The sequence below is a fragment of the Cellulomonas sp. 73-92 genome, from assembly GCF_001898175.1.
Taxonomy (GTDB): domain Bacteria; phylum Actinomycetota; class Actinomycetes; order Actinomycetales; family Cellulomonadaceae; genus Cellulomonas.
Genome location: NZ_MKTH01000030.1, coordinates 1 through 44,474, shown reverse-complemented (window position 1 = coordinate 44,474; position 44,474 = coordinate 1). Strand labels below are relative to the sequence as shown.

The following is a 44,474-nucleotide window of genomic DNA, read 5'->3' as shown; positions in this document are numbered from 1 at the left end:
TCCGGCCGCTACCGGGGCGGCGATCCGACCGAGGCTCGGTGCACGACCTCGCCTCGGAGCTCTGCATGGCGCACCGGCGACGGCTGACCCGTCGCGCGCGCCGCGATCTCGACGTACAGCTGCTCAGCCGCCCACGCACCCATCTCGAGATGGGGCAAAGCGACGGTCGTCAACGCGGGGTCCGCCGCCGCTGAGAGGATCGCCAGGTCGTCAAAGCCCACGACCGACAGGTCATCCGGGATGCGCAGGCCGAGCCTGCGTGCGCTGTTGTACGCCCCCATCGCCATCAGGTCGTTGAAGCAGAACAGGCCCGTCGGCCGGTCCGGGCGGTCGAGCAACCGCATGGCGGCCTCGGCAGCATGCCCTGCCGTGGGTGAGACGTACACCACGGTGACGTCCTCGGCAGGGATGCCAGCCGCGGCTGCGCGCGCAAGGAAGCCGGCGGGGCGACCAGACGCCGCGGGGATGGGATCGGAGTTGCCGATCATCGCCAGCCGTCGGTGTCCAGCGTCGATCAGCACCTGGGCCGCATCTTCACCGCCTGCGTACTCGTCCGGGGACACCCACGACCGATCGTCGTTCGTGCGGGCGTTGAGGACCACGACGGGTGCTGCGTGCAAGGAGGCCGGCACGGTGACCACGCGGTGGTACATCGCGGCGTACAGCACCCCGTCGATGTCGCGGCTCAGGAGCTCGCGGATCTCCCGGGTCTCCAACTCCGCGTCGTAGCTGGTGTTGGTCACGAGCAGCACTCCGTCGTGCTGCCGCACGACCTCCTGTGCACCCAATATCAGCTTGCCGGCGAAGGGAGTGGTGGCGATCTCGTCGCCGACGAACCCCACGGAGTCGGAGCGTCGCGTGCGCAAGGCTCGCGCCACGGCGTTGGCCGAGTAGCCGAGCTCAGCAGCGGCCGCGTGCACCCGCGCGCGGGTCTTCTCGGAGGTTCGAGTCCCCGGCGTGTTGTTCAGCACGTGCGAGACAGTCGTCGGCGACACGCCAGCACGGACTGCCACGTCACGGATGCTCGCCCGCTCGCTCATCATCGCCTCTCGCCCCGTTGCGGTTGCGACCCGGTAAATCGGTTTGGCAGGTCGGTGGCAAAACGATGTACCACCACGGCGCGCGTGTCAAGCCCGAGGGCAAGATCTACCTCTGCGCAATCAAGGACGTGTTCTCCAACCGGATCGTGGGGTACTCGATCAGTGATCGAATGACCTCCCAGATCGCGGTGAATGCCCTGGTCAGCGCCGTGCGGCGGCGACGCGACGTCGCTGGGTGCGTGGTGCACTCGGACCGAGGCAGCCAGTTTCGAAGCCGGAAGGTGGCCCACGTCCTGGCTCACCACGACCTGGTCGGCTCGATGGGCCAGGTCGCCTCTGCTGGCGACAACGCCGCCATGGAGAGCTTCTTCTCGCTACTGCAGAGGAACGTCCGAACCGGCGTCGTTGGGCCACCCGCCAGGACCTGCGCATCGCGATCATCAACTGGATCGAAAGGACCTACCACCGCCGCCGACGCCAACAAAGGCTCGGGCGCCTGACACCCATCGAGTTCGAGACCATCATGAACACTCAGGTCGCACTCGCCGCCTGAGACCGGCTGTCACCTGTCCGTGCAGCAGACCCCTTCGCATGAGCTGCTGCAGGCCAGAGGCCCTTTCGCTCGATTGAGTGGTAGGGCCTCTGTGGCACTTGTTTGCAGGAATGTAGGCGGGCGGACCGTCCCGGACCTGTGCAGACGAGACTGAATCATCGGGGACGTCGCATCCTCAGAGCGAGGTCGCGACACGCGGACCGAAGGGACGCCGAGCGGTTCGGCACACAGGTTCATCGGCGGTCCTCACCCACGAGTCCCAGCTCCGCGAACAGCAGAGCGACACCCCGACCGTGAGGTCCGGGCGTCGTCCGGTCGGCGGCGGCTAGCACCTCCTGCGGCGCGCCCTCGATGGCGACGCCGACCCCTGCGTACCTCAGCATCTCCAGGTCGTTGAACCCGTCGCCGACTCCGACGACGTCCTCCGCCGCCATCCCCAGCTCCGCGGCCACCAGCTCGATGCCGTGCGCCTTGGTGAGTCCGGCGAGGTACAGCTCGCCCGCCGAGTCTGCAAGGTGAGGGATCGAGCTCGGGACGACGGCAACCTCCTGACCGACCTCCCCCACGATGGCGGTGAGCGGAACCGGGGACTCGAAGCAGGTCACCTTGGCGAACGAGACGGTGCCGAGGTCCTCGGTCAGCACAAGGCCGGCGAGGAGGTCCTGGGGTCCGTCTTGGCTGCGTCGCACGCTCGCCGGACCGCCGACCTTGCGATGCAGAGCCTGGAGCCGGTCGGCCACATCGGGGCCGGCGTAGAGGGCGTCTGGAGACTCCACCACGAAGCCGGCGCCGTGGTTCTGGAGGACACGAACCAGGCGCTCGGCGAGCGGGGCCGGGAACCGGACGTCGGCCAGCACCCGCTCGCCGAGCAGCACATAGGCGCCGGCAGACGTCACGACGCCGTCGAAGCCGGCGGACAACAGCTCCGGGGACAGGGCCGGCAGCGCGCGACCCGTGCACAGCAGCACCAGGTGACCGTTCGCTCGGGCGGCCCGCACCGCCTGGACGTGCTCCGGAGGAACCCACCCTCGGTTCGCGTACGTGCCGTCCACGTCCAGGAACACCGCGCGTCGCCGCATCTCACGCACCTGCGGGTTCACGGCCGACCGCCCCGTTCCACTCCGGCCACAGGCTGCGTTCGGGGCATCCTCAACCGAGGCCGAGGACGTCGCGCACCTCGGCATCCATCGAAGCCGCGGCTGCACTCCTGCCCCCGGCGGCGTCGACTGCGCCCCGGGCCACCTCGGCGATGGCGCGGCACTGCTCGAGCGTGTGGTGCGCGAGGGCGTACCGGACGGCCGGGACGGCGGCCGGTGCCATGGACAGGCTGGTCACACCCAGGCCCACCAGGACCAGCGCCATGAGCGGGTCAGCGGCGGACTCCCCGCACACCCCCACGGGCTTGTGCAGGTGCGCGCCGGCCGTGGCGGTCCCGGCGACGAGCGCCAGGATCGCCGGCTGCCAGGGGTCGAGCAGATCGCTGAGCTCGCCGCGAAGCCGATCGGCAGCCATCGTGTACTGCGCCAGGTCGTTGGTTCCCAGCGAGACGAAGTCCACCTCGGCGAGGATCTCGCTCGCCGAGAGGGCGGCGGCGGGCACCTCCACCATGACGCCGACCCGTTGCACCCCCGCGGCCCGTGCCGACAGGGCGAAGGCACGCGCCTCGGCCGCCGTGGCGATCATCGGGGCCATGACCCACACGTCGGTTTGCCGTTCGGCGGGAAGCATGGCGATCACCGACCCGAGCGCCTCGAGCTGGGCCTCCAGCAGCGGCGCGGCGGTTCGGACGAGGCGGTAGCCCCGCACGCCGAGCGCGGGGTTCTCCTCCGTGGTCGTCCTGACGAACGCGAGCGGCTTGTCGGCGCCCGCGTCGAGCGTCCGGACGACCACCTTGTGCCCGGCGTACGCCCTGACCACGGTTCGATAGGCAGAGATCTGCTGCGCGACCGTCGGAGCGGTGGCGCGGTCGAGGAAGAGGACCTCCGTCCGGAACAGCCCGACACCCTCCTGGACCGTCTCGGCTGCCCTGTCGGCGTCCTCCGCCGTGCCGATGTTGGCCAGGAGGGCGACGGGATGGCCGTCGGCCGTCGCACCGGCACTCAGGTCGTCGGCGAGGCGGCGCGCCCTCTCCTGACGGCGCGCCGCCTCCTGCGTCTGGTCCTCGGTCGGGGCGACCGTGATGGTGCCGGCGGCAGCGTCGACGAGGACCCGGGTGCCCGGTGTCACGGCCGTCACGCCGGTGACCTGCACGACGCAGGGCAGGCCGAGCTGGCCGGCGATGATCGCGGTGTGGCTCGTGCGACCGCCGAGCTCGGTCACGATCGCGACGGTGTGGTGCAGGTCCACGCCGGCGGTGTCGGCCGGCGACAGGTCCTCCGCGACGACCACCGTCGGGCCGGTGAGCGTCGGCAGGCCCGGTTCCGGGACGCCGAGAAGGCGCGCGACGACCCGGTGGCGGACGCTGCGCAGGTCGGTGACCCGCTCGGCGAGCGCACCCCCGGCGGCGGCGAAGACCTCGGCGAACTGGCCCACGGCACGGTCCACAGCGGTCGCCGGTCCGAGCCCGGAGCGAAGCAGACGCACCGACTCGGCGGCAAGCGCCGGGTCGGCCGCGATGGTCCCCGCGGCTTGCAGCATGTCGCGCAACGAGGCCAAGGTTGCCTCGTCGGCCTGACGTCGCAGGTCCGCGGCGACAGCGCCTAGTGCACCGCGCAGCTGCGCCTCGGCGACCTCCAGGTCGGCGGGCACCGGCTCGTCGGTGGGAACGCGGGCCGGTGCGGCCAGCACGACGACGGGTGCGACCACGCACCCGCGGCCGACGCCCAGGCCACGGAGCACCTCCTGGGACGGGACCGGCTGAGCGTCCTCGGCGCCCGACACCCACGCGGTCGCGGGGGTCATCTGGAGGCCGGGACGGCGTCGAGGTCCGTCTCCAGCAGCGCCCCGAGCTCGGCCAGCAGCCGCTCGGCACCCTCCCCCTCGGCGGTCAGCTCCACCTCGTCCCCGTGCTCGAGCCGCAGGCCCATGAGCATCAAGATGCTGGTGGCGTCCACAGGCGGCTGGCCGACGCGGCCCAGGAGCACGGGCACCCCACCGCTGGCCGCCAGCTGGGTCACCAGTGCGGCCGGTCGGGCGTGCAGGCCGCTGGCCGTGGCGATCGTCGCTCGTCGTCGAGTCATGTGTCTGTCCCCGTTCCGTCGTCGTCCGCCGCGGTGCGGACCAGCTGATGTGCGAGCAGTGAGCCGCCGCCGGCGACCGGGCAAAGAAAAAGACCTGGGGACCTCCGCTCGGCGCCCGTGCGCTCGGCGGTTCCCCAGGTCTTGCCTGATCGGACTCAGTAACAACCCTGGCGGCATGTTTTACGCCCCGTCGGACGCCTCGTCAAACGACCTCGCACGACGCCGCGACTGCCGTTCGTCGACCGCCGGGACTTGCGCGCGGCCGCACGCCGCGTGCAGGATGCGCGTCGAAGCGCAACGCTTCACCACGGCCATTGGGGTTGTTACTCCTCGGAGGCAAGACCTGAGGCCCGGCGCACGGTAGTCCCGTCCGCCTGGGCCCGGGGTATGCCGACAACCCGGGACCGGTCGAACGGGCACAGGTCCCGACAAGACGGCGTGGTCCTCGTCTCTCGTCGCACGCAGCGACGACGGCGTGGTTCTTCTTCTCGGGTCCCAGGCCCCGGTGCGGCGCAGGCACGACCTGCCTGGTCCGCCACGGGAACCCTCCGTTCCGTGCACCGGCTCGCGACTGCGACGGAGCAGTCGACGCCCGGAGCGCCTCCGCTCCGGCTCCCAGCCGAACACGACACGCAACGTTGCGTGAAAGGACGAACCATGTACGAATCCTTCGCCCGGTCCGCGGTCGAGGCCGTGGGTGGGCCGGAGAACATCCGCCAGGTCACCCACTGCGCGACGCGGCTGCGCTTCCAGCTGGTCGACCCCTCCGCCGCCGACCGCGAGCGGCTGTCGGCGCTCCCGGAGGCCCTCGGCGTGGTCGACTCCCAGGGGCAGCTCCAGGTGATCGTCGGCCCCCGCGTCCCCGAGGCGTTCCGTGCCGTGGCCGCCCTGCCCGGCGTGCGCACAGAGACGGACGGCTCGGCGCCGACCACCACCGCGACGCTGGACCGGTCCAAGCGGGGCCGCACCGGCGGCACCTGGGTGGACCGCGTGCTGGCCTCCGTGTCGGCGATCTTCGCCCCGTACATCCCCGTGCTGGCCTCGGTCGGCATCATCAAGGGCCTGCTGGCCATCGCGGTGCAGCTCGGTTGGCTGGCCAACACCTCGAACACCTACGCGATCCTGTCCGCCGCCGGCAACGCGATGATCTACTTCTTCCCCGTCCTGCTGGCGTTCACCGCCGCGAAGCAGTTCGGCGCCAACCCGTACGTGGGTGCCACGATCGGCGCCGCGCTGCTCGAGCCGAACCTGACGGCCATCAACGTCACGGGCAAGCACCTCGACTTCCTCGGCATCCCGTTCGTCGGGCAGTCGTTCGCCAACACGGTGCTGCCGATCCTCGTCGGCATGTGGGCGTACTCCTACCTGGAGAGGGGCCTGAAGAAGATCCTGCCCCAGCTGACGCACTTGTTGCTGGTGCCGGTGCTCTCGCTGGTGATCATGGTGCCGGCGATGCTGCTCGTCTTCGGGCCGCTCGGCTTCGGCATCGCGGACGGCATCGCCAACGGCTACAACTGGCTGGTTCACTACCCGCTGATCCTGAGCCTGCTGTTCGGTGGCTTCTTCATCTTCGTCATCATGATCGGCGCCCACTGGCTGGTGCTCCCGATCGAGCTCGGCATCCTCGCCGCCCAGGGCAAGGAGTACTCGCTGGCCGCCGGCGGCATGGGCAACTACGCCGTCCTCGGCGTGCTGCTGGCCGTGCTGATCCTCAACCGCGACAAGGCGACCCGCACCGTCGCCGGGTCGGCGGCCTTCGTCAACGGCGTCGCGGGGATCACGGAGCCGGGCCTGTACGGCGTGATCATCAAGAACAAGCGGTACTTCGTCGCCGTGATCGCCGGTGGTCTGCTCGGTGGTCTGGTGTGCGGCCTGTTCGACGTGTACATCACCGCGTTCGCCTTCAGCGGCATCCTCGGCGCACCGGCCTTCCTCGCCTCCCCGCGGGCGGTGCCGTACTTCGCCGCGGTGTTCGTCGCGATCGCCGGCGGGTTCGTCACGACGCTGCTGCTCGAGCGTCGCCGTCGGCCGCAGGTCGCCCCGTCGCCGTCCACGGCGGAGACGGTGGCCGCACCTGAACCGGCACCTGCCGTCACCCGCTGATCCGCTGCGGGTGGGGCCGACCCCCGACGGCCCCACCCGCGCACCCCTGGAAGGCCCTGGCATGGATTTCCCCCACCTGTTCAGCCCCCTGACGATCAACTCGATGGTGACGAAGAACCGCATCGTGGCTACCCCCACGGGCGACTTCTTCGAGGACAAGGCGCTCGGCGGCGCCGGCATCGTCATCGCCGGCCACGCGATCGTGGAGCCGGGCCACTCCAGCTACTCCAGCGCCGACGAGCCGGACCCGTTCGCCAAGTACGAGGTCGAGGAGACGCGGCGGCGCGTCCTGAAGATCCACCAGGCCGGCGCCAAGGCCTCCATCGAGCTCTTCCACGGCGGCGAGTACGCGCGCGTCCACGGTTTCGCCCGTGGACCGGTGGCCAAGACCCGGGACGACGGCATCGAGGTCCGCGCCATGACGGCGCAGGACATGGACCTGGTCGCCGGACTGTTCGGCCGCGCAGCCCGTGAGGCACGCGACATCGGCTTCGACATGGTCTTCCTGCACTTCGGGCACGGTTGGCTGCCGGCGCAGTTCCTGTCCCCCCGCAACAACCAGCGCACCGACGAGTACGGCGGTTCCTTGGAGAACCGGGCCCGGTTCCCGCTGCAGATCCTCGCCGCCGTGCGCGAGGCGGTCGGGCCCCGGTTCCCGGTCGACATGCGGATCAGCGCGTACGAGTTCATGGAGAACTCGATCGAGTTCCCCGACGTGCTGGAGTTCATCCGCATGGCCGAGCCCTACCTGGACACCGTCCAGATCTCCGCCGGCGTCGACATCGGCATCCAGGGCAACGTGCACTGCGCCACGACGAACTTCGAGAAGCACATGCCGAACGCCGTCTGGGCGGCCGAGGTGAAGAAGAACGTCAACATCCCGGTCAGCGTGGTCGGCGCGGTGATGACGCCGGACGAGGCCGAACAGCTCATCGCCGGCGAGTCCGTCGACATGGTCGCCCTCGGCCGACCGCTCATCGCCGACCCCGACTGGCCCCGCAAGGCCCAGGAGGGACGGGCCGACGAGATCGTTCCGTGCATCCGGTGCCTGCAGTGCTACCACATCTCCACCAACCGCCGGAACGTCGGCTGCTCGGTGAACCCGCGGTTCTGGAACGAGTCCTTCATCCCGCGTCGGGCCGAGCCGGCGGCCCGCACCCGGCACGTCGTCGTCGTCGGCGGCGGACCCGGCGGCCTCACCGCCGCTCTCACCGCGGCCGAGCGCGGGCACCGGGTCACCCTGCTGGAGAGGGAGACCGTGCTCGGCGGCCAGCTGCAGTACGTCGCCCGCGAGCACTACAAGCAGGACATCCGCGCCTACCTGGACTACCTGCTGCGCAAGGTCGCCGACAGCACGATCGACGTCCGACTGGGTTGCGAGGCGACCCCTGACCGGGTCGCCGAGCTCGCCCCGGACGCCCTGGTCGTCGCCGTGGGAGCCACCGAGGTGACCCCTCCCATCCCCGGGATCGACCAGCCGCACGTCATGACGGGCAACGACGCGATCATGCGCGAGGACGAGCTCGGCGAGCACGTCGTCGTGGTCGGCGCCGGGTCGATCGGCACCGAGATCGGTCTGGAGCTGGCCCGTCTGCGCGGCAAGCAGGTCACCCTCGTCGAGATGGGCGACCGGTACGCGCCGCAGGGCAACTCCCTGTACCGGGAGGGCCTGTGGCAGAAGGTCGACACCACCCCCAACCTGCAGTTCCGCTTCCGCAGCCGGTGCGCGCGCATCGAGGCGGACGGCGTGGTCGTCGTCGACGAGCGCGGCACCGAGCACCGGCTGCGCGCGGACAACGTGGTGATCTCCGTCGGCATGCGCGCCCGCAGTGAGCAGGCACGGGCGTTCTACGGGATCACCCCGGAGATCGTCATGGTCGGGGACTGCGTGCGACCCCGCATCATCATGGACGCCGTCTTCGAGGGGCACACCTACGCACTGAACGTCTGACCAGCACACGTACCGAGCCTCGCCAGGAGAAGAGCCCATGACCCGCACCACCGAGGAGCGCTCGCTCGGGCGCCTGTTCCGAGCCGCCACCCGCAGGCGAGCCACCCAGCCCGACGCCGGCACCACCCCCGAGCCCGGCACCCCCATCACCTTGGCTGCTCCCGCCGCCGGCACCGTGCTGGCCCTGCACGAGGTGGCAGACGCAGCCTTCGCCTCGGGCGTGCTGGGCCCTGGGGCTGCGGTCGAACCGTCCGACGGGCAGGTCGTCTCCCCCGTCACCGGCACCGTCGTCTCGGCGATGCCGCACGCCTACGGGTTGCGGTCCGACACCGGCGTCGAGGTGCTCGTGCACGTCGGCATCGACACCGTCGCCCTGGGCGGAGAGCACTTCACCCCGCAAGTCCACCAGGGTCAGCACGTCACCGCCGGCGCCGCTCTGGTCGACCTCGACCTCGCTGCGGTCGCCGCGGCCGGATACCCGACCACCGTCATCCTGGTGGTCACCAACTCGGCCGAGCACGGCGCCGTCGAGCCGTGCGCCGACGGCACCGTCGAAGCCGGCCAGCCGCTCGTCCTGGTGGCGTCCTGACAATGGACCACAGCCAGACCCGACCCTTCCCCGCGTCGTTCCTATGGGGAGCCTCGACCTCCGCCTACCAGGTCGAGGGCGGGTGGAACGCCGACGGCAAGGGACCGTCCGTCATCGACACCCGCACACAGCTGCCCGCCGGCACCGCCGACGTCACCGTCGCCAGCGACCACTACCACCGGTTCGCGCAGGACGTGGCGCTGTTCGCCGAGCTCGGGCTGCGCGCCTACCGGTTCTCCATCGCGTGGACCCGGCTCATCCCCGACGGCGACGGGGCGGTCAACCCGGACGGTGTCGCCTTCTACCACCGGCTGATCGACGCGCTCCTGCGGGCCGGCATCGAGCCGGTCGTCACCATGTACCACTTCGATCTGCCGGCCGGCCTGCAGGACAAGGGCGGCTGGTCGAACCGCGGCACTGTCGACGCATTCGAGCGCTACGTACGGCTTCTGGTCAGTGAGTACGGAGCGAAGGTCTGCCACTGGCTGACCATCAACGAGCAGAACACCATGATCCTGTTCGGCTCCGCGCTCGGCCTGGTCCCGCCCGGCTCCGCCGACCCGCAGCGCGAGCTGTACCGGCAGAACCACCACATGCTGCTGGCCCAGGCGCGCGCGATGGCCGTCGTGCACCAGCTCGCTCCGCAGGCGAAGGTCGGCCCGGCGCCCAACATCGCGTGCGTCTACCCGGCCAGCTGCGACCCCCTCGACGTGCTCGCCGCCGACGACTTCTCCGCGATCCGCAATTGGCTGTACCTCGACGTGGCGGTCCACGGCCGCTACAACCCGACGGCCTGGAGCTACCTGGTCGAGCGTGGCTGGGCCCCCGAGGTCAGCGCCGACGACCTGGCCACTCTCCGCGCCGGCCGACCCGACTTCATCGCGTTCAACTACTACACGTCCCACACCGTCGCGGCCGCCCGCGACGACAGCCCCGCCGCGGGCGGGTCCGGTGACCAGCACCTGCTCATCGGGGAGCCCGGCGTCTACCGCGGCGTCGACAACCCCCACCTGCAGCGCACCGGGTTCGGCTGGGAAATGGACCCGATCGGCCTGCGCAACACCTTCCGCCAGCTGTACGACCGCTACCGCCTCCCGCTGCTCGTCACCGAGAACGGGCTGGGCGCCGACGACGTCCTCGAGCCCGACGGAGCGGTCCACGACCCGTACCGCATCGACTACCTGCACCAGCACATCACCCAGATGCAGGCCGCCCTGACGGACGGCGTCGAGATCATGGGCTACTGCCCCTGGTCCGCCATCGACCTGGTCTCGACGCACCAGGGCATGCGCAAACGGTACGGATTCGTCTACGTCGACCGCGGCGAGGACGATCTACGCACGCTCGACCGCATCCGCAAGGACAGCTTCCACTGGTACCGCCGCGTCATCACCGCGAACGGCCCGGTCGCATGAGCAGCACGACATCGCCGCACCCGACGACGTCGTCGACAGGAGGAGCCGTGCGCGTCAAGCAGGTGCTGAACAACTCCGTGGTCCTGGGAATGGACGACGCCGGCGTCGAGGTCATCCTCCTCGGGCCCGGCATCGGGTTCCGGTCCAAGGCCGGCGACCGGATCGACCCCGCCGCCGCCCAGCGCACCTTCGTCCCCGAGGGCATCGGCTCGATCGAACGCCTCGCAGCCATGGTCGAGGAGATCTCCATCGACGCCGTCGCCGCCGCCGAGGAGGTCATGCGCGCCGGCCGCGACCGGCTCGGCAACCACGTGACCGCGCGCATCCTGATCCCGCTCGCCGACCACCTCGGCTTCGCGCTGCGGCGCGCCCACGAGGGGCTGGCGATCGAGTACCCGCTGCGCTCCGAGCTGTCCTACCTGTACCCCGCCGAGCTGCAGTTCGGCCACGAGGCCCTCGACATCATCGAGCGCCGCACCGGCACCCGCCTCCCCGCCGTAGAAGCCGTGCCCATCGCCATGCACTTCGTCAACGCGCAGTTCGGCTCGGAGGACATGCGCGACTACGCGCGCATGACCGACGCACTCCAGAGGATTCTGCGCATCGTCGAGGAGGAGTACGGCATCCCCTTCGACGAGGACTCCGTCGACGTCGCCCGCTTCGTCACCCACCTGCGGTTCCTCATCGTGCGGAACCGGCAGCGCCAGCAGACCCCAGTACCGACCAGCGTCGCCGGCGACGCCGACGTGCTCCTCGAGACCGTCCGGATCAGCCGACCGCGCCAGTACGCCTCGGCGCAACGGATCGCTGCACTCCTCGAGGCCATCTACTCCTGGCCGGTCGACGGCGACGAGCTGCTCTACCTCAGCCTCCACGTGGCCCGGCTGACCGCGGCGCACGGCGCCACGGGGGAGTCCCCGGGCCGCCGTTGACCTCGCTAGCCGCGGCCCGAGTAGGCGCGACGCGGGTGCCTCGGCTGCTCAGCCGCCGACGCGCGCGCCGAGGCTGGGCAGGCACTCGCTGAACTGGGCGACGGCCGCGTCAGTGAGGGGTTCGACGAAGAGCTCCCGGGCCACGGCCCCAGAGAGAGTCGCGGCCTCGGCGCCGTCGGTGGCGAGGCGGACCGTGTCCTCGGCAGAGCGGACGCTGGCGACGAGAGTGCGGGTCGACGTCCCGGCGAGAACGCGCACCATCTGCGCCACCGCCTGGAGTCCGTCCCGGCCGGCCTCTGAGACGCGCCCGAGGTAGGGCGCGATCCAGGAGGCGCCCGCCGAGGCGGCGAGGATGGCCTGGCGGGGGTTGTGCACCGCTGTGACCAGCGTGGGCACGCCGGCGTCGGACAACCGCCGGACGGCGGTCAGCCCCTCCCGAGTGGCGGGGACCTTGACCACCACGCGGGGGTCGAGGCCTCGCAGCCGGTGACCCTCCGCCTCGATGGCGTCGGCCGACTCGGTTGTCGTCTGGACGAAGACCTCGCCCGCGCCGTGCACGAACAGCCACGCCACCAGGTCGGGGACCTCGTCCAGCCGCACACCAGACCTGGCGAGGATGAGCGGGTTGGTGGTGACGCCGCGGAACAGGCCCGTGGCCAGCAGGGGTTCGAGCTCCGCGCGGTCGGCCGTGTCCAGGTACAGGTCCACTCTCACCCCTCCTCGCGCTGTTCGCCGGGCTGCGGGATCCCGGCGAGCCACAGGTACCGCTCGCGCACAAGGTCGTCGCCACCCTCCCGCGGCTCGACGACGGAGCTGACGGCGGGTGTCCAGGCGTCCCGGACGTCGGTCACCCTCGCACCGGCGAGCACTGCCGCCGCCTGGACGGCAGCGCCGCGCGCGGTCGCCTCCGGGACGTCGCGCGTCTCGACCGGCTGACCCAGCCAGTCGGCGAGCACCTGCCGGTACGCGAGCGATCGAGCACCGCCGCCGGTGACGACGACGGCTCCGTCGGCGCCCGCGCCGGCCGCTCGGAGCTGCTCGTGGCCGCGGACGAGCCCGAGGACCACGCCCTCGTAGGCGGCGAGCGCCAGCTCTTCACGGCTGGTGTCCGACCGCAGGCCGGCGAGCATGCCGCGCGCGTGCGGCCGGTCGGGGGTGCGTTCGCCGTCGAGGTAGGCGGCGAGCACGAGGCGGTCGCTGCGCCGCGGTGCGCTCAGCGCCAACCGGGTCAGCTCGTCGTGGTCCACGGCGAGCAGTCGGGCCACCGCGTCGGTGACCTTCGCGCAGTTCAGGGAGCACGTCAGGGGCAGCCAGCCTCCGGTCGCGTCCGCGACCCCGTCGACCCATCCGGAGGCGTCGTGGACGGGGGCCGCCGAGGTCGTCATGACGACGCCCGAGGTCCCGAGGCTGTACAGGACCTGATGCAGCGCCAGGCCGATGCCGAGGGCACCCGCGTGCTGGTCGCCGGCGCCCGGCCCGACCACGACGTCGGGACGCAGGCCGAGCGCGCGGGCGTCGGCCGTCGCGGCGGTGCCGGCCGCCTCGGACGGTCCCAGCACGTCGGGCAGCACGTCGGCCCAGGCCAGCGATCCGTCCACCCAGCGCGCGAGGTGGTCGAGCAGGTACTCGCCGGTGTGCGCGGCGAAGTAGCCAGTCCCGGAGGCCTCCGACCGGTCGGTGGTGACGCGGCCGGTGAGGCGGTGGGTGAGGTAGTCATGTGGGAGCAGGACGGTGCGCACGGCGCGGAGGGTCTCGGGCTCGTGCTGGGCGATCCAGGCGAGCTTGGTGATGGTGAACGCGGCGGTCGGCACGGATCCGACTGCTGCTGCCCAGCCGGCGGCGCCGAGCTCGGCGACCATCTGGGCGGCCTGTGGGCTCGAGGTCGTGTCGTTCCAGAGCTTGGCGGGGCGAAGCACCCGGTCCTGCCCGTCGAGCAGCACGGGGGCGTGGCACTGAGCGGCGATGCTCACCGCGTCGACGTCCCGCGCGTGCAGGCCGGCCGCGCCGAGCGCGGAGCCCAGCGCGGAGCCGAAGGCGGTCCACCAGGCCTGCGGGTCCTGCTCGCTGACCGGTGGGGACGTCGGCGGGTGCGGGGACCGACCGGCTCCGAGCAGCCGGCCGTCGTCGGCGTCGCGCACCTCGACCGTGCACGACTGCGTGGAGGAGTCGACGCCGACGACGACGCCCATCAGTCGTCCGTCCCGACAGGAGGCTCGGCCAGGCTCGGAAGAGCGTCGGGCAGCTGCTCGAGCCGGCCGACGGCTCCGGCGGGGTGGGTGAACAGCACCTCGTCCCAGCCGTACCCGCGCCGCTGCATGAGGACGGTGGCCAGGGCGTCGCCCCACGCGGCGGTCGCCAACGTGGAGCCCATCGCGATGACCCCGCCCGGGTCGACCTCCGGACCCGGGTCGACCACCACGGTGAGGTCGGCGAGCGTGCCGAGGGCGGAGGTGGGTGCGGCCGTGACCGCGATGACTTTCACGCCCCGCTGCTGCACGCGACGGGACAGGTCGTTCAGCTCGTCGGACTCCCCGCCGCGGGAGAGCGTGATGAGCAGGTCGCCGGCTGCCACGGCACCCATCGTGCCGTGCAGCGCGTCCATGCCGGGAAGGAACATGGCCGGTGTCCCGCACACGGACAGCAGGTGCGCCATCCGCCGGGCGATGGCCCCGGATGTCCCCGACCCGGTGACGAACACCTTGCCGGTCGTGGCGTCGACGAGCTCGACGGCGGCGAGGAAGCTCTGGTCGAGCCGGTCCGCGACCTCGGCGACGCCGCGACCCTCTCGTCTTACGAGGTCTTGCGCGACCTGGAGGGTGGCGTCCTGGGCGCTGGTGGTCATGGTGGTTCTCGTTTCTGACGGTCAGGTCGGGTCAGGCCGCGGCCCACGCCTCGCGGCGCAGCGCTGTGGGCGTGCGGTGCTCGGCAGGCACCAGCTCTCCGGTGGAGTGGCCGTGCGCGACCACGGCGATGTCGTCGGCGACCTCGCAGATCTCGTCCTCCTCCGAGGAGACGATGACCACGGTCAGGCCGGCGTCGTGGGCCAGGGAGCGCACGATGCGGTGGATCTCAGCCTTCACGCCGAGGTCCACGCCCTTGGTCGGCTCGTCCAGGAGCAGCACCCGCGGGCGCTGGGCGATCGCACGGGCGAGCAGCACCTTCTGCTGGTTGCCGCCCGAGAGGCTCACCACGGGTCCGTTCCGATTGCCGCGTACGCGCAGCTGCGCGAGCAGCTCGTCGGCGTCGGTGAGCATCCGGGAGCGGTCGAGGAACCCGGCCCGCCGGTAGCGCTTGAGGACGGGAAGGACGACGTTCATCGGGGAGTTCAGCCCGGGGACGATGCCGTCGGACTTGCGCTCCTCGGTCACGTACACCACGCCGGCGCGTTGAGCGGCCGCCGGGGTGGCCGGCCGGTACGGCTCGCCGTCGAGCAGGACGGTGCCGCCCGTGATGGGCGCCAGGCCGACCAGGGCACGCAGCACCTCGGTGCGTCCGGCACCGACGAGCCCGTACAGACCCAGCACGCGACCCGGCTCGGCGGTCAGCGACACGTTCCGCACGCCGGGTGCCTGCAGACCCTCGATCTGCAGCCGTCGGCCGCCGGACTTCTCCGGCAGCCACCGGCGCACGTCGCTCGTCGGCGCCTGCCCGGCGTGGGCCGGCGTAGCCGCCCCACCCGATCCGGTCACAGCGTCGGCCACCTCGTCGCCGGCGATGGCCGCGACGACGTCGTGCCTGCTGATCTCGTCGACGCGGCCGTCGATCCGGACCCGGCCGTCGACCAGGGCAACGACGCGGTTGCAGACGGCGTACAGCTCGTCGAGCTTGTGGTCGACGAACAGGATGCCTAGCCCCCGGTCGGCGGCCAGGGACCGCACCATCTCCAGGAGCTTCTCGACCTGACCGCCCTCGAGGCTGGTGGTCGGCTCGTCGAGGAGCAGGTACTTGGCGTCCCGGTGCGTGGCGACGGCGATCTCCAGCATCTGACGCGTGGCCACGGGGTAGTCGCCCAGCTTGCGGTCGACGTCCACGGCCAGGCCGAAGGACTCGACCAGCCGGCGGGCGCCCGCCCGCATCCCCTCACGATCCAGGATCCCGGCCCTGGCCCGCTCCTCGCCGAGGTAGATGTTCTGCGCCACGGTCAGGTTGGGCAGGAGCGCGAGCTCCTGGTAGACGGTGGCGATGCCGGCCGCGATGGCGGCGGACGGCGAGTCGATCGCGGTGGGCCGCCCGTCGACGGTGATCTCGCCGCCGTCCGGCGTGGTGGCCCCGGAGACGGTGCGCAGGAGCGTGGACTTGCCGGCGCCGTTGTGGCCGACCAGGCCGACCACGTCACCCGGCCGCACGTCGACCGAGACGCCGTGCAGCACGGTCACACCCGAGTACCGCTTGATGATCCCTCGGACGCTCAGCCCTGCCGGCGTCCCGGTCGACGTCGTGGTCATGTCAGCCGACCTCGCCCGCGCCGGGGGTCTGACCCACGGTGAACAGCTTCAGGGACTCGAGCACCTGCGCCTGGGGCGTGGTGCCGTTCAGCCACCCGCGGATCTGCTCGATGACCTTGGTGCCGTAGACCTCGGGCTCCTGGGCCACGCAGGCGGGGTACTGGGCGGTCAGCGGCTGGTCCGCGGCGCAGAACCCGTAGACCTTGACCTTGGAGTTCGAGCCGAGTGCCTGCAGTGCGCCGTACGCGGCCGGGCCGGTCGAGGCGAAGATCACGTTGATGTCGGGGTTCCCGGCGAGCATCTCGGTGGTCGCCTTGAGGCTGACGTCCGGCTTGACCTTGCCGTCGACCGTCGCGACGACCTTGGCGTTGGCGTCCGACGCGATGCCGCTCTCGAAGCCCTTGTCGCGGGTCACGGCCGGCGTCTCGTCGGGGGCGGTGACGAGGCCCACCGTGAGCTTCGCGTCGGCACCGGCGTCCTTCAGGAGCTGCTCGGCGACCTGCTTGCCGCCGGCCGCGTTGTCCGCGCCGAGGTACTGCACGATGCTCGCGCCCTGAGACTTCAGCGACGTCTCGTCGATCCCGACGTTCACCGTGAAGACGGGCACGCCTGCGTCGTTGGCGGCCTTGACGATCGCCGCACCCGGCTCGGACTTGACCGCGTTGAGCGCCAGCGCGCACGGCTTCTTCTGCAGCATGCCCTGGACCTGCGCCAGCTGGTTGGCGCTGTCGTCGTTCGCGATCTGCACCTCGACCTTGAGCTTGTTGGCCTGGCCCGCGTCCTCGAAGCCCTTCTTCATGGCGACGTAGTACGGGTTGGTCAGGTTGGGCAGCGCCACCGCGACGTACGGAGTGGCGTCCGAGCACGAGGCGGGCTTGGGGATACCGCCGGTGCTGCTCGCCGATGCCGCGGACCCGGCCTTGGCGGTGCCGGTGTTCACGGCGCCGCAGGCGCCCAGGAGCAGGGCACCGGCGCACAGACCGGCGACGATGATCGGGTTGCGAAGCTTCATTGCTCTCTCATCTCTCGGTTGGACGGACACTCGGTCCCGGCGCCGGCCGTCGGTCCGCTGGACGGACGCCGGCCCCGGGTGGAACGGACACTCAGTGGGTCGTGGCGGATCCCGCCTCGAGCGGCGGCGCGGCGGCGGCCGGTGTCTGCAGCGCGGTGTCGTCCGCGGCGGCGCCTCCTGGTCGGAAGGCCCGGCGCAGCAGCTGGCTGAGGGACGACTTGCGGCGGTAGGTGTCGATGATCACGCCGCCGAGGATGATCAGGCCGATGACCAGGGGTTGCCAGAAGGACTGGACGCCCACGACGTTCATCCCGTTCGACACGGTCGCGATGAGCACTGCACCCAGCAGCGCGCCCGGCAGGGAGCCGATGCCGCCGAACAGGCTCACACCGCCGACCACCGCGGCGGCGATCGAGTAGAACAGCTCGTTGCCGGAGCCGGCCGACGGGTAGCCGACCATCAGGCGGGACGTGGTGATCAGGCCGCCCATGCCGGCGCACAGCCCTGACATGGCGTAGACGAGCATGGTCACGCGGCCGATCGGGATCCCGGATAGTCGCGAGGTCTCGGCGTTGCCGCCGACCGCGTAGATGTGCACGCCGGTCGGTGTCATCCGCAGCAGCACGGTCAGCGCGATGGCGAACACCGCGACCAGCACCACCGGCATGGGCACCGCGAACAGGGAGCCGCGGCCGATGATGGCGAACAGCGGGTCGGCGACGTTCACGGAGTTCGCGCCCGTGAGGATCAGCGGGATGCTCGCGGCCACACCGAACGTGGCGAACGTGACGATGAACGGCGGCAGCTTCACGTAGTGGATGAGGGCACCGTTGATCGCGCCGACCACCGCGCCGACGGCGAGCGCCGACAGGGCGCCGAGCCACCACGGGAGGCCGGCCCGCATCGTCAGCGCCGCGACCATGCCCGTCAGCGCGATGTTCGAACCCGTGGACAGGTCGATCCCGCCGGTCAGCAGGACGAAGGCCTGCCCCATCGCGAGGAACGCGATCACGGTGCCGTTCAGCAGCAGCAGGTTCGCGTTGTCGAGCGTGCGGAAGGTCGGGGACATCAGGCTGAAGATCGCGGCGACCAGGACGATCACCACGCCGACCCCCAGCTCCTCCGGGATGTGGCGGCGCTTTGTCATGGAGCTGCCTCCTTGCAGTCTGCTCATTTGAGCGCTCCTCTGCGCTCATCTGTTGGAGGACAGTACGCGCCTCAGCGCCGATCGCCAAGTCCTCTGGATCACGATTGGGACACGTTCGAGCGCGCTACAGTGCTCACATGAGCGAACATGAGGCTCGCGGCAGTGCCGCCGACGAGCGCGGGCTGATGGTTCTCGTCGCCCGGCGCTACTACGTCGACGACATCTCCAAGGTGCAGATCGCCCAGGACCTCGGGCTGTCCCGGTTCAAGGTCGCGCGGCTGCTCGAGCAGGCCCGGTCCACCGGCGTGGTGACCATCACCATCGACGCCGACGGACTGGTGGACGCCGAGCTGTCCGCACGCGTCTGCCGGCACTTGGGCCTGGACGCGGCCGTGGTGGTCGAGGCGAGCGGCGACGAGAACGCCGTCCGACGGCAGGTCGGAGAAGCCGCAGCCAGGCTCCTCGGCGAGACGCTGCACGCCGGTGAGGTGCTGGGGCTGGCCTGGGGACGGACGTTGACGGCAATGAGCGCGGCGATGCCGCCGCTGCCCCGCGTGGACGTCGTGCAGCTGACGGGTGCCATCGGCGGCGACGTCGAGGAGTCGCCGGTGGAGATCATCCGCCGGGTCGCGCTGCGCTCCGGCGGCAGCGCCCGGCCGATCTTCGCCCCGCTCGTCGTCGACGACCCGCGCACGGCCCAGGCGCTGCGTCGTCAGCCGGACGTGGCGGCCGCACTGCGGATGTTCGACTCGGTGACCACCGCTGTGGTCTCCGTCGGCTCATGGGACCCGCCGAACTCCCAGCTGCTGCGGACCATCAGCGAGGACGAGCGCGCGCACCTGCTGCAGGTCGGGGTGCGTGCCGAGGTCGCCTCGCTTCTCGTGTCCGACGAGGGCGAGCTGGTCGCCCCCGACTTCCAGGACCGCTGCGTGACCATCGGTTTCGAGCAGATGCGGGCGATCCCGCGAAAGATCGCCGCCGCGGGCGGCGCGCCGAAGGCCCGCGCCGTGGCGGCCATCGTCCGCGCCGGGCTGTGCACGGAACTCGTCACTGACCGCGCACTCGCGGAGGCGCTCCTGCAGCTGCCGGCCCTGGCATCGACGACCGCGTCATGAGCCTCACCGTCGCGGCCTCCCTCTGGTCCACGCCCAAGGACCGGCTCGACTCCGAGGCGCGGCGGCTGGCGGCCGGCGGGCTGCGACGCTGGCACTGGGACGTGTCCGACGGAGTCCTCGCGGCACCCGGCGGCTTCGACGTGGGCACCGTCGAACGGCTCACCCGCCTGACCGGTCTCCCCGGCGAGGCGCACCTCATGGTCACCGACCCGCTCCTGCAGGTGGACGCGTGGGCGCCGAGCTGCGACCGGATCATCGTCCACGTCGAGGCCACCGGATGGGCGGAGTCCGTCGACCGGATCCGGTCCCTCGGCCGGCAGCCGGGGGTGGCGATCTCCCCCGGCACACCGCTCGGTGCGCTGACCGGCGTCCCGTCGGACGTCGCGATCCTGGTCATGTCCATCGTCCCTGGTCACGCCGGCAGCACGTTCATCCCGACGACCCTGGAGCGCCTGCGCGCGCTGGCCGACGGCCGCGACCTCGGCGTGGACGGCGGCGTCACCTTGGACCACGCCCGGGCCTGCGCCTCGAACGGGGCCACGTGGGTGGTCAGCGGCTCCGCGCTGTGCTCGTGCGCCGAGCCCAGCGCGTGGCTGGCCGCGGCGTCAGGGACCGCACAGACGAGCCCCGGCGCGGGTTGACCCAGTCCGGTCGCCCCGCCCCGGGGCTCGTACGTACCGGTCAGAGGGCCGGGTAGCGCTCCGGCGCCGGACCGATCGGTCCGCCGTTGCCGATCTCGTAGACCAGGCCGAGGGTGTCCTTGGTGTCCAGGTAGTAGTGGACGTCCTCGTCGATCCACCCGGTCTGCAGCACACGCGCGCCCTTGGCCTCGAGGTCGGCGAGGACGCCGGGGATCTCCTCGTCGGGCATGACGTCCTTGATGTGGTGCAGCCCCTCGCCGTGCTTGTCCAGGTGCTCCCAGTAGATGTTCGGCCCGGCGATCGGCTGGATCAGCTCCAGCTCGACCTCACCGACCCAGGTGACGGCACAGATGAAGTCGAAGGGCTCGGTCACCAGCTTGCCGTCGACCGTGAAGTCGCGCACCGTCTCGGGGGTGAAGTGGCGCACGTCCCAGGGGCCGATGCCCAGCAGGTGGTGCCACTGGTCCATGGTCTTGTACACGTCCCGGACGACCAGGGCGATCTGCTTGTAGTTGCGCATCCGTGTCTCTCCTTCGGGTTCGGCCGCGCTCAGTCGAGCTCGACGGTGGTGCCGCGCTCGGCGGACGTGAACATCGCCTCGAGCACCCGGGCGTTCTCCAGGGAGCCCTCGAGGCTGTAGCGCAGCGGGTCGCCGGTGCGGATGCAGTGCGACAGGTGCTCGATCTCCAGGCGGTACGCGCTGACGTCGGGGAAGCTCTCGGTGACGGGCTCGATGCCGTCGAGGAACACCTCGTCGCCGTACGTGTGCCAAAGCAGGCGGGTGAACGGCTCCCGGCGCATCCCGCTGCCGGGCATGGTCAGCCAGCCGTCGGTGCCGAGCAGCTCGGCCTGCGCGTAGGGGTTGGGGTAGTCGAACGAGATGTTGATCAGCGCCGTGCGGCCCTCGTCGAACCGGAGGATCGCCTCGGCGGAGGTCTCGACCTGCTCCCCCGGCCGTGACCACGTGGTGGCCGTCACCGAGCGGACCGGCCCTGGCAGGAGCTCGCGTGCCATGTCGACGCCGTAGCAGCCCATGTCCCAGATCACGCCGCCGGCCGCGGCCGGGTCGAACCGGATGTTGTAGCCCTCGTAGTGCTGCTTGAACGCCAGCCCGAGCCGGGCCACGCGGGGGTCGCCGACGGCACCGGCGCGAACCAGCTCCAGGGCACGCTGCCACCGGGGGGTGAAGCGGTACATCAGAGCCTCGAGGACGAGCCGGTCCGCCTTCCGCGCCGCGGCGGCGATGGAGCGGATCTGGTCCGAGCTCGGCGCGAGCGGCTTCTCGCACAGCACGTGCTTGCCGGCCTCCAGCGCCCGGATGGTCCAGTCGGCGTGGCGGATGTTGGGCAGCGGCAGGTACACCGCCTCGATCTCCGGGTCTTCCAGAAGCCGGTCGAAGCCCTGGTACCACGTCGCGGCGCCCCAGCGGGCGGCCTCCTCCTTGGCGGCGTCGTCCTGGAAGGAGGCGATCGCGACGAGCTCGGCGTTGTCGGCGCTGACGAGCCCCGGCAGGGTCAGCTGGTTGACCCAGGAGACGCCGAGCACTCCCCAGCGCACCCTCTCGGTGCTGGTCTCGGTGGTCGTCATGGTTGCTACCTCTCGTTCTTCGCGACCGCGGGAGCCACGGCCACAGGTGCGGGACGGTCCGGCAGGGCCGGTGGGGACGTGGGTCGTGGCCTGCGCAGCAGCCGTCGCAGGTCGAGCCGGCCGGTGGCGGCTGCCACCCCCATGACGGCGAGCAGGATCACGCCCTGGGCGATCTGGTAGGTGAACTGGCTGAACCCGAGGAGGTTGAAGCCGCTGGCCACCATCTGCAGGGTCACGGCGGCGAGCAGCACCCCGGGCACGGAGGCGCTGCCGCCGTTGGGGTTGGTGCCGCCGAGCACGGCGATCACGATCGCCAGCAGCACGTAGGACTGGCCGTAGTCCGCGTTCGCGCTGGCGGTGCGGGACGAGACGACCATCCCGGCGACCGCAGCGATGACTCCGCACAGCACGTAGGTGCGGACCAGGACCTTGGTGTTCGGCACGCCGGCGAACCGGGAGGCGACCGGGTTGGCGCCGAGCATCCGCACCTTGAAGCCGAAGCCGGACCGGCCGACGACCACGCTGAGCACGAGTGCGACGACGGCGAGGACCACGAACGGCATCGGGACCAGGCCGGCGGTACCGCTGCCGAGGGAGAGGAACGCTTGTGGCATGCCGTAGACGGACTCGCCGTTGGTCCAGCCCACGGCGATGCCGTTGAACAGCTGCATCGTGCCGAGGGTCGCCAGGATCGGGCTGACGTTGAGCCGGGTGATGACCAGACCGTTGACCAGCCCGCACAGTCCGCCGACCACCAGGCCGACCGCGACACCGGCCAGCAGCGGCCCGACGCCGCCGTTCTCCGCCCCCGTGGCGACGAACACCTGGGCGGTGGTCAGCGCAGCGAGGTTGGCCACCGACACGATGGACAGGTCGATGCCGGCGGTGAGCATGGACACCGCGATGGCCAGCGCGAACAGGCCCACCTCGGCGACCTGGAACCCCATCGACTGGAAGTTCAGCGTGGAGTTGAAGCCCGGGGCGGCCGCGCTGAGCAGTGCCCACACCAGCACGGTCAGCCCGATCAGCCGCCATGTCGCCGGCCGCACCGGTACCCGTTGGACCAGGGCGGACAGACCGCCCGATGTCGTCGCGCTCATGCGAACACCTCCACGGCGGCGGTGCGACGCGGGCGCTTGGCCTGCAGGCCCTGCACGCTCACGCCCACCAGGAGCAGGAACCCGACGGCTGCGCGCTGCCAGGAGCTGGGCACGCCGAGCAAGATCAGCGAGTTGTCGATCAAGGAGATGAGCAGGACGCCCAGCACCGTGCCGGTGACCGAGCCCTTCCCGCCGAAGATCGAGGCCCCGCCGAGCACGACCGCGGCGATCACGTCGAGCTCACCGCCGACCAGGGCGAAGGGGTCTGCCTCCCGGACGAGCACCACGTGGATCAGCCCGCCGACCGCCGCCAGGCCGCCGGCCAGCACGTACACGCGCAGCTGCGTCCACCCGACGGAGAAGCCGGCGCGCCGGGTCGACTCCACGTCGGCGCCGAGGGCGTAGACCGAGCGCCCGAACATCGTGTTGCGCAGCATCAGCGCCACCAGGACGCACAGCGCCGCGATCGGGACCACGAGCACCGTCAGGGGCGTCTTGACCTGCCCGCCGGCGACGAACAGATACGAGGTGGACAGCCCGGCCGTCGCGCCCGGCAGGTCGGAGATGACCCGGGACCCGACGAACGAGATGAGCATGCCGCGGATCACACCCTGCGTGCCGAGGGTGGCGATCAGGGTAGGGATGCGCAGCTTGGAGATCGCCGCCGCGTTCACCAGCCCCAGCAGGATGCCGATGACGATCGCCGCGGCGAACGGGACGACGACGTTGCCCGACGCCCACCCCGAGTGCTGCGCCGCCTTGAGCGTGGAGTACGCGGCGAAGATGCCGATCGCCATGAAGGAGACGTCGATGCCGCCGGAGATGAGCACCAGGAGCACGCCGAGGGCGAAGACCATGGTGGCGCTGGCGCTGCCGATGAGGTTGACCGCGGTCGCGGCCGACCAGAACGACGGTGCGACGAACCCCACGGCCAGCGCGAGCACGAGGATGAGGACCGCGAGGACGCCCTCGTTGTTCGCGCCACGCAGGCGGCCGAGCCGCGCGACCGCGGTTCCGTTGCTGAGGGTGGCTCTGCGGGTGGTCCGGGGCGTCGCGCCCGGGTCGAGTGCCGTCGTCATGCGGCCAGCTCCCTTGTGATGTTCTGCACCGTGACGCCGTCGCCGGCCAGCTCGCCGGCGATGCGTCCGCGCTTGATGAAGAGGACGCGGTGGCACACGGCGACCACGTCGGTCGGGTCGTCGGAGATGATCACGACCGCCATCCCAGCGGCTGCCCGGCTGCGCAGGATGTCGAGGATCCCGGCCTTGGAGCCGACGTCGACGCCCACGGTGGGGCTGTTGAGGATCAGCAGCCGCGGCTCTCGTGCGAGCCACCGAGCGAGCACGACGCGCTGCTGGTTCCCACCGGACAGGCTCGACACGGCGGCCGAGGCCGACGGCGTCTTGATGGCCAGCGACCGCACCGACTCCTCGTCGAGGCGCCGAACCGCCGCTCGGTCGACCAGGCCGGCCCGGTCGACTCGGGCGTCGACGCTGCCGATCAGGATGTTGTCGCTGATGGACTGCTGGACGAACAAACCCTGCGACAGCCGGTCGCCCGGCACGTAGCCGATGCCCAGGTCGAGCGCGTCCTGCACCGAGCCGATCCGGACCGTCCGCCCGTCGACCCGGATCTCGCCGGAGTCCGCCGGGCGAAGACCGAACAGCGCCTCGGCGATGTCCGTCTGCCCGGAGCCGAGCAGGCCGGTGATGCCGACGATCTCCCCCGGCCTGACCGCCAGGTTCACGTCGCTGAACGCTCCCGTGACCTCCAGGTGCTCCGTCTCGAGCACCGGCGGCTGCTCGCGCCGCACCGTGTCCGTGGGGCTCATCACCGCCAGCTCGCGCCCGGTCATCTCGGTGGAGATGCGCGCGGAGTCGAAGTCGGCCATGTCGCCGGCCGCGACCACCCGGCCGTTGCGCAGGATGGTGATGCGCTGGGAGATGGCGCGGACCTCCTCGAGCTTGTGGCTAACGAAGACCACGGCCACGTCGCGGCGGGTGAGCTCGTCGACCGCCTTGAGCAGGAAGCCGACCTCGTGCTGCGTCAGGGCGGTGGTCGGCTCGTCCATGAAGACGACCCGCGCGTTGCGTGCCATGGAGCGGCAGATCGCGGTGAGCTGCCGGTCGGCGACCGAGAGCTCCTCCACCCGCTGGTCGAGCCGCAGGTGCAGGTTGAGGCGCTCGACGACCGCCGCGGCCCGGGCCCGCATCGTCCGGGCGCTGACCAAGGAGCGACCGGCCGCCAGGTCCGCCGGCAGCGCGATGTTCTCGGCCACCGTGAGGGTCGGGAACAGCGCGAGGTCCTGGAAGATCACGTCGATGCCCAGGTGGACGGCCTGCCGCGGGGTCAGCCGCGGGTAGTCCTGGCCACCGATCCGGACCCGGCCGGAAGTCGGGGCCTCGACGCCGCTCATGATCTTGATGAGGGTGCTCTTGCCGGAGCCGTTCTCCCCGGCGAGGCAGTGCACCTCGCCGGGGAGAAGCTCGAGTCCGACTCCGTCGAGCGCCTTCACCCCGCCGTACTGCTTGGTGATGGCATCGACCGAGACGACGGGCTGACGGTCGATGCTCGACGAAGTCGCGGCGGCCATCAGAAGTCGTACTCCGCCATGTTGTCCTTGGTGACGTCCACCCAGGCGTTGCCGTGCAGGGCGTGCTTGCTGCCCGTGACTGGCTGCAGGTTCTCGTAGCCGGGGATGCCGAGGTTGGTCCCCGCCTCGACCTTCTCGCCCTTGCTGAGCTTGTCCTGCAGGGTGATCAGCACCTGACCGGTGACCTTCGGGTCCCAGAAGAAGATCTCGTCGACCGACCCGTCCTGCAGGTACTTGCCGGCGGTGGACGGGATCGAGGTGCCCATCACGCAGGTCTTGTCCTGCAGCCCGGCCTCGCTGATGGCCCGGCCGATCCCGGCCACGTCCGAGGCCGCGGAGCCGAGGAAGCCCTTGATGTCGGGGTACTTCGCCAGGATCTCCTTGGTCTTGTTGTACGTGTTGTCGAGGTCCTCCTTGGACTCGACTGGGTCGGCCACGCGCTGGATGCCCGGGTAGTTCTTGGTCGCCGTGTCGAGCTCGGACTTCGCCCATGCCATGTGGCTCTCAGCGGTCAGCGAGCCGACGAAGGTCACGTACTTGCCCTGGCCACCCATGCAGGCGGCGAGCTTTTCCATCATGTGGGCGCCATAGGCGGCGTTGTCGAACGCCTCGATGTCGAGGTCGGTGTTCGTCTGGCTCGGCGCCTCGTGCGTGATGACCTTGATCCCGGCCGACCGCGCCTGGCCGAGCACGCCCTCCAGGGCCTGCGGGGACAGCGGGACGACGGCGATGGCCTTGGGCTTCTGGGCGATCAGGTCCTGGACGATCTTGACCTGCTTCTCGGGGCTGGCGTCGTCCGGCCCAACCATCGTCGAGGTCGCGCCGATGGCCTTGGCCTGCTGGTCCAGCCCCACCTGCATGCGGTTGAACCAGGCGATCCCCTGGAGCTTGACCACGGTCGCGAACTTGCCGCTCCCGGACGTGGTCGATCCCGCCGCGGCGCCGGAATGGCTGGCACAGGCGGTGAGGGAGAGCGCGAGAGCCGCCACGGTCAGTGCTGCACCCGCGCGGCGCGTCGAGCGATGCGTCATTGCTACGCCTCCGAACGTCTTCGTTCCGTATCTCGAACACCTCGACGAGATGTTGCACGCAAGGTAGCCCGTGTGGTGGCATGGCTGTCAAGACGGCCAGCAGCCGCCCACCGTCGGGCAGGCTGTGTGGGGATGGGCGAGAGAGGGAGTCGATGACGACCGCCGAAGAAGAGCAGTCGAGGGGGCGCGTGCCGTCCGTGGACCGGGCCGTGGCCGTGCTCGACCTGGTCAGCGGCTCGCGGGATGGGATGAGCCTGGCGGCGCTGACCCGCGCCGTGGGGCTGCCGAAGTCGACGGTGTACGCGGTGTGCCAGACCCTCACGGCGACCCGGCTGCTGAGCCGAGGTGCGGACGGCAGCTACCGCCTCGGCCCCGCGGTGATCGAGCTCTCCGCCGCGCGACGCCAGCGGGGCGCCTCGGTGCACCGCCTCGGCATGTGCGTGCCGAACATGGAGAACACCTTCTTCCAGGCGGAGATCGCCACCGCCGGCGCCGAAGCGCTGGTGGCCGGGGCGCTCTTCGAGACGCGGTCCGCGGAGCAGGACGTCGACCGGCAGGCGGCGGACGTGGCAGCCCTGCTCGCATGGGGAGCCGAGGTGCTCGTCGTCGACCCCGTGGCGTCACACGGCCTGGAAGAGGCGCTCGACCGGGCGCACGCACGCGGGGTGGTCGTCGTCTCGGTCAACGGTGCGACCTTCGGCGCGGACGCCAGCGTGGTGACGGACAACGCCCAGGCCGGGGCCCTCGTCGCACGGCACCTGGCGGACCGCCTCGGCGGCCGCGGTGACGTCGTGATCGTGGGCGGCACCCCCGTCACCGCGATCACAGACCGAATCGAGGGCTTCCGCCGAGCACTCGCCGACGAACCCGGGATGCGCATCGTCGACATCGAACCCGGCGACAACTCGCGCGCCGCCGGCCGCGAGGCAGCTCACCGGCTGCGCGAGCGGTCCGTGCGGGTGGACGGGATCTTCGCGATCAACGACCTCACTGCGCTCGGCGTGCTCGACGGGTACGACCACGACGCGGCGACCCCGCTGGTGGTGTCCGTCGACGGTTCGGCGGCCGCCGTCCGGCAGATCGAGGCGGGCGGCCCGCTGTCGGCCTCGGCCGCGCAGGACCCTCGCCTGCTGGCCCGCACCGCGGTGCGCCTCGGGCTCGCCCTGGCCTCGGGCGCCACCTCCGGGCGGACCCTGACCCTGCCGACGCGCCTGATCACCCGCGACGATGTCCCCACATACGAACCGTGGGAGTCCTGATGGGCACGGCTGCCTCCGCCATGGCTGATCCACCTGCCTCGAACGGCAGGTCCGGACGAGGCCCCTCTGTCCCGGGCGTCGTCCGTGCAGCGGCGATCCTCACCGAGCTCGCACGGGCCGACGGGCAGAGCCTCAGCGACCTGGCGGGTCATGTGCGCCTGCCGAAGAGCACCGCGTTCGACGTCTGCTCCGGGCTGGCGGCCCACGAGCTGCTCACCCGCGACTCGGACGGCCGCTACCACCTGGGTCGTCACATCGAGACGCTGGCCAGCAGTTGGGTCGACGGCACGTCCGCCCTGCAGCGGTTCGCCCGCGTCTGCGCCACCCAGGACGAGCTCGACGGCAAGACCGTGACGCTGCACACGCTCGCCGGCAGCTCCGTGCTGTGCCTCGACGTGCGGCTCGGGACCCAACCTTTGCCCGAAACGCCGCGGCCCGGTGTCCGGCTCGGTCTCACCGACAGCGGACCGGGCGCAGCGATCCTGACCGCGGCGACCGACGAGGAGCTCGACGCACTGTTGAGACGCGCGGCGGGCTTCGAAGGCCTCGCAACGCAGGAAATCGCGGCGATCCGAGCCGTAGGCGCACAGTTCCGGCGCGGACGTCGTGCCGTCCCGAGCCCGGACGGCACCGTCGCACTCGCCCGCGCCCGAGCCGCAGGCGAGGGTCGGAGCTGGCTCGCGGTCGCCGTGCTCCTGCCGGCCCGGAACGGCTCCCCCGGGAGCGAGGGTGTCGTCGCCGCAATCGAGCGAGTCCTGGACGCCCTGGTCGGTGCCGTTGGAGCGACACTCGCGCCCTGAGGCTGAGCCTTCGGAGCCGCACCGATTGCACGGCCAGGCACAAAGCCGCAGCTGCCCCGCCAAATGTCTCTTCCCAGTCGCGCTCAGCACTCCGCAATTGGGCTGCCGGGACGGCTGCGTCAGTCGGCGAATCGTCCGCTCGACGAACTGCCGCAACAGCTCACCGCGTGAGATCGGAAACCCGCCAGCTGTCACCCGTGCCGGGTTGGCAACGCGATGACGGTCGCAAGGGCGACCGATTCGGCCGTCTCGCCGATCTGTGCGACGTCCCGCTCACTGGGACGGTGACGCCGGAATCGGTTGAATCGGGTTGTCGCGGGCTAGTGCGGGCGCCGCGCGTGACCCGTGATTCGCCGACTGCGTCGCGCTCAGATCCGACTGGTCAGGGCCGTCCCTCGAATTCGGTTTGTCGGAAGACAGCCGGGTGGTCGTAGTGCGCTGAGCGGACGGCGACGGGGGTGTAAGCCGACACGTGCGCCGTGGCGGCTTCGATCGCTTCGTAGGCCTGCAGCGTCCGCGCGACTCGGGTCACTGGCGCCACGACCCGCCGAGCACCGGCCAGCTTGGCTTCGGCGCTGATCGCGTCTTCGCTCAAGAGGTCTCCGCCCAACAGACGCGTCGGGATGTGGACCTGTCCAGACCTCGCCAGGGTGGCGAAGGTCGTCCGATTCATCCTGGCGACCTGCCCGAGCACCTCGCATGCCCCATGCAGGGTCGAGAGGGTGGCGCGGGTCCTCGGGTCCGAGATCGCCAGGGGTAGAGAGGGTCGGTGCACCGGCGCGATCTCGGCAAGGAGCTCGCGAACGGCGAGGACGTCTGTGCGGATCCCCGGGTCCGGCGGGCCCGGTGCGATGTAGTCATGCAGGTCGGCCATCACGAGCCGGAACGCCAACGCGGTGGTGACCAGACGGTGGCGTGATCCGGTGTCGGAGCGTAGGTCGATGCCGTGGGCATGCGCCGTGTGCATGTGAGCTGCCATGCCCAGGCCCGCGAGGTCGTGCAGGGTGATCACGGAGTAGTCGGGAGCCGTGGAGGCCAGTTGCCAGGCGGCGTGCCGCAGGCGCAGCATCCGGTCGCCGAGCTCGAGCAACGGCTCTCCTTCCCGCACGGGGTAGAGGTTGGTCGCGACATCACGCAGGCCCCGACCGTCGTCGTGCCAGCTGGCCAGCTCCGACAGTCGATGCGCAAGCCTCTTGGCGACGTCCCGGTCAGGTAGCCAGCGGATGACCTGGTCCCAGGGAATGTCGCGGTGCCGGCACGCGGCTCCAATCGCGGCATCGGCCTTGAGGGCGACGTCCATCAAGGAGGCGATGAACGCCACAGCCCCACGACGTTTGTCCGCATCCAGGACAAGGGCCGCCAGCTCGGACCGCGGTTCGCCACGTGGGCCGAGGTGTGTAGCGAGAAGGTCGGTCGCGGCGCCGAGCCTGGCGGCGCCCTCGCGCCACGGGTGGTCGAAGTCTGCGTCCGGGTAGGGCAACCAGACTGGCCGCTGTGTCAGCGGGCCGAGCTCGGAGAACAACCGGGCTGCGACGCGATCCAGGTCGTCACCGTCGAGCGTCCCGCTCTGCCCCATGAGCTCCTGGCTGCGGACTCTGGCGGGGTCGATCAGCCACCACGTGTGCGCTCGCAGGGCGGCGAGCAGGTCGTAGTACGCGCCCACGGTGTTCTGCGCCTGCTTGGCATCCACGAACCCGCGGCGCATCACGCGCAGCAGACCGGCATGGACATCTGCTCCCGCGCGTCCGACGAGGTCGCCATAGGTCGCGGTCACGCGTGCACCGCCACCACCGCGCGCCGGATCTCCCGGATCCGCCAGCCGAGCCGTTGCGCGAGTTGTTGCTCATCGCTCGTCCGACCCGTCGCCGCGAGCGCGCAAAGGCGGTCCAAGGCGCCGTCGAGAAGGTCGGCGACGACGCCGCATGCCGCTGGCAGGTCGACCTGGGGCCCGAGCGGCCCGAGGTCGACAGCGAGCGCCGTCATGGGCAGGTCGGGGTGCTCCCAGCCGACCTCGTCGCGCGCCTCACATGTATCCGCCGCAGCGAACGCCAGCGCGGCGCCGACGCCGATCGGCAGCTGCAGCGACAGCCGGAATGCGGCCTTGCCGGCAGCGAACAGGAGCGACCAGACGCCCGGCCAACCCTCGTTTGCGCGCTCCAGGACCGAGGTCGCACCTGTCGACCACGTCGCACTCATCGCGACCTCCCCTCGCCGGGTCCCTCCCTACGGAGGCCTCGGGTCACGGAGTCTGCTGGGCAGCAGTCGGTGGACAAGAAGCCCCACATAGGCGGGTGTGCGCGGGTGGCGCAACACGCGACGGCGGGTGGGTCGCGGTCGCCCGTGTCCGCGCGGTAGCGATCGCGCCGCGCCGCGCCAGAGCTCGACCTGGCTCGGCACCTGTGCTCCTGCCCCCGCCCCAATCCACCCCTCCCACCAACCCCCACCCCACCCCGTCCACCCCTCCCACCAACTCCCCGCCCCACCCCGTCCACCCCTCCCACCAACCTGCTAGACACCTCTGGCACCCGGGCTTGGCGCTCCGGCCGTCGCGTCGTTCGGTGGTTCCGCACACCCGCTCGCATGGGGCTTTGCACTCATGGCCTGCCGGCGGGTGGTGGTCGGCGGTGGTGATGACGATGCATCGGCTGACGGCCGGTGCCGGCTACCGCTACCTACTGCGACAAGTGGCAACCGGGGACTGTCAGCGCACCGGTCCGGCGCCGGTGACGGCGTACTACCTCGAGTCCGGGAATCCACCGGGCCGCTGGATCGGCCGAGGTCTGCGCGGCCTCCTGGGGCCAGGTGGCGGGCAGCAGCTGACCGGCGGCGCTCGCGTGGACGAGACCGGTATGGCGCGGCTCTTCGCCCACGGCACGAACCCGGTCACCGGCGAACCACTCGGCCGCCCCTACCCGGCCGTGCGCTCCCCTGCCGACCGCGTCGCCGCGCTGGTCAAGGCGCTCCCGAAGGACATGTCACCGCAAGCGCACCAGGCCGCGGTCGACGCGATCACCCGGGTCGAGCTGGCCCGCGACAGCTCCCCTGTCGTGGCGGGGTTCGACCTGACGTTCACGGTGATGAAGTCGGTCTCCACGTTGTGGGCGGTCGCCGACGACCGCACCCGCCAGGCAGTGTTCGACGCACACACCGCGGCGGTGGATCAGGCGATGGACTTCCTGCAGGACCGTGCCCTCTACACGCGGACGGGCCACGGCGGATGTCGCCAGGAGACCACCGGTGGGGCGATCGCGGCGGCGTTCGACCACTGGGACTCCCGTGCCGGGGACCCGAACCTGCACACCCACGTCGTGCTGGCCAACAAGGTCCAAGGCCCCGACGGTGGCTGGCGCTCCGTGGACTCTCGGGCGCTGCACCATGCCGTGGTCGCGGTGTCCGAGGCGTACAACGTCTTCCTCGTCGACGAGGTCGCCCGCCGCCTACCTGTCACCTGGGGATGGCGGACCCGGGGTGCGCAGCGGTCGTTGGGGTTCGAGCTCGACGGGGTCGACGATGACCTGCTGGCCGCGTTCTCCCAGCGGACCAGTCAGATCGACGAAGCGATGACCAGCGCCGTCGCCGACTTCGCCGCCGGCCACGGACGCGCACCGAACCGCATCGAGATCACCCGACTGCGTCAGCAGGTCACCCGCGCCACCCGACCCACCAAGACCGTCACGCCCCTGCGGGATCTGGTCGCCCGGTGGCGGCGCCGCGCAGCAGATGTCACCGGGATGTCACCGCACGACCTGACAATCCAGGTCCTGCACGGTTCGAAGACCCGGCCCATCCGCGTCGAGCAGGTCCCTCCCGCGGTGCTCGACAACCTTGCGGATCGAGTGCTGGACGGGGTGCGGGAACGGCGGGCGACCTGGACCCGGTGGAACGTGTGGTCCGAGACCGCCCGGCTCACCCGCGGCATCATCACCGCCACCCCGGCCGACCGGATCGCGCTCCTGGACGCCGTCACCGACGCGGCACTGACCCGGTGCCTCAGCCTCGAGGCTCCTGCCCTGTTCACCGCCGCGGGCCGGTATGCCGGACGCGGCGGGGCATCGGTGTTCGACCGGCCCGACGAACACCTCTTCACCGACACCGTCATCCTCGACGCCGAAACCCGACTCCTCGACGCCGCACGCGACATCACTGCCCCGACCGCGCCCGTCCTGGATGAGGCGCTGCGCGCTCCCGTCGCGGCCGGTGGTCGGCTCGCCGCCGACCAGGCCGACGCGGTGCGGGCGATCGCCGGGTCCGCGCGGCTTGTCGACCTGCTCGTCGGGCCGGCCGGCTCGGGCAAGACCACCACCCTGGCGGCGCTGCGCACCGCCTGGGAACGCCACCACGGCCGGGGCACCGTCATCGGCCTGGCTCCGTCGGCCACCGCGGCCGCCAACCTCGCCGGGGCCCTGGGGATCAGCTGCGAGAACACCGCCAAGTGGCTGCACGAATCCACGGGTCCCGGGGCCGCCCGCCGCGCCGACGTCATCGACCAGCTCTCCGCGCTGCGTGCCCACACGGGACCCGGCGACCTGGGCCGGCTGCGCACCATCGACAGCGCCCTGACCGCCTATCGACGCCAGCAACAGCACTGGACCCTGCGCCCGGGACAGCTCCTCGTCGTGGACGAAGCGTCCCTGGCCGGCACCCTCGCCCTGGACGAGCTGACCCGGCAAGCAGCCAGCAGCGGAGCCAAGGTCCTTCTCGTCGGAGACCACTCCCAGCTGTCCGCGGTCGCCGCCGGGGGCGCGTTCGGGCTGCTCGCCGACCGCACCGGCGGCGCCAGACTGCGGACCCTGTGGCGGTTCACCCGCCCCTGGGAAGCGACCGCCACCACCGCCCTGCGCGACGGGAACCCCCGCGTCCTTGAGCTGTATGACGAGGCGGGTCGCATCCACGCTGGCCCCGGCGAATCCATGCTCGAAGAGGCGTACGTCGCCTGGTGCGCGGACCAGACCGCCGGTTACACCACCGTCCTGATCGCACCCGACACCGCCACCGTCACCGCCCTGAACACCCGCGCCCACAACGACCGCGTCCAAGACGGCCTAGTCCAGCCCAGCGGCATCACCACCCATGCCGGCGCCACCATCGCCGTCGGCGACCGGATCGTCACCCGGCGCAACAACCGGCACCTGACCCGACCCGGCGGATTCGTCCGCAACGGAGACCTGTGGGACGTCACCGAGGTGCACCCCAACGGATCGATCTCGGTGATCGCGGCGGCGACACGACTGGCCCGCCGGGGTGTCGTAGGCACCACCGGCTCCGCCAGTCAGGTCCAGGTGCGGCTGCCGGCGGACTACGTCGCCGACCACGCCGACCTCGCCTACGCCACCACGACCCACCGCGCCCAGGGCATGACCGTCGACCGCGCTCACGTCCTAGCGCACTCCGGCATGACCCGGGAGAACCTTTACGTCGCCATGAGCCGTGGCCGAGACGCCAACCACCTCTACGTCGCTGTCGACACGCTCGACACGGACTGCGATCACCTGCCGGACCCGCACGCGGCCCTCGACGCCCACGACATCCTCCGCACCGTCCTGACGACCACCGGTGCGGAGCAGTCCGCCACCGCCACGATCGCGGCGCGACAAGACGACGCTGCTTCACTGCGCCGGCTCGAACCCATCGCTCGCACCCTCTACGCCGACGCCGCCAAAGCCAGGTGGGTCCAGCGCCTCTCCAATGTCGGGGTCGACGAGACAACTATCGCCGCAGTCAGCCGCGACTCAGACGCAGGGCGCCTCGTCGCCGCCCTTGATCAGGTCAGCCGCGTCAACGCGCCAGACGCCGACGCGTTGCTCCGATCGCTGATAGGCGAAGCGGACCGAGGGGCAAGTCTCGCGCGGACCCTGCTCGAACGGGCACATACCTACTTGCGCGAACACACCGCCGACGACGAACCGCCCGTCATTCACGACCCCGCGGGCCTAGACCCCGACGGCGAGGTACTCCTCGCACAGATCAACCAGCTCATTGACGACCGGACCGCCGCGCTCACCGCGGGCGCACTCAAAGACCGGCCTGGATGGCTGGACCGCATCGGACCCGAACCGGCCGCCCCCGCCGCCCACGCCGCCTGGCTCGCCGAGATCGCCACCACCCTCGCCCACCACGACCGGCTCCCCGCCGCGGCCACACGCCCAGCCACGCTGCCGGACCACGTCATCGCCCGATAGGACACACCGCCATGACCAGACACGACCCCTTCTACCCGCCCCCGCAGCTGGACCAGCCGGGCGAGCCACCCATCGTCTTCGCCTGGGGCGCCCAGACTCCAGACGACACCGAGCTCCTCATCGAAGAGCTCGACCTCTGGGTCATTTGGCTTGTCGACCGCTACCGGCTCGACCACCGCGTCGTACCCGACTGCTGGACCCGCCACCCCGAGCTCATCGAAGAACTCTCTGCACTCCACCTCGCGTGGCAGGGCTCTTTCGCCACCACCTCGTCCGCCGACGCCCCGCTGCAATGGCATGAACGCTTCGCCGCCGCCCGCGAACGACTCAATGACTGGGTCGCGCGCACGGGGTGCCGCCCCGGAAACCACCGGGGCAACTAAAAGGTGCGTGGCGAATAGATCTGTCGCACAGGTTGCGAGGGCTCACAGAGCAAATTCGGCGACTAGTGGCTAGAGTAGTCGATCGTCAGGATTGCCACGACGCGATGCGCGTCAGACGATTCCGACGTTCTGAAGGAATCATGGAATTGGTAGTTTACTCGCGCCATGCTCGACAGTTCGTAGTGGACGGTTCGAGACCAACCGGGACCATGCGGCAGCCCCGCCTTGCCGCGCAAGATGCATGTGGACCCGAGCGCAGGCGGCGCACCGGGCGAAGATGCTAGATGGTCCCAAAGTGCTTGAGCCGCTTCCAGTCCGACGCGTTCAACGATTTGAGAGTACTTGTCAGCAAACTTGCGGTGAACGAGCACCCGGTAGCTCGGTGGTACGTCAGGTTTGACACCAGGCCTGCGCGCGGGCCCAAGAGGCTGATACGCGCTTGTCGGAGGACTCACCGCTGAAGGCTACTCATGGCCGTCCGGCATCGACAAAGTCCGATGGGTCATGCCGCGCGAGTAGCACGCTTCGCCGAAGCGGATCCTCCAACTGCTGCGCAGTAGCACGCCAAGCGTCCACCGCTTCGAGCAGCACTGCAAGATTGCGATCGGCAGTCGCAGCAATCAAGCACTCATAGAGCTCCTCAACGAACGCCACGAGATCGTCACGGTCGAACACACGAAGCCACGCAAGGTCGCCCAGTTGTTCAACGTTCGGAGCCTCGACGTCGCGGAGAAGACGCTCGAGACGGCGGTGCTGACCGGACCAGAACGCTAGGCCGTCGAGCACCTCAAGTTCACCCGCTCGGAGAGCGACCAGTTCCGTCCCGTCGGTGTCGCGTAGGTGGGCTCGACCGTCACGCGCCGCGTTGATGAACTCCCGCCTGCGGGTCGCAAGGTCGGATGCTTGGTAGATCATGTCCACGGTGGCCCTCACGGTTGAGATCGTACCCAGGATCTTGCTAGGATCCTAGCCATGATCCTGTGATGCGCACCACGGATGCCGGCGAAGGATGGACTGTCATGGATCTGGCGACTGCGACAATCGCGGACCTGCTGCGCATGGTGAAGTCGGTACTCGAAGTGCCGCCCGACGACGGGGTCGCAGCCTGGGACGCCCGGACAGCATTCGTCCGAACGATTGGCCTCGCTCTGGACAGGCGCGGCTTGGACGGCGACAGCCTGATCCGACACGGGCTTGCCGACCTCTTCCAGGCCCCCATCCTGGGCAGCGTCGCTGTCTCACTGCTGAGCGAGGCTCAAGTGCCGGGCCTGGACCGGCTCGAGGTCGACCCGGACCTCAACGTCCAGGGTTGGCGAGACGCAATGAAGCTCCAAGGGCCTCGGGTCAACTTCAGTGAGGCGATGAGCCACGCTCTCTACCTGACGCAGGGCTGGGTCACCTTCGCTCCACTGGAGACCCTCGTCCGGATGCAGCCGGTTGCGAGCGAGGAGCTCGATCAGTGGGCCCGATCGGTGGACGAGTCAAGCCGTGCGGCGGCCGCTACATACCGATGGGCAGTCCTGCGCCTAGTCGAGCCGAACCTCGAGAACTGGGACTCCACGTCGCTACGCAAGGAGTATCGCCACACCGTCATGGCGGTGGACGCTGAACTCCCCGCTTCCCTGATCGCCGAGGCTTCGCTGGACAAGGACGAACTGGCCCACGCAGTGGCCCGGAAATCGTTGACCGAGGACGAAGTTCGGGTCCAGGCCGGCTGGAATGACGTTCGAGAGGCGGTCGTCAAGCAGGCGAAAATGCTCCTGCGGCAGGGGCGCTGCGCAGAAGCAGCGGCACTCTTCGAATTCTTGCTGGGCCAAGCCCCGGCGGACTCATGGCTTCGAAACAACTTCGCGTTCTGTCTCATCACGACTCGGCCGGGCGATGCATACGTCTTCCTGCGAGATGCACAGCGGCTCAGTTACAAGCCGATCTCTCTGCTCCTCTATAACCGCGCCTGCTGCGCCGGCACAGAGACCCAGAAACGCGAGGTACTCTTCGATGCTAACCGGCACTGGCTAGAGGATCTCGAGTCCGTACCGGTACCAGCGTTCATCTGGCGACGTCCCGCGAATGCGCCCTACGACTTCCAGACCGCGGAGACCCTCGACGTCCGCGCAGACCTTGGCATAATCGCTGCCTCTCTTGCGACCGAACTAGGCGATATGGACAGAGCCGACATCTGGCAGAAGAGGGTGGCGGAGCTCGGCGCCATCGCGTCGTGACTACTAGATTCCGCGCCAACTGTGGTGCCCGCATTCTTTCGGCCTGCCACACTAGGCGTGTCGCGATATGCCAGAATCTCTTCCATGGCGAACCGCACCGTTGTCACGCTGGTCTCGGACCTGTCGGGTGAGCCCGACGCGGTCACGGTGACCTTCGCTGTTGAGAACACTCGCTGGCAGATCGATCTGACCCGCACGGAGCGGGATGCGTTCGTCCGGGCACTAGCTCCGTACACAGAGAACGCACGCCGTGTCCGAGGCAACGTGCCGGGCGGAGCCGTAGACGCGCCAACCCGCTGACCGCTCGACCCGTGCGCGTGCCCAGCCAGGGCCGGGTCAGGCGCGTCGGAGGCCTTCCTGGTTCGCTACGAGGTCGGTCTCACGAACGGGACTTCGTCCTGGAACCGCCCATTGCGGCGCGATCTGGAGGACGCGCGTCGCTCGAGCGGCCTTGGACAGCGCATCCAGATCACTCAGGAGCCCTTGAGCGACGGTGACGACGGTGCTCATGTGGTGCCGCAGCATGTCGAGGTCGTCGGCCCAGCCGGCGACGTAGGGGACCGAGTATGCGTCGGGCTTCATCCCGAGGTGGCTGGTGATGACGTACGCGATGGACTCGGCTTCGACTTCGGCGGCTCCGCGGCAGGCGTGGGCGACGGCGTAGTCGGGGAATCGTCCCGCGTGGTTCGCCCGGACGTGTCCGAGCTCGTGGGCGAGCGTCTTGGCTGCTTGGGCGGGCTCGAGGGTCTCGTCGACGACGACGATCTTGTCCTGCGGCGCTGTCCACCCGTTGACGCCCTCGGGGCACGGTCGGCGTTCGAGCTGGTACCCGGCGTTAGCCGTGAGGGCAACGAGCTGGTCCCAGATCCCCGCCGGCGCGGCGCCCTTCAGCAGTTCGGGCTGTACGTCTGGGAGTGGCCGGCCTTCGGTCTGGGTGACGTCGAAGACGTGCACCACGCGGAAGCCGTGCAGCTCGCGCTGCGGCGGCATCTCGTCACCAGGACTGGCAGCAGGCTCGGGCCTGGCCTGATGTCGGTCTTTGGCAGTCTGGTCGTCGGTCCGGTAGACGCAGGGCGCGAGGATCGCGATGCCGTGCTCGCCCTTGGTCACCCGTCGGCCGAGGCCGTTCCAAGTGCGGATGCCGGCGACTCGGGTGGCGTCGGGTCGCTGTGCGGCGATGAGTAGCACGTTCGACGGGGAGTACTCGGTGAAGCGTGCCGCGACGGCGAGCATCTGCGCCCACTTGTCCGAGTGGACGAGGTCGGCGACCGCGTCGACCAGCTGTGTGTGCAGGGCAGCGAGCTTCTCCTCGGTGGACGCTGTCCCAGGCGGTCGCAAGGTCAGCTCCCCGCGTTGGCGGATGGCGCGCCAGGGGGCACTAGGGCGCCGGCGCAGACGGGGTCGGACCAGCCGAGGTAGCCGTGGCCCCCGAGGTACATGCCCTCGAGCCGGGCGAGGGAGAGCTGGTAGACGCCACCGTGGTTGCCGGTGGCGTGGTCGAAGATCTCGTTGGCGGTGACCTGGATGACGGTGTGGTCGCAGCTGCCGGGATCGGCTTGCACGACGAGGGACACATGCCCGTCGGGTCGGCCGGTGTTGAAGAAGACGAACGATCCCAGCGGTGGGCAGGGGTCGCCGGGGTGGGCGTGGCCGGTGGCGAGCATGGCGAGCCAGTGGGTGTGGGCGGAGACGTAGCCGGAGTTCGCGTAGCCGTATGCGCGGCAGGCCAGTTGGTCGCAGCGCTGGTACCACCCGCCAGTGACCCCGACGTAGGCCAGGCCGTTGCGGACGGCGGCCGCGACGTCAGTGGGGGTGCCGGCTGGGACGGTGGCGACTGCGGCGTGGGCACCGAGATCGGGGATGCAGCCTGCTGTTGGTGCACCGGTCGGGCTCGTCGGACCGGAGTCGGGGACGGTGGCCTCGGCGGTGAACGTCGGCGTCGGTACGGCGGATGGTTGGCTGGAGTCGAGGCAATGGTCTGCGCTGCTGCCGACCGTCAGGGCGGTCAGGGTCGCCAGGGCAGGGACGGTCAGGATGAGCAGGGTGCCGGTGAGGAGCTTGCCGATCATGCGGGCACCTGCGTTCCGGTGGCGGTGGCGTGCTCGACGACGGCCTGGTCCGCGCGCAGGACGGTGGTGTCCCGTCGGGTGGTCCACGGGTGCAGGTCGATCACGGCGGGTTTGGTCTGGCGCAGCAGCAGGACTCCGGTGCCGAACGGCAGGGTGCGCAGCACGGCCGGCGGCATGACGGGCATGGACCGCACCGAGGTGGACGACGACCGCTCGCCGCTGCGTCCACTTGTGCGGGTCTCGACGAGTTCGTCGATCTCGCCCAGGAGGCGGGCGACGTCGTCCAGATCTCGGTACTTGCCAAGCCCACCGAGGACGACTTTGACGGTGGCGGCGTCCCAGATGGTGTCGGCGGCGTGCTCGCCCCATCGGTTGCGCGCTTGGGCGAGGGACTGCAGGACGGCCAGGGTGGTGATGCCGGACCCGCCGCCCTCCGACATCAGGGACGGCAGCGACGGCAGGGGTGTGAGGTTGGCGATCTCATCGAGCGCGAGCAGCAGGGGCGGGTCCAGGCGTGCGCTGGGTGCTCGGGCGGCGACGGTGCGGGCGGTCTCGGTGATGTCTTCGACGAACGCGGCGATCAGAGGCGCGCAGGAGCCGGCGGCCACGGATGAGGCCAGCAGGTAGAGGGTGCCGGAGTCGGCGAGGAACTCGGCCGGGTCGAACTCGGTCCCAGGCTTGGGATCGAGGGCGGCCAGGACGTCGGGGTCGGCCAGGGCGGCGAGGGCCTGGCGGACGGCCAGCCAGATGGAGTCGCGGGTGCGGGGGTCGGTGTGCACGGCCATGTCGAGGGCGTCGGCCCACCCCTCGACCGGGGAGGACCGGTTCAGGATGCTGATCGCGTCCTCGGCGAGGACGGGGTTCAGTGACCACCGGTACAGGTCGATTGTGCGGCGTCCGTCCAGTGCGGCGGCGTGCAGCAGGCAGCGCAGGGTCGTCTCGGTCTGGCCGCCCCAGAAGTCGGCATCGGTCACCGACTTGCCCAGCCCGGCGCCGGCGGCCAGGCCACGGGCGCGGACCATCGCGGTGTGCGGTGACTCGCAGCCCCGGATTGGGGACCAGGCGAGCCCGCCGGTCAGCCCGGCCAGGCGTTGGGGGTCGAAGATCGCGACCGGGCCGGTGCGACGTCGGGCACGAAGGGTGACAGCGAGCGTGTCGGGGCGCGTCGAGGTGGTCACGACCGGGCCGGGGGCGTCGAGCACCCACGGGACGACCAAGTGCAGGCCCTTGCCCATGCGTGGCGGGCCGACCAGCAGGACGGAGTCCTCGACCGTGCACCACAGGTCGTGGCCTCGCATGGAGCCGAGGCGGTAGCCGACCTGGCGCGGCTTCGCCTTCGCGTCCATCGACGGACGCACGACCGCCGCACGGGCGCGCACCGCCCGGCTGCCGGCGACCCGCCGCACCTCGGTCGGGTGGGCGGTCCCGGGCAGGTGACGGAGGCGGTTCGTCTCGGCCCAGCGGCCGACCATCTGCCGGTGGGTACGCCAGCCGAGCATGCCGAGCCCGATCGCGACGAGCAGCACCAGACCTACTCCTGCCCAGTACGCGACCGGGCCAGGAAGCTGCCACGGCGCCGGCCACCCGGCGGCCGGATCGACCGGATGGCCCAGAGACGCCAGGGCAGGCAGCAGGCCGCCGTCTGGTCCGGGGCGCCCGGTCAGCACGCAGGAGACCCACGCTCCCGCGCGGATGAGCACGGCGAGGCCGAGCAGCGCGCCAAGGGCACCGAGCAGCCATCCGGTCAGGTCGGGGCCGGGCGCGGCGGCGGCCGGGCGTGCTGCGGAGACACGGGGCGTCATCGGGTCACCGCCGGTGAGCGGTGCAGGGCCGGGAGGGCGACCAGGCGCCGCGCCGGCTCGTGGGCGATAGGGAGTACGGCGGCGGTGCGGCGGAGCGCGTCGGTGATCGTGTGTCCGGTGTCGACGAGGTCCCCGATCAGGACGCCCGGGTTGGCGGCCGCCTGGTGGAGCTGGTGCGTGCCGGTGTCTGCCAGGTGCCGCGCCTGGTCCGCGGCGACGACGCCCGCCGCCACGGCGGGGAACGAGTACCAGCCGCTGTCGACGGCCTGCCGGAGTTCGTCCATCGACGGGAGTTCCGGGCCGTGCTGGGCGTGCTGGCGGGCCGTCCAGGCGACAGTGACCAGGTCCACCGGCTGCCCGAGCTCGGCGAGCTCGATGGTGGTGCCGTAGATCAGCCGCCATCCGGGGTCGGCGATCGCGGTGATGGGCAACCACGAGCTGACGTCCCCGATCGCGTCGGGATGGGCGATCAGGGCGGCGACGAGCTCGACGACGTGCTGCCGTTCGCCGACAGCATCCCGCGCGGGGAGCGCGGCCAGGTAGCGGGCAGCGCCTTCCTGGGCTTCGCCGTTGCGGAAGGCGGCGCGCAGGGCGATGGGGACGACGTTGGTCTGCTGGGGCGCCCCGGTGGCGTCCGTCCACCGACTGGCGGCCGCGTCGAGGCCGGCGTCGACGAGTCGGCAGGTCGTGGTCAGGGGAACGCTGGTGTGGTCGAGTGCGGACTGGACCGCGGCTGCCTGCAGGAGGACGCCGAGTCCGACGACTTCGCGGCGCAGCCCCGCGTCGAGCACCATCCGGGCGTAGGCGAGCGTGTTCGGCGTGTAGGGGGTGGCGGTGATGAGCTGCGCGAGCCGGGCACCGTCGGCCAGCCGGGCGCCGAGACGCTCGGTCAGGGCGTCGGCCATGTGCTCTGGGTCGACGGGTTGGCCGGCGATGTGCCGCTCGACTGCGGTCGTGTAGACGGCCCGGTGCCACGTGTCGGCGAAGTCGGCCGGTCGCAGCCAGCCGCGGACGGCCGCAATCGCACGAGGCTCGTTCATCAAGCCGCGCAGGAGTGACTGCTCAGCGAGCCGTTCCACGTGTGCGCGGTCCATCAGGACCAGCTCCCGGCACGCATCGCGGCGTCGGTGTCCACCAGCGGCTCTTCGAACGGCAGCAGGACGTGCTGCACGACGTGGCTGCGCCCGGGCAGCTTCCACAGCCCGGTGCCGCGGGACAGCAGCGGCAGCAGGTCCCGCTCCGGCTCGGTCAGCCCGAGGGATGCCGTCGCGGCCGACAGCTGGTCAGCCTCCTGCCGGTAGATCACGCGAGTCGAGCAGTCGGCCAGCAACCCGTCGGCCAGCGCCCGGGTCTCGGATCCGCGGTGGCCGACCGCGTCCAGGTCGGACAGGCGGTGCAGCACGAGGAGGTTGGCGATCCCGTAGGCCCGGGACAGCTTCCACTGGGCCTGCATGCGCCGGATCAGCCCGGGGTGGCGCAGCAGCCGCCACGCCTCGTCGTAGATCACCCACCGCGGGTTCGACGACGAGGCCAGGGCACCCTCGACCCAGGCGGCAGCGCACGTGGAGGCGATCGCCAGGGCGTCGTCGTCGGACCCCAACGCCGACAGGTCGAGCACCACCATCGGCGCCATCGGATCGAGGGCGTCGGTGGTCGGGGCGTCGAACAGGCCGCCCAGGTCCCCGGAGAACAGTCGGCGCAGCCCGTGCACCAAGTCGCGGCCGTCGGCCGCCCGGTCCTGCACCCGCAGCCCGTCCGCTCGCGCTAGGCGGGTATCCGGGGTCACCAGGGCCTCGATGACCTCTCGGACGGTGATCGGGCCTCCCCCCGACAGGTGAGCGAGGGCGGCGTCCAGGGCGCTGTGCTCGGCAGCCGTCAGGTCCCGGCGCAAGGTCGCCGAGGCCACCCCGGCCAGCAGCTGCGACCGCAGCGCTTGCCGGTCCTCGCCCACGACGTCCAGCGGGTTCAGCCGGGTCGGTGACCCGGGCCCGAGGCGAAGGACCGTGCCGCCGACCGCGTCGGCAACCACAGCCCACTCCCCCTTCGGATCCCCCGGCACATAGACGGTCCGGCCGGCGGCGATCGAACGGAGAGCCAGGGACTTGACCAGCGCGGACTTGCCCTGCCCGATCACCCCGGCAAGCAGCACGTTGGGGTTGGTGAGGGTCCCGTCGGCGTACTGGGTCCAGGGGTCGAAGCAGAACGCGCCCCCGCTGAACAGGTCCACCCCCACCGGCACGCCCTGATCCACGGTGGGTGGCGCAAGGAACGGGTACGCCCCCGCCAGGACCGCCGAGGATGCGCGGTGCGCGGGCAGCCGCAGCGGCGTCCCGGCCGAGTAGTGACCGGTCCGGGTGCGGAACCGGGCACTCACAGCACACCTCGCGCCAGCGGAAGGGCACCGGCCAGGAAAGCGACACCTTGCTGGCCGACCAGACGCCGTACCTCGCACATCGCCTGCGCAGCAGCGGTCTCCAGCGCCACGCACCGGTCCTCCAGCTGCGCCTCGGTTCCCGCGCAGACGCTCACGAGGCCGGTGAACCGCAGGTCACCGTTGCCGGCAACGAGGTCGGCCTCGCGGCGTTGCAGGTCGGCGACCTCAGCGCGGGTCGCCTCGTCCTCCATCTGCCCGATCCGCCGCCGCTGCGCGGCGTCAGCGGCGTGCTCGACCTTCGCCTTGCGGATCTCCCGCAAGGCACGGGCCGTCGGCAGCGGCTCGGCAATCACGCTCAGGACCCGGGTGCCGGTGTCCCCGAGCAGCAACGGCTGCAGGAACCCCGGGTGCGTCGCTGAGCGGGGCCACTCGCTGACCCAGTACGTCGCATGGAACCCCGTCCCGACGACCATGGACGCCCAACGCTCCTTGACGCCGTCTGCTGGCGGCATCGGCCAGGCGGGAAGGCCCTCGCGCCGTGCGGCCGTGGCTGGGTCGCAAGCACTGGTGAGCACCTCGGCCAACCGAGCAGTGTCCAGCCAGCCAGACGGGTTCAGGTCGGCCGCCCGCAGGGACGAGGACACGGCGTCGAACTGCGCGACGACTGCCTGCAGACGTTCGCGGTGCCCGCCGCGGTAGCCGCGAGGAAGACGCGCCGCCACCGCGAGCAACGTCTCGCGGCGATGGGCGGACACGAAGCCGTCGTCCAGCATCGCGGAGACTGCCTCTGCGATCCGGCTGCCGGTTGTCCCGCGGTGCTCACGCCACCACTGGGTGGTTTCCAGTGGTCATCGCAACGGTGGGTGGTCTGCCGACGCTAGCAGCATGGCGAAGAGAGCGGCCGGTGGTTGGTGTCCGAGGACTGCTCTGGGGCGTGCGTTGAGTTCGTCGGC

At 70.9% G+C, this 44,474-nt stretch carries 38 protein-coding genes and 1 pseudogene; 14 read left to right on the top strand and 25 right to left on the bottom strand.

Annotated elements, in window-relative coordinates:
- Nucleotides 1-8 precede the first annotated feature (8 nt).
- Nucleotides 9-1,040 (bottom strand): LacI family DNA-binding transcriptional regulator, encoded by a 1,032-nt coding sequence (locus tag BGO37_RS17495; protein ID WP_291757087.1) that lies wholly within the window; start codon nucleotides 1,038-1,040, stop codon nucleotides 9-11.
- Between the two features lie 95 nt (nucleotides 1,041-1,135).
- Between BGO37_RS17495 and BGO37_RS17490 the strand changes: the two are divergent.
- A pseudogene (locus tag BGO37_RS17490) lies at nucleotides 1,136-1,593 on the top strand (transposase); the annotation flags it as partial.
- Nucleotides 1,594-1,826: 233 nt separating this feature from the next.
- On the opposite strand, the gene BGO37_RS17485 reads toward BGO37_RS17490, so the two are convergent.
- The 3 genes from BGO37_RS17485 to BGO37_RS17475 all read right to left on the bottom strand — a co-directional run bounded on the left by BGO37_RS17485 (nucleotide 1,827) and on the right by BGO37_RS17475 (nucleotide 4,772).
- A complete protein-coding gene (locus BGO37_RS17485; protein WP_291757084.1) occupies nucleotides 1,827-2,672 on the bottom strand; it encodes an HAD family hydrolase in 846 nt (281 codons plus the stop codon).
- Nucleotides 2,673-2,742: 70 nt separating this feature from the next.
- Entirely contained in the window at nucleotides 2,743-4,494 is a 1,752-nt protein-coding gene (ptsP, locus tag BGO37_RS17480; RefSeq protein WP_291757083.1) for a phosphoenolpyruvate--protein phosphotransferase, read from the bottom strand.
- Nucleotides 4,491-4,772: an HPr family phosphocarrier protein gene (locus tag BGO37_RS17475; RefSeq protein WP_291757081.1), complete on the bottom strand. Its 282-nt coding sequence runs from the start codon at nucleotides 4,770-4,772 to the stop codon at nucleotides 4,491-4,493. Before BGO37_RS17475 ends, ptsP begins: the two co-directional genes overlap by 4 nt.
- 657 nt (nucleotides 4,773-5,429) lie before the next feature.
- On the opposite strand from BGO37_RS17475, the gene BGO37_RS17470 reads away from it, so the two are divergent.
- From BGO37_RS17470 to BGO37_RS17450, 5 genes are all read left to right on the top strand, one after another.
- A complete protein-coding gene (locus BGO37_RS17470; RefSeq protein WP_291757079.1) occupies nucleotides 5,430-6,875 on the top strand; it encodes a PTS transporter subunit EIIC in 1,446 nt (481 codons plus the stop codon).
- Between the two features lie 61 nt (nucleotides 6,876-6,936).
- Nucleotides 6,937-8,826 carry an FAD-dependent oxidoreductase gene (locus BGO37_RS17465; protein WP_291757078.1) on the top strand — a complete coding sequence of 630 codons (1,890 nt, stop codon included), beginning with the start codon at nucleotides 6,937-6,939 and terminating at the stop codon, nucleotides 8,824-8,826.
- A 37-nt stretch (nucleotides 8,827-8,863) separates the two neighbouring features.
- On the top strand, nucleotides 8,864-9,415 hold the full coding sequence (locus BGO37_RS17460; protein WP_291757076.1) for a glucose PTS transporter subunit IIA: 552 nt from the start codon (nucleotides 8,864-8,866) through the stop codon (nucleotides 9,413-9,415).
- Nucleotides 9,416-9,417: 2 nt separating this feature from the next.
- Nucleotides 9,418-10,830, top strand: a complete 1,413-nt coding sequence (locus BGO37_RS17455) for a glycoside hydrolase family 1 protein (RefSeq protein WP_291757072.1) — start codon at nucleotides 9,418-9,420, stop codon at nucleotides 10,828-10,830.
- Nucleotides 10,827-11,762: a PRD domain-containing protein gene (locus BGO37_RS17450; RefSeq protein WP_291757071.1), complete on the top strand. Its 936-nt coding sequence runs from the start codon at nucleotides 10,827-10,829 to the stop codon at nucleotides 11,760-11,762. The genes BGO37_RS17455 and BGO37_RS17450 overlap by 4 nt, the downstream gene beginning before the upstream one ends.
- A gap of 48 nt (nucleotides 11,763-11,810) precedes the next feature.
- On the opposite strand, the gene BGO37_RS17445 is transcribed toward BGO37_RS17450, so the two are convergent.
- The 6 genes from BGO37_RS17445 to BGO37_RS17420 form a co-directional block, all read right to left on the bottom strand.
- Entirely contained in the window at nucleotides 11,811-12,470 is a 660-nt protein-coding gene (locus BGO37_RS17445; protein WP_291757068.1) for a transaldolase family protein, read from the bottom strand.
- A gap of 2 nt (nucleotides 12,471-12,472) precedes the next feature.
- Complete coding sequence (gene xylB / locus BGO37_RS17440; protein ID WP_291757065.1) at nucleotides 12,473-13,951, bottom strand: xylulokinase; 1,479 nt, start codon at nucleotides 13,949-13,951, stop codon at nucleotides 12,473-12,475.
- Nucleotides 13,951-14,604, bottom strand: a complete 654-nt coding sequence (locus BGO37_RS17435) for an SIS domain-containing protein (RefSeq protein ID WP_291757062.1) — start codon at nucleotides 14,602-14,604, stop codon at nucleotides 13,951-13,953. Before BGO37_RS17435 ends, xylB begins: the two co-directional genes overlap by 1 nt.
- Before the next feature lie 31 nt (nucleotides 14,605-14,635).
- Nucleotides 14,636-16,207, bottom strand: a complete 1,572-nt coding sequence (locus BGO37_RS17430; protein ID WP_291757061.1) for a sugar ABC transporter ATP-binding protein — start codon at nucleotides 16,205-16,207, stop codon at nucleotides 14,636-14,638.
- Nucleotide 16,208: 1 nt separating this feature from the next.
- Nucleotides 16,209-17,219 carry a substrate-binding domain-containing protein gene (locus tag BGO37_RS17425; RefSeq protein WP_291757057.1) on the bottom strand — a complete coding sequence of 337 codons (1,011 nt, stop codon included), beginning with the start codon at nucleotides 17,217-17,219 and terminating at the stop codon, nucleotides 16,209-16,211.
- A gap of 91 nt (nucleotides 17,220-17,310) precedes the next feature.
- Nucleotides 17,311-18,366 (bottom strand): ABC transporter permease, encoded by a 1,056-nt coding sequence (locus BGO37_RS17420; RefSeq protein WP_291757054.1) that lies wholly within the window; start codon nucleotides 18,364-18,366, stop codon nucleotides 17,311-17,313.
- Nucleotides 18,367-18,503: 137 nt separating this feature from the next.
- Here BGO37_RS17420 and BGO37_RS17415 point away from each other — a divergent pair, with 137 nt between their 5' ends.
- Together BGO37_RS17415 and BGO37_RS17410 are read left to right on the top strand one after the other, a co-directional pair.
- The gene (locus tag BGO37_RS17415; protein WP_291757052.1) at nucleotides 18,504-19,481 is read left to right on the top strand and encodes a sugar-binding transcriptional regulator; all 978 of its coding nucleotides are present in this window, start codon (nucleotides 18,504-18,506) and stop codon (nucleotides 19,479-19,481) included.
- Nucleotides 19,478-20,122, top strand: coding sequence for a hypothetical protein (locus BGO37_RS17410; protein WP_291757051.1), 645 nt, complete (start codon nucleotides 19,478-19,480; stop codon nucleotides 20,120-20,122). Before BGO37_RS17415 ends, BGO37_RS17410 begins: the two co-directional genes overlap by 4 nt.
- A gap of 40 nt (nucleotides 20,123-20,162) precedes the next feature.
- Here the strand turns inward: BGO37_RS17410 and BGO37_RS17405 are convergent, their stop codons facing one another.
- From BGO37_RS17405 to BGO37_RS17380, 6 genes are read right to left on the bottom strand one after another with little or no spacing between them, the layout of a single operon-like run.
- The gene (locus tag BGO37_RS17405; protein ID WP_291757048.1) at nucleotides 20,163-20,642 is read right to left on the bottom strand and encodes a VOC family protein; all 480 of its coding nucleotides are present in this window, start codon (nucleotides 20,640-20,642) and stop codon (nucleotides 20,163-20,165) included.
- 29 nt (nucleotides 20,643-20,671) lie between these two features.
- Nucleotides 20,672-21,709, bottom strand: coding sequence for a Gfo/Idh/MocA family oxidoreductase (locus BGO37_RS17400; RefSeq protein ID WP_291757047.1), 1,038 nt, complete (start codon nucleotides 21,707-21,709; stop codon nucleotides 20,672-20,674).
- A 5-nt stretch (nucleotides 21,710-21,714) separates the two neighbouring features.
- Nucleotides 21,715-22,809 (bottom strand): ABC transporter permease, encoded by a 1,095-nt coding sequence (locus BGO37_RS17395; RefSeq protein ID WP_291757044.1) that lies wholly within the window; start codon nucleotides 22,807-22,809, stop codon nucleotides 21,715-21,717.
- Nucleotides 22,806-23,888: an ABC transporter permease gene (locus BGO37_RS17390; protein WP_291757042.1), complete on the bottom strand. Its 1,083-nt coding sequence runs from the start codon at nucleotides 23,886-23,888 to the stop codon at nucleotides 22,806-22,808. The genes BGO37_RS17395 and BGO37_RS17390 overlap by 4 nt, the downstream gene beginning before the upstream one ends.
- Nucleotides 23,885-25,402 carry a sugar ABC transporter ATP-binding protein gene (locus tag BGO37_RS17385; protein WP_291757041.1) on the bottom strand — a complete coding sequence of 506 codons (1,518 nt, stop codon included), beginning with the start codon at nucleotides 25,400-25,402 and terminating at the stop codon, nucleotides 23,885-23,887. The genes BGO37_RS17390 and BGO37_RS17385 overlap by 4 nt, the downstream gene beginning before the upstream one ends.
- Nucleotides 25,402-26,433, bottom strand: a complete 1,032-nt coding sequence (locus BGO37_RS17380) for an autoinducer 2 ABC transporter substrate-binding protein (RefSeq protein ID WP_291757039.1) — start codon at nucleotides 26,431-26,433, stop codon at nucleotides 25,402-25,404. Before BGO37_RS17380 ends, BGO37_RS17385 begins: the two co-directional genes overlap by 1 nt.
- Nucleotides 26,434-26,585: 152 nt before the next feature.
- On the opposite strand from BGO37_RS17380, the gene BGO37_RS17375 reads away from it, so the two are divergent.
- Together BGO37_RS17375 and BGO37_RS17370 are read left to right on the top strand one after the other, a co-directional pair.
- Complete coding sequence (locus tag BGO37_RS17375; protein ID WP_291757038.1) at nucleotides 26,586-27,692, top strand: substrate-binding domain-containing protein; 1,107 nt, start codon at nucleotides 26,586-26,588, stop codon at nucleotides 27,690-27,692.
- A gap of 20 nt (nucleotides 27,693-27,712) precedes the next feature.
- Nucleotides 27,713-28,492, top strand: coding sequence for a helix-turn-helix domain-containing protein (locus BGO37_RS17370; protein ID WP_291757037.1), 780 nt, complete (start codon nucleotides 27,713-27,715; stop codon nucleotides 28,490-28,492).
- Between the two features lie 382 nt (nucleotides 28,493-28,874).
- Here BGO37_RS17370 and BGO37_RS17365 read toward each other — a convergent pair whose 3' ends face one another.
- Together BGO37_RS17365 and BGO37_RS17360 are read right to left on the bottom strand one after the other, a co-directional pair.
- The gene (locus BGO37_RS17365; RefSeq protein ID WP_291757036.1) at nucleotides 28,875-30,266 is read right to left on the bottom strand and encodes a hypothetical protein; all 1,392 of its coding nucleotides are present in this window, start codon (nucleotides 30,264-30,266) and stop codon (nucleotides 28,875-28,877) included.
- Nucleotides 30,263-30,688, bottom strand: a complete 426-nt coding sequence (locus tag BGO37_RS17360; RefSeq protein WP_291757034.1) for a hypothetical protein — start codon at nucleotides 30,686-30,688, stop codon at nucleotides 30,263-30,265. The genes BGO37_RS17365 and BGO37_RS17360 overlap by 4 nt, the downstream gene beginning before the upstream one ends.
- A gap of 434 nt (nucleotides 30,689-31,122) precedes the next feature.
- On the opposite strand from BGO37_RS17360, the gene mobF reads away from it, so the two are divergent.
- Both mobF and BGO37_RS17350 read left to right on the top strand, forming a co-directional pair.
- Nucleotides 31,123-34,671: a MobF family relaxase gene (gene mobF / locus BGO37_RS17355; protein ID WP_291757032.1), complete on the top strand. Its 3,549-nt coding sequence runs from the start codon at nucleotides 31,123-31,125 to the stop codon at nucleotides 34,669-34,671.
- Between the two features lie 11 nt (nucleotides 34,672-34,682).
- Nucleotides 34,683-35,054: a hypothetical protein gene (locus BGO37_RS17350; RefSeq protein WP_291757028.1), complete on the top strand. Its 372-nt coding sequence runs from the start codon at nucleotides 34,683-34,685 to the stop codon at nucleotides 35,052-35,054.
- A gap of 468 nt (nucleotides 35,055-35,522) precedes the next feature.
- On the opposite strand, the gene BGO37_RS17345 is transcribed toward BGO37_RS17350, so the two are convergent.
- Complete coding sequence (locus BGO37_RS17345) at nucleotides 35,523-35,987, bottom strand: hypothetical protein (RefSeq protein WP_291757026.1); 465 nt, start codon at nucleotides 35,985-35,987, stop codon at nucleotides 35,523-35,525.
- A gap of 50 nt (nucleotides 35,988-36,037) precedes the next feature.
- Here BGO37_RS17345 and BGO37_RS17340 point away from each other — a divergent pair, with 50 nt between their 5' ends.
- Together BGO37_RS17340 and BGO37_RS17335 are read left to right on the top strand one after the other, a co-directional pair.
- The gene (locus tag BGO37_RS17340) at nucleotides 36,038-37,276 is read left to right on the top strand and encodes a hypothetical protein (RefSeq protein WP_291757025.1); all 1,239 of its coding nucleotides are present in this window, start codon (nucleotides 36,038-36,040) and stop codon (nucleotides 37,274-37,276) included.
- An 84-nt stretch (nucleotides 37,277-37,360) separates the two neighbouring features.
- A complete protein-coding gene (locus BGO37_RS17335; RefSeq protein WP_291757022.1) occupies nucleotides 37,361-37,576 on the top strand; it encodes a histone-like nucleoid-structuring protein Lsr2 in 216 nt (71 codons plus the stop codon).
- A 36-nt stretch (nucleotides 37,577-37,612) separates the two neighbouring features.
- Here BGO37_RS17335 and BGO37_RS17330 read toward each other — a convergent pair whose 3' ends face one another.
- From BGO37_RS17330 to BGO37_RS17305, 6 genes are all read right to left on the bottom strand, one after another.
- Complete coding sequence (locus BGO37_RS17330; protein WP_291757020.1) at nucleotides 37,613-38,509, bottom strand: ArdC-like ssDNA-binding domain-containing protein; 897 nt, start codon at nucleotides 38,507-38,509, stop codon at nucleotides 37,613-37,615.
- Nucleotides 38,510-38,616: 107 nt separating this feature from the next.
- Nucleotides 38,617-39,345 carry a hypothetical protein gene (locus BGO37_RS17325; RefSeq protein ID WP_291757017.1) on the bottom strand — a complete coding sequence of 243 codons (729 nt, stop codon included), beginning with the start codon at nucleotides 39,343-39,345 and terminating at the stop codon, nucleotides 38,617-38,619.
- Nucleotides 39,342-41,147 (bottom strand): TraM recognition domain-containing protein, encoded by a 1,806-nt coding sequence (locus tag BGO37_RS17320; protein ID WP_291757015.1) that lies wholly within the window; start codon nucleotides 41,145-41,147, stop codon nucleotides 39,342-39,344. Before BGO37_RS17320 ends, BGO37_RS17325 begins: the two co-directional genes overlap by 4 nt.
- Entirely contained in the window at nucleotides 41,144-42,241 is a 1,098-nt protein-coding gene (locus tag BGO37_RS17315; RefSeq protein ID WP_291757013.1) for a DnaB-like helicase N-terminal domain-containing protein, read from the bottom strand. The genes BGO37_RS17320 and BGO37_RS17315 overlap by 4 nt, the downstream gene beginning before the upstream one ends.
- Nucleotides 42,241-43,521 (bottom strand): ATP-binding protein, encoded by a 1,281-nt coding sequence (locus tag BGO37_RS17310; RefSeq protein WP_291757011.1) that lies wholly within the window; start codon nucleotides 43,519-43,521, stop codon nucleotides 42,241-42,243. Before BGO37_RS17310 ends, BGO37_RS17315 begins: the two co-directional genes overlap by 1 nt.
- Nucleotides 43,518-44,366, bottom strand: coding sequence for an SCO6880 family protein (locus tag BGO37_RS17305; RefSeq protein WP_367188124.1), 849 nt, complete (start codon nucleotides 44,364-44,366; stop codon nucleotides 43,518-43,520). The genes BGO37_RS17310 and BGO37_RS17305 overlap by 4 nt, the downstream gene beginning before the upstream one ends.
- Nucleotides 44,367-44,474: the final 108 nt, after the last annotated feature.

Excerpts from the sequence above, each read along its gene's own strand:
- BGO37_RS17410 (WP_291757051.1), top strand. The coding sequence starts at position 19,478 with ATGAGCCTCACCGTCGCGGCCTCCCTCTGGTCCACGCCCAAGGACCGG.
- BGO37_RS17315 (WP_291757013.1), bottom strand. The coding sequence starts at position 42,241 with ATGGACCGCGCACACGTGGAACGGCTCGCTGAGCAGTCACTCCTGCGC.
- BGO37_RS17325 (WP_291757017.1), bottom strand. The coding sequence starts at position 39,345 with ATGATCGGCAAGCTCCTCACCGGCACCCTGCTCATCCTGACCGTCCCT.
- BGO37_RS17495 (WP_291757087.1), bottom strand. The coding sequence starts at position 1,040 with ATGAGCGAGCGGGCGAGCATCCGTGACGTGGCAGTCCGTGCTGGCGTG.
- BGO37_RS17320 (WP_291757015.1), bottom strand. The coding sequence starts at position 41,147 with ATGACGCCCCGTGTCTCCGCAGCACGCCCGGCCGCCGCCGCGCCCGGC.
- BGO37_RS17350 (WP_291757028.1), top strand. The coding sequence starts at position 34,683 with ATGACCAGACACGACCCCTTCTACCCGCCCCCGCAGCTGGACCAGCCG.
- BGO37_RS17370 (WP_291757037.1), top strand. The coding sequence starts at position 27,713 with ATGGCTGATCCACCTGCCTCGAACGGCAGGTCCGGACGAGGCCCCTCT.
- BGO37_RS17360 (WP_291757034.1), bottom strand. The coding sequence starts at position 30,688 with ATGAGTGCGACGTGGTCGACAGGTGCGACCTCGGTCCTGGAGCGCGCA.
- BGO37_RS17335 (WP_291757022.1), top strand. The coding sequence starts at position 37,361 with ATGGCGAACCGCACCGTTGTCACGCTGGTCTCGGACCTGTCGGGTGAG.
- BGO37_RS17475 (WP_291757081.1), bottom strand. The coding sequence starts at position 4,772 with ATGACTCGACGACGAGCGACGATCGCCACGGCCAGCGGCCTGCACGCC.
- BGO37_RS17465 (WP_291757078.1), top strand. The coding sequence starts at position 6,937 with ATGGATTTCCCCCACCTGTTCAGCCCCCTGACGATCAACTCGATGGTG.
- BGO37_RS17330 (WP_291757020.1), bottom strand. The coding sequence starts at position 38,509 with ATGCTCGCCGTCGCGGCACGCTTCACCGAGTACTCCCCGTCGAACGTG.
- BGO37_RS17385 (WP_291757041.1), bottom strand. The coding sequence starts at position 25,402 with ATGGCCGCCGCGACTTCGTCGAGCATCGACCGTCAGCCCGTCGTCTCG.
- BGO37_RS17340 (WP_291757025.1), top strand. The coding sequence starts at position 36,038 with ATGCGCACCACGGATGCCGGCGAAGGATGGACTGTCATGGATCTGGCG.
- BGO37_RS17395 (WP_291757044.1), bottom strand. The coding sequence starts at position 22,809 with ATGAGCGCGACGACATCGGGCGGTCTGTCCGCCCTGGTCCAACGGGTA.
- xylB (WP_291757065.1), bottom strand. The coding sequence starts at position 13,951 with ATGGGCGTCGTCGTCGGCGTCGACTCCTCCACGCAGTCGTGCACGGTC.
- BGO37_RS17415 (WP_291757052.1), top strand. The coding sequence starts at position 18,504 with ATGAGCGAACATGAGGCTCGCGGCAGTGCCGCCGACGAGCGCGGGCTG.
- BGO37_RS17470 (WP_291757079.1), top strand. The coding sequence starts at position 5,430 with ATGTACGAATCCTTCGCCCGGTCCGCGGTCGAGGCCGTGGGTGGGCCG.
- BGO37_RS17400 (WP_291757047.1), bottom strand. The coding sequence starts at position 21,709 with ATGACGACCACCGAGACCAGCACCGAGAGGGTGCGCTGGGGAGTGCTC.
- ptsP (WP_291757083.1), bottom strand. The coding sequence starts at position 4,494 with ATGACCCCCGCGACCGCGTGGGTGTCGGGCGCCGAGGACGCTCAGCCG.
- mobF (WP_291757032.1), top strand. The coding sequence starts at position 31,123 with ATGACGATGCATCGGCTGACGGCCGGTGCCGGCTACCGCTACCTACTG.
- BGO37_RS17405 (WP_291757048.1), bottom strand. The coding sequence starts at position 20,642 with ATGCGCAACTACAAGCAGATCGCCCTGGTCGTCCGGGACGTGTACAAG.
- BGO37_RS17450 (WP_291757071.1), top strand. The coding sequence starts at position 10,827 with ATGAGCAGCACGACATCGCCGCACCCGACGACGTCGTCGACAGGAGGA.
- BGO37_RS17425 (WP_291757057.1), bottom strand. The coding sequence starts at position 17,219 with ATGAAGCTTCGCAACCCGATCATCGTCGCCGGTCTGTGCGCCGGTGCC.
- BGO37_RS17455 (WP_291757072.1), top strand. The coding sequence starts at position 9,418 with ATGGACCACAGCCAGACCCGACCCTTCCCCGCGTCGTTCCTATGGGGA.
- BGO37_RS17390 (WP_291757042.1), bottom strand. The coding sequence starts at position 23,888 with ATGACGACGGCACTCGACCCGGGCGCGACGCCCCGGACCACCCGCAGA.
- BGO37_RS17430 (WP_291757061.1), bottom strand. The coding sequence starts at position 16,207 with ATGACCACGACGTCGACCGGGACGCCGGCAGGGCTGAGCGTCCGAGGG.
- BGO37_RS17485 (WP_291757084.1), bottom strand. The coding sequence starts at position 2,672 with ATGCGGCGACGCGCGGTGTTCCTGGACGTGGACGGCACGTACGCGAAC.
- BGO37_RS17380 (WP_291757039.1), bottom strand. The coding sequence starts at position 26,433 with ATGACGCATCGCTCGACGCGCCGCGCGGGTGCAGCACTGACCGTGGCG.
- BGO37_RS17435 (WP_291757062.1), bottom strand. The coding sequence starts at position 14,604 with ATGACCACCAGCGCCCAGGACGCCACCCTCCAGGTCGCGCAAGACCTC.
- BGO37_RS17460 (WP_291757076.1), top strand. The coding sequence starts at position 8,864 with ATGACCCGCACCACCGAGGAGCGCTCGCTCGGGCGCCTGTTCCGAGCC.
- BGO37_RS17375 (WP_291757038.1), top strand. The coding sequence starts at position 26,586 with ATGACGACCGCCGAAGAAGAGCAGTCGAGGGGGCGCGTGCCGTCCGTG.
- BGO37_RS17420 (WP_291757054.1), bottom strand. The coding sequence starts at position 18,366 with ATGACAAAGCGCCGCCACATCCCGGAGGAGCTGGGGGTCGGCGTGGTG.